We start from the raw sequence: 56742 nt of genomic DNA, 5'->3' as shown, positions 1-56742 counted from the left end.
CCCCGCCACTGCAGGCGGCGGGGCAAGACAGGGAGCTATCCGATTTCCGCATTCCTATCCAATTCGCGAGGGTTTCGCTGCCTTCTCGGTAAAGCTGTGAAGCTTCATTAATCTTCGCAACCTCTTGATGCAGAAACGTGGCGCCAATGCTGCCTCAGGCAGCCTCTCGCGACTCCTGCCGCTCGAATGATTTGAGGGGCCTCTCCAACCTCTCTCATTCGTGCTCAGGACAAGGCAATGAAAAATTGGTCGACTATTCTCAAGATGCTGGTCATCCTCGGCGCCTTCGGTTTGTTTTCGTTAGGCACCGGCTTCTACGCCTCAATACAGATCATGAAGATTGACGGCGGCTATTCGAATTTGCTCGTCGAGCAGGTTCGCGCAGCGCAAAACATGGCCTCGGCGGGCCGGGCCTTGCAGCGAGCCCGAGCAGCGATTGCCGACAGCATCATGCTGACCGATCCCAAGGCGGTCGAGCAAGCCAACTCCGAACTGGCCGGGGCCAAGCAGACTTTCTCGGAACTGATGGACGTCGCCGCGCAGGCAAGTCCCGAGAATAAACATATCCCGGAATTCAAGCAGGCTGGTCTGGACATCCTTGAAAAGCAGTGCGCACGAGCCCTCGATCAAGGATCGAAAACGACGAATGCAATAGAAACGATGTCGGCGGTCAAGACATTCGCGACCGAATGCCAACCCGGCTTTCCACAACTGGCCGAGCAAATCGTCACCGAGACACGGACTTTGGAGCAGGCCGCACTCAAGGCCAGCGACGACCTCACGATCGTTTCGACATCAACCAGCAACAATACGCTCCTGATCCTGTTCGGTGGGCTCGCCCTTGTTCTGACAGCCTCCTATTTTGCTGTAAATTCGTGGATCGTGAAACCGATCAACGCCCTTCGCGACCTGATGGCGGTTCTCGCCGGCGGCAATCTCGGCGTTGACGTCGAGGGAACCGAGCGCCGCGACGAGATCGGCAAGATGGCCGCGGCCGTTCAGGTCTTCAAGGACAATGGCCTCAAGGCTCGCGAACTGGAGGGCCAGTCCGAGGAGATGCGGGCCACGGCCGAGCGCAACCGTCAGGCGGAGCAGGAGCGGACCGCTCGCGAGGCGGAGCAATTGCGTCTCGCGACGTCGACGCTTGGCGACGCATTGAAGCGGCTCGCCCATGGCGACCTCGCCTGCCGGATCAATGCAGCCTTTCGCGGCCGAATACGAGCCCCTTCGCGCCGATTTCAACGCGACGGTCGATCAACTGAGCCGCACCATCAGTGCCGTCGCCGTCTCGGTGCACAGCATGGACAATGGCACGAGGGAGATTTCGTCGGGTGCGAACGATCTTTCCCAGCGCACCGAGCAGCAGGCCGCCTCGCTGGAAGAAACCGCCGCGGCCCTGGACCAGATCACAGCGAACGTCGGCAACTCGACCAAGCGTACCGAGGAAGCCCGCACCGTCGCCAGCCGGGCCAATCACTCGGCGGTTCATTCGGCCGAGGTCGTTTCCCAGGCAGAAGGGGCGATGAAGAAAATCGAGGAGAGCTCGCAGCAGATCTCCAACATAATCGGGGTGATCGACGAGATCGCCTTCCAGACCAACCTCCTGGCGCTGAATGCCGGCGTCGAAGCCGCCCGCGCCGGCGAGGCCGGCAAGGGCTTCGCGGTCGTCGCCCAGGAAGTGCGGGAACTCGCCCAACGCTCGGCCCAAGCCGCCAAGGAGATCAAGGGCCTGATCCAGAACTCCTCCGCCGATGTCGGGAGCGGCGTCAAGCTGGTGCGCGACACGGGCGAGGCATTGAAAACGATCGGCGGCTTCATCGTAGAGATCAATGCCCATATGGAAGCAATCGCAATCTCGGCCAGGGAACAGTCGACCGGGCTTGCCGAAATCAACACCGCCGTCAACCAGATGGACCAGACGACGCAGCAGAATGCGGCGATGGTGGAGCAGTCCAGCGCCGCTGCCGTCTCGCTGGCGCAGGAAGCGTCGAAACTGCGCGACCTCGTCGGTCAGTTCCGGCTCGACGCCGCCGCCCAGCTCTCGGCTCCCGCGCAGACAGCCCGTGCAGCAACACCGGACAGCAAGCCGGTCGCGTCTCCTGCCCGCGCCCTCGGCCGGAAGATCGCCGGCGCCTTTGGCGGCAAGGCGACGGCCGCAGCCGCGGCGGAGGACTGGGAGGAGTTTTGACGGCTGGCCGACGGCCATATGCCGGAATAGACGCCCCTGTCGAACCAGTGCCAAAGGCCATGGGATCCGAGCGATCCCATGGCCTTAACGCTTTTCGACGTCTAAGGCCGTCAATGGGAGATAAAAAAGTCGGCGTCCATGTCACACTTGCAGGGTCCCGTCTCGTCATGATGTGGTAACCAACAAGAGGAAGCCATCATGACTGCCAAACTTGATCCTTTCGCCGCCGCCCCCGCCCTCATGAAGAACTGGATGAGCACCTCGCTCGCCGTCGCTTCGAGCCTCGAGGCCAGCCTGATCGAACTCGTCAAGATCCGCGCATCGCAGATCAATGCCTGCGCCAACTGCATCAACATGCATACGGCGGAAGCGCGCGCGAAGGGCGAGACCGAGCAGCGGATCTATCTGCTGTCGGCCTGGCGCGAGGCGCCGTGCTATACGGATCGCGAACGGGCCGCGCTCGGCTGGACCGAGGCGCTGACGCGGCTGTCGGAAGGACATGTGCATGAAAGCGCCTACCAGGCCCTGCAGGCTCACTTCACGGAGGAGGAGCAGGTGAAGCTCACGCTGATGGTCAATGTCATCAACGGCTGGAACCGCCTCGCGGTCGGCTTCGGCCTATGGGTCGATCCGGCCGCGGCAGCGGCCGCTGCCAAGGCGGTCGCCTGATGGCCGTCACCGGGCACGAAGATGCAGCGGCGGGTTTCGACCCGCTGCGTCCGAAGCTGATGCGCGTTGCCTATCGTATGCTGGGCTCCGTTGCCGATGCCGAGGACGTGCTGCAGGAGGCCTTCATCCGCTGGATGGGGGCCAACCGCGCCGCGGTCAGGGAGCCCGAGGCGTTCCTGCGTCGCACCGTGACGCGGCTGTGCCTCGATCAGCTGAAATCGGCCCGGCGCCAGCGCGAGACCTATGTGGGGCCCTGGCTCCCCGATCCTGTCGTGGAAGAGGAGGAAGAGGAGGACGTCACCTTGCCGCTGATGCTGGCGCTGGAGCGCCTCTCGCCGCTCGAGCGCGCCGCCTTTTTGCTGCATGACGTGTTCGGACTGGCTTTCGAGGAGGTCGCGACGACCATAAAGCGCGATCCGGCCGCCTGCCGGCAACTCGCCGCCCGCGCGCGCACCCATGTCCGCGAGGCGCGGCCGCGCTTTCGGGTCGAGAAGGAGCGCGGCCTCGAGCTGGCGAAGGCATTCTTCGACGCATCGCGCAGCGGCGACATGAAGGCGCTCGGCACCATGCTGGCGGCCGATGTCAGCCTCCATTCCGACGGCGGCGGCAAGCGGTCGGCGGCCATACGGCCGATCATCGGGTATGATGCGGTGATGAAGGTGCACGAATATCTGGCGGGATTGTTCCGCAAGAACGGCTCGAAACTCGTTCGCGCCGGCTTCGTCAATGGTCTGCCGGGCTTCGTCACGCTCGAAGCCGACGGCGAACTCCAGACGACCGCACTCGAAATCGAAAACGGAAGAGTCGCCGCGATCTATGTCGTGCGCAACCCCGACAAACTCCGGCACCTGCATTAGCCGGAGGCGATGAGCGATCTCAGAAGAATTGGGGAACGGAGGGCGACCCGGCCGACGCATCTCGCCGGCCGGTCGTTCAATCAGATTTCGCCGGGCAGGAAGTCCGAAATCGGCACCTGAAGGGCTATGGCGATTCGCTTCAGTTTTGCCGGACTATTATCCATGCCGCTTTCAATTTCGCTGATTTCAGCATTGGCGAGACCACAGGTGACGGCAAGATCTTCGATACTGTAGCCGACGGCCTCACGAGCGGCCCTGACGCGAGCGGCGATATCGCCGCCGACTATGGCAGAGGCGTGCTTGTGGCCAATGCTGGAGGGTGAAATGGACATAAATGTCTCCTTCTCTAGGCATTAAATTCTATGCGAATTCGCGGTTGAGTGCGGGTGACACGCGCCTTGGGACAAGCGGTAACGTTTTATGTCAATGTTGTAACATGAACAAGCCGAAATACGCCGCACCGCGACGATTGCGCTCGTAAGGCGATCACGGCAGCGGCCTTGCGCGTCCCCAATTGATATCAAAACCTGTTTCCATGAGGGCCGGTTGCCCGTACACTGGCGACATGGTTGTTACTGATTTGGCTGCATTTCAGCATTTACGGATATTCAGTCGTATACTTGCCTTTCCCGGGCTGCCGCCCGCCCCCGAATGCGGTCCTAGCAACGGCAGTCTCCGACCGTTCCGACTTTTACAGGACGAGCAATTGCCGCCGATCCTGGAGCGGGGCATCGACCTCGTTGATTCGGTATCGCCGCGAGCCTGCATCTCCTGCAGGACCGACCGAGATCGCAAAAACCCTGAACCGTCTGTTGATGCGTCGTGCTTGCCGATGAGCGCGGTGTACCGACCGTCGGGATAGGCCCGACAGGCTGTGCCCTTCGAAGGGAGGAACTGACGATGAAGAAACCGACCGGCAAGAAGACCGCGCCCCGATCGCCGGCCGCACCACCCGAGGGCAGCAGTATCTGGCAGCAGTTCGACATGATGCGGCGTGCCTTCGTCGCCTCGCCGCTTCTGAAGCCGATCCTGTGGCTGACCACTGGCAGCCTCGCTGTCATCATCGTCACCGCGATCGGTCAGATCATTCTCAACCGCTGGTACCGACCGTTCTTCGACTCGATCGAGCGGCGCGATCTCAACGCCTTTTTTTATCAGCTGCTGCTGTTCGTCGTCATCGCCGGCGTTCTCTTGATATTCAATGTCACCCAACAGTGGCTCAACCAGATGGTGCGGCTGAAACTGCGTGAAGGACTGACATTGGATCTGATCGGTCAGTGGATGCGGCCGCGCCGTGCCTTTCGACTCGCGAATGGCGGCGCGATTGGCGTCAATCCGGACCAGAGGATGCAGGAGGATGCCGGCCACCTGGCCGACCTTACCACCGATCTCGGCTTCGGCCTCGTGCAATCGTCGATCCTGCTCGCCTCCTTCGTGGGCGTACTCTGGTCGCTCTCAGCCGGATTCGCCTTCCAGATCGGCGACAGATCACTGGAGATCCCCGGCTATATGGTTTGGGCGGCGATCCTCTACGCCGGCTCCGCCTCCTGCGTGAGCTGGCTGGTCGCGCGGCCGCTCGTCGGCCTGAACGGCGAGCGCTATGCCCGAGAGGCGGATCTGCGATTCTCGATGATGCATGTCAACGAGCATATCGACGCCATATCGCTGGCGGGCGGTGAAGACGGAGAACGCAGACGTCTGGAACTCGATCTTTCCTCCGTGCTCGGGTCCGTGCGCAACATTTATCGCGCCCAGATCAATCTTGCCTGGGTGCAGGACGGCTATGGCTGGGTGACGGTCGTCGCACCGATCCTGATCGCCGCACCCGTCTATTTCGCGGGAAATATCAGCTTCGGCGGTCTAATGATGGCCGTCGGCGCCTTCAACCAGGTGCACTCTTCGCTCAAATGGTTCGTGGCCAATATCGGTGCGATCGCCGACTGGCGCGCGACACTGTTGCGGGTTGCCGCATTCCGGCGCGCGCTCATTGTGGCGGACACGCTGCACGACCGGGAAAAGCGGATAGAATTCGTCGAGAACGACAGAGCCAGCCTGACCTTCGACAATCTCGAAGTGGTTTCCCCGTCGGGCCGGACGAGGCTCGCCGAGCCCCATATCGAGATCGGCGCCGGACAGCGCGTCATCATCAGCGGCGATCCACGCGCCGGCAAGACATTGCTCTTCCGTGCCCTCGCCGGTCTCTGGCCCTGGGGCGGCGGACGCGTCGGTTTGCCCGTCGACGATTCCGTCGCCTTCATTCCACGCGCGCCCTATTTCCCGCGGGGTCGGTTGCGCAATGCGCTTGCCTATCCTCACTCCAACGGCTTTGCCGATTCGGAGATCGTCGCCGCGCTGACGAAAGTCGGCCTCGACCACCTGGCGACATCCCTCGACCAGGAAGCCCGGTGGGAGCGCGAGCTCAGCGACGACGACCAGCGCCTCCTGGCTTTTGCCCGGATACTCCTGCAACGGCCGCGCTGGGTGATCATTGATGAAGCACTGGAGACGATGGACAGCGACGCGCTGAAGCGCGCGCTATCGATCTTCGAAACCGACCTCAGGGAAACGGCGGTTATCAAGATCGGCCGCACGCCGCGCAATGGCGCGCTGTTTTCCCGCGTCATCCATCTCGTCAAGGATGCCGAAGGCCCGGCATTGAAGCCGGTGCGCTTCGCTGAGGGCGTGCCCGAGAAGGAATTGGCAACACAGGGCGCGCCTTGACGGCGACGCGCTTTAAACGCCGCGCCGGTTGCCCCAGATGAGCACATGCAGCTGCGGCAGCACGCGCACCTCGAACCATTTGTCGGCGGACACCCTGTCGACCAGCCAGCGCATCCTCTCCATCACGCCCTCGATGTCGATCGGCGCAACCTCGTCATCCGGAGGTGGCGGCGTGTGGTTGCCCGGCTGCAGATAGACCGGCAACTGCGGATGGCGCGCCGCCGCCGACCGCGCATAGGCATAGTCGACCTCGTCGAAGACGACGATCTTAAGGGCCGTCTGGGGCTTGCCCCTGGACGAGCGGAGACAGGCATCGAAGGCCTCCCAGTCCGTCTCCATGCCGCTCGAGGGCGGCTTCGGGCTCAAGACCAGCATGTCAAGATTGGCGAACCAGTCGCGGGCAACCGAACCCTGCGTCTCAAGGGCGAAACGATAGCCTTCCCGATGCCCCCGGTCGATCAGCGGCCCGAGCGGCTGGATCGCCGGATTGCCACCGGACAGCGAGACCATCACCGGCACGCCTCCGGAGAGCCGGGTGACCTCGCTCCAGACCTCCTCGACCGTCATTGCCCGCCACTCGTCGCGATAGGCGCTGTCGACGGCATGCAGGCTATCGCACCAGGAGCAGCGGTAGTCACATCCGCCGGTCCGGACGAACACCGTCGGGAGGCCAATCAGCGCGCCTTCGCCCTGAATGGTCGGGCCGAAGATCTCGCTGACGCGGATCTCGGCCGGTCGCGTGACGGTCATGGCCGGTATTCCGCCCAGGTCTTCTCCGTCTCGCTGACGCGCACGGCGCTTGTCTCCGGAAGCCACGCCTTGCACCACTCATAGAAATGCTGTGCCAGACACTCCGCCGTTACCCGGTCGTGCCCGAGCACGTCGTTCAGATGGCGGTGATCGAATGCCTCGTCGATATAGTGCTTGAGTGGCGCAAGCTCGTGATAGTCGCGCACGAAGCCGTGCTCGTTCAGCGTTTCGGCCGAAAGCTCCACTTCGACGACATAGTTGTGCCCGTGCAGCCTTGCGCATTGATGCTCGGGCGGCAGGCTCGTGAGCTGGTGCGAGGCGGAGAAGTGGAACTCCTTGGTGATGCGGAACATCAGCGAACCTCCGCGGCAGCGAAGGCGCGCGTCGCCGCGACCCAGAAATCCGGATCCTCGTATTCTGTGGCATCGGCGACGCCGGCGAGATGGAAGGCCTCGCGGCGCTCGACGCAGGTGCCGCAGCGCCCGCAATGGCGCGCGCCGCCCTTGTAGCAGGACCAGGTCTCGGCAAAGGGCGTGCCGTGCTTCGCGCCATCGGCGACGATATCGGCCTTCGAGACGTTGACATAAGGGGTATGGAGCGTGATGTCGGCATATCCCTCCAGCGCATGGTTCTGCATCGTCTGGAAGGCAGCGATGAAGCCTGGCCGACAATCGGGATAGATGAAGTGGTCGCCGCCGTGCACCGCGGCCGCGACCGCGTCGGCCTTGCGGGCAGCCGCAACGCCGAAGGCGATCGCCAGCATGATGGCGTTGCGGTTCGGCACGATCGTCGTCTTCATCGTCTCTTCCGCATAATGGCCGTCCGGCACGTCGACGTCGTCGGTCAGCGCCGAGCCGGTGAGATGGCGGCCGATCTCGCGAATGTCGATGATCTGGTGCGGCACGCCGAGGCGCCTGGCGCAGGCGGCGGCGAAGTCCAGTTCCTTGCGGTGCCGCTGGCCGTAGTCGAACGACAGGAGGCCGACGAGCTCATGTTCCGTCGCGATCTTGTGCGCAAGCGAAACGGAATCCAATCCGCCGGAGCAGATTACGATGGTTTTCATGACAGGTGTCCTTGTTTTGACCGGGTAGGCTGCGACCGGGGAGTTACCTGCCGGTTTTTTAGAGCCTTTTATGTCCAAATGAAAGGTCTCTGTCTGTGTGTGTGTGTGAAGCTCGATACCGCCTCAGCGAAATTCACTTCCACCATGAGCGCAGTGACACAAGGTCCAGGATCCGGCACCAGGGCAATTCGTTCTGCTGCTACCCTGGCGACAATCAGAGATTGCTTGGCTATAGTGTCCGCGACTGTGGACACCGAAGCTGCCGCTCCAAATCAGCGAGGCACGCAAATGTCCCTGTCGCATACAGAGTTTTGCATCGTTCGGCCGGTGAAGGTATATGTCGGGTTTCGGTCTCAGGCCCAGCAATGGCGTGGTTCTTGGCGCGATTCTGGTGCTGGCGGCCCTGTTCCGTTTGCACGACGTGCAGCAGCCACTGGTCGACGCCTTCAGTTGGCGCGAAGCCAGCACGGCGATGATGGCTGACAATTTCTTCCTGCGGAGCTGGAACATCTTCTTTCCGGAGGTGAGCTGGACGGGGCCGGGACCCGCCTACCAGGGTCGCGAGCTCCAGGTGATCTCCTATATCACCGCCATGCTTTATGCCGTGTTCGGTTGGGACGAAATGTTCGGGCGGCTCGTCGCCATCGCCTTCGGGGTCTGGGGCGTCTTCGCCCTGCACCGGCTGATCGAACGCATCTGGGGCGCTGCCCATGCCCATGCCGGCGCCTTTCTGCTGGCGATCATGCCAGGCGCCGTGATGATCGACCGCTCTTTCCTGCCCGATCCGGCGATGTTGTCGCTGGTGACAACCGGCGCCTGGCTCTATGTGGCCTATCTGCAGAACGACCGAATACCGCTGCTCCTCGCGGCCGGGCTGATCACCACCATCGGCGTACTTGCCAAGCTGCCGGGTATCGCAGCCGTCGTGCCGATGACCTATGCGACATTTCTCATCCTGCAGCGGCGAGGCAAGCTCAGTCTTCGCCGCATCCTGCAAATCCTACCTGTCTCGCTCATCGCCGGAGCGCTCATTCTCGTCTACTACCGCTGGGCCCACTATCTCGGCACCAACTATCCGCCCTATCACATCGCCGGCAGCGGTTATCTCTGGAGCGATGGGGTTGCCAAGTTCGTCAGCGAAGGGTTCTACATTCCCGCCACTTGGAAGATCGCCAGCAACTGGCTCTTCACCCTGCCCGTGATGATGCTTGCGGGCGTCGCACTCTTGGCCGCACCGCCGACGACACCTGAAACGGCACCCGGCCGCGCGGCCTGGTTCTTCCATGTCTGGCTCGCCGGCGCGGCGCTCGTCTATTTCTTCGCCGCGCGCGAGATCAAGACCAATCCCTGGAACTTTCACATCTTCAACGTGCCGATGGCCGCACTTGCCGGGCGCGGGCTGATCCTGTTGAGCAGTATAGGCGGCGAACGGCCAGGGGGTATTCGATCGCGCGCGCTGCGTTTGGCGGCGATCACAGCCGTCGTCATTGTCGGCGGCAGCATACCCGGGCTCACGCTGATGAAGACGCCCTATGCGGATTCCGGCCATAAGCTCGGCGAGCGGCTCAGCGAACTCAGCCAACCCGGCGAACTCGTCGTCACCGCTACCCCCACGATCGGCGATCCGGTGGCGATCTATTACAGCCGTCGCCGCGGCTGGGTTTTCCCGCCGGGCGGCGGCGAAAACGACTGGTCGATGCTGCTTGCGGATGAGGACGCGATCCCGACGCTGGAGGCGCTGCGCGCCCAGAACGCCACGTGGTTCGGGATCACCAAGAACGCGCGCGACATGCAGCGGCGCAAGCTCATCGAATACAACAAAGCGCTGATAGCCCACCTCGACAGGACCGCCGAACGCGTAGTCGACGACGATACGATGCTGATCTACCGCCTGGCGCCCCGGATCGACGCCGCGTCAAATTGATATGCTCTGGTTTCGAGCCGAACGGCAGCCGCGAGTTCGCGTTGTTGGCCGGGCAAGAAAATTTCCCTTGCCCGGCCGGCGGTTGCCGCAAGGCCCCCTCAGCCGTCGCTGAGCACGAGCCCCTTCGTCAGTTCCAGCGCCTGCCTTTCGAAGAGGCTCCGGTAAATGCCGCCCTTGAGGCGGATGAGGGTGTCGTGATCGCCCTCCTCGGCGATGCGGCCCCGATCGAAGACAAGCAGGCGGTCGAGCGCCCTGACGGTCGACAGCCGATGGGCGATCACCAGCGTCGTGCGGCCGGTCATCAGCCGTTCCATCGCCTTCTGGATCAGCACCTCGGATTCGGAATCGAGGCTCGACGTCGCTTCGTCGAGGATCAGGATCGGCGCATCCGCGAGGAACGCCCGGGCAATCGCGACTCGCTGGCGCTCGCCGCCGGACAGCTTGACGCCCCGCTCGCCGACCATCGTCGCGTAGCTCTTCGGCAGCCCGGAGATGAAGTCGTGCGCGCTCGCCAGACGCGCTGCCTCCTCGATCTCGTGCTGCGTCGCGCCGGGCCGCCCGTACGCGATGTTCTCGGCGAGCGAGCGGTGGAACAGGATCGGTTCCTGCTGGACGATGGCGATCTGCTGGCGGAGCGACGCCTGCATGCTGCCGGCGATGTCCTGGCCGTCGATCAGAACCTGGCCCGATTTCACGTCATGCAGCCGCTGGATCAACTTGACGAAGGTCGTCTTCCCCGACCCGGAATGTCCGACGAGGCCGACGCGCTCACCGGCGCGGATGGTGACCGAGAATCCGTCATAGAGCGGAGCCCGATGGGCGCCGTAATGAAAGGTCACGTTGCGGAACTCGATCTTGCCGTCGGCGATCTGAATCGGCCGCGCTCCCGGACGATCCTCAACACCGAGCGGCTGAGCATGAATGGCGACGAGTTCCTCCATGTCGTTGACCGAGCGCTGCAGGTGCCGGATATCCATGCCGATCTCCCGCAGATAGCCCTGCAGGATGAAGAAGGAGGTGAGCACGAAGGTGATGTCGCCGGCGCTCGCCTCGCCCTTCGCCCAGAGCAGCAAGGCAGACCCGATGATGGCTGCGCGGACCACCAGCAGCATCGCGCCTTGCGCCGTGCCGTTCAGCGTCGCACGCGACCAGGTACGCCGGGTGCGGTTCTCCCACTTCCGGAGCACCTTCGCCAGGCGGGCCTCCTCGCGCTTCTCCGCGCCGAAACTCTTGACGACGGCGTTGCAGCTCACCGCATCGGCGAGCGCACCGCCAAGACGCGTGTCCCAGCTGTTGGCAAGGCTCGCCATCGGCGCCACGTAGCCGAGCGACAGCAAGACCGTGACGGCTATGAAGAGGACGGACCCAAGCCCGACGATCGCGCCCATGATCGGCCAGTGCCAGGCCATCAGCGCCGTCGAGCCGATGAGCATCACGACCGAGGGAAACAGCGCGATGAGCAGCGTGTCGTTGAAGAGGTCCATCGCCCACATGCCACGCGTCACCTTGCGCACAGTCGAGCCGGCGAAGCTGTTGGCGTGCCATTCGCTGGAGAAGCGCTGAATGTGGTGGAACGCAGCGGCCGCGATGTCGGACATCATCCTCAGCGTCAGGCTGACGATGATCGTGATCGCGGCGTGCTTGAAGACGATGGCGCCGAGGGAAAGGGCCATCATGACCAAGAAGGCCGAGAGCGCGGCATTCCATGCGATCGCATCGCTCGCCGCACCCGAGACGATCGCATCCACCAGACGGCCGGCATAGAGCGGCGTCAGGACATCGGCAAGCGTGGCAAGCAGCACTGTGCAAAGGATGCCGGCAAGCCGCACCGGCTGCTTCTTCCAGTGCGCCCAGGAAAAGCGAAAAACATTGCGGAAGGCACGATCGCGCGCCGCAAAACGAGTGAACGCCATAGGATTTGCCCGGTGGCAACGCACCGGCCCCGAGATCTGATCAGCAAGGGAATGCCGCCCGGAACGATTGCGCGTGCGGCATTGATGAAACGGCGCCGTCTCCGAAAAAGGAGGGGCCGGACGGTGCGGGATCCGTCGGCAATCAGGAAGCGCGGGCGCTCCCGGTCACGAGGTCAGGATCGTGGACCGTCCCTAAGGGAGAAGCAATAGGCTGTCATCGTAACCTCCCTGTTCTGATTGCCGGAAGACTGCTTATAGTTGAAGACACCGATCGAGCCAAGCGCAAATATTGTGCTCCGGCCAGGAGACAGCAAAGTGCTGCATGTCTGCCACAGTCACCTACTCCCTTCGCCGACGCCTGCGAAGCAAAGCGGCATTCGACGTTGTGTGGAGTGCCATCTTTTGCAGAACTTACATATTGTGTTGAAAAATCGCCGCTATTGGTTGCGAAAGCGAACGGCGCTCCATTCCGGTTTCTGAAAGTCATTCCTGAGGTTGCCCGTGCAGAACAACAATATCCTCGTCGTCGGCGGTGCCGGCTATATCGGCTCTCACACCTGCCTTCGACTGGCCGAAAAGGGCTATCACCCGGTCGTCTACGACAATCTTTCCAACGGCCACGAGGAATTCGTCCGCTGGGGCGTTCTGGAGAAGGGCGACATCCGCGATCGGCGGCGGCTCGACGAAGTGCTGGCCCGCCATCAGCCGCGGGCGGTGCTGCATTTCGCGGCGATGATCGAGGTCGGCGAATCGGTCAAGGATCCGGTCGCCTTCTACGACAATAATGTCATCGGAACGCTGACCCTCTTGTCGGCGACGCTTGCCGCCGGCATCGAGGCTTTCGTCTTCTCGTCCACCTGCGCCACCTACGGCCTGCCCGACAGCGTGCCGATGGACGAAACCCACAAGCAGGCTCCAATCAACCCCTATGGCCGGACCAAGTGGGTCTGCGAGCAGGCGCTCAAGGACTACGGCCTCTACAAGGGCCTGCGCTCCGTCATCCTGCGTTATTTCAACGCCGCTGGCGCCGATTTCGAGGGCCGCATCGGCGAATGGCACGAACCGGAGACGCATGCGATTCCGCTGGCGATCGACGCGGCGCTGGGTCGGCGCGAAGGCTTCAAGGTCTTCGGAACGGATTATGAGACGCGCGACGGCACCTGCGTGCGCGACTATATCCATGTTCTCGATCTTGCCGATGCGCATGTGCGCGCCGTCGATTACCTGCTCGAGGGCGGCGACAGCGTCGAGCTCAATCTGGGCACCGGCACGGGGACAACCGTCAAAGAGTTGCTCGGGGCAATCGAGAAGGTCTCCAGGCGGCCGTTCGATGTTAGCTATGTCGGCCGCCGCGAGGGCGACTCGACGACGCTCGTCGCCAACAACGACAAGGCACGGCAAGTGCTCGGCTGGGAGCCGCAATACGACCTGGCGGCAATCACCGAATCGGCCTGGAACTGGCATTCGCGCCGAAACGGCTGAGCAGGCCTGCAGGCTCGCCGGCCTATTGGGCGGTAGGCCCGGTAAGGGCGACGGCCGGCGCCGGCGCCCGTGCACGCTGCAGCAGCGGGCGCTCGACAAGGCCGTAGGCTGCGATACCGGCGACCGTCCCCGCCAGGATCGCCAGGCCCATCGAAATCGCCGACGGCATACCCAATAGGCCGCCGGCCCTGGCGACGACCGAGATCGCGAAGGTATGCCATAGATAGATCGAGTAGGAAGCATTGCCGAGCAGGTCCGGCAGGTTCAGCATCGGCATCCGTCCGCTTGCCTCGAGCGACAGCGCGCCAAGAACCAGGAGGACGGCGAGCGGCCCGGTCGTGCGCTCGTCGAAGGAAAGATGAAGGCCCCCGATCAGGGCAAAACCGCCGAGCGAGCAGGCGATCAATGAAGAACCGATTGCCGCCCCGGGAACCTTCCCGCGGAGCCAGAACTCGCCGAGGATCATGCCGGCGACGAATTCGAGGATGATCGGCCGCGTATAGGTCAGCCAGAGAGCATTTTCGCTGGGAGCAACCAACCCGACGGTGACCAGCGCCACGAAGAGGCCGGTAATCGCCGGGAGGCGCCAATGCCGCGGCAGCAGCAGGGAGGCCGCGAACACGACGTAGAAGAGCATCTCGAAATTCAGGGTCCAGCCCTGCACGAGCACCGGCCAAATCTCGCCACTGCTCGGCGAGCGGGCCGGAAAGAAAACCAGCGAGGCCAGAACGTGGTCGAGGGTCAGCACCAAAGTGGGAAACAAGCCGGCGAGCGCCCCGGTGATCATGACGGCCGTCGCAAACCAGTAGATCGGGACGATGCGGCGGAGGCGATCGGAGATGAATTTCGCGGGGGTCACCGGCCGCCGGTCGCTGATGACCCACATGATGAAGCCGCTGATGACAAAGAAGACGTCCACACCGGCCGCTCCGATCGTAAAATCGTGGCCGGTCTTTTCGGCGGCGTGAAAGATCACGACTGCGAGCGCCGCCGCCGCCCGAAGATACTGAATCGCCCGGATCGTCCCCATCGTCCCCTCTGACCGTGATGTCACATGCTGGGCCGCGGCCGATACGCCGGAGTGGGCCCGTCGCCCGGCCAAAGCCAGGTCACCGCCTGCCGGCGGCGGGCGACCGTCAATTTCCCTGCGGTGAAGTAAAGCAGGAAGGATCCGACATGGTACGGGTTCATGATGTCGATCTCGACGAAGGAGCGGATGAGAAGGAGCATGGCGATGCCGAACAGCACCATGGCCTCCGCGTCACGGTCCTCGGACAGCAGACGCTTCAATTGCCCGAATACCGCCGTGAGAAGCAGCATCGTCAACAGCATCAGGCCTACCAGTCCGGTTTCGACGGCGGCCTCGATATAGGTGTTGTGAAAGTGGAATCCGGAGCGGGCGGTAATGTAGAACTCTTCCCACAGACGCTCCGCCTCGGAAAATCCCTGCACCCAATAGGCCTGATAGCCGATGCCGAAGATCGGTGAAGCCTGCGCCGCTTCTATTCCTTGCTGCCACAGATAGGTGCGGCCGGTGAGCGTCGAATCCTTGCCGAATGCGCCCAGCACGAGATCGATGACACCGGCATAGATGAGTGCAACCGCGGCGACACCGCCGAAAACCGCCACGCCGATAAAGAGCCCTTTCCGGCTCGCGGGCCTGAGCGCCGTGATCGCGCGCATGGCGACACAAAGCCCGAGGATCGCGACAGTCGTCAGCACCGAGGTCGCCGATTGGGAGGCGAACAGCGAATAGGCGGCGATTGCGCCTGCGCCCCCGGCGGCGGCCCGCCAGACGCCTCGCTCGCCAAGAACGACGACGGCCATGAAGGCGAAGTAGATGCCGAGCGAGGCATAGAAGCCCAGCTGGTTCTTGGAAGCGAATGCGCCGACGAAGCTGTAGGTGCCGTCGAGCGGATCGTAATGGTGGACGCCGAAGAGCAGCGAATAGAGGAGCACGATGGCGACGCCCGCAATGGCGCCGCGGGTGAGCGTGCCGATGTCGATCACCCGCATGGCGATGAGCGCGCAAACGATGTGGCTCAGATACTGGATCCCGGCACGTGCCGTCACGCCGGGCGCGGCCGACCAGAACGTCGAGAGACAGGCAAGGATCACGAAGGCGAAGATCCAGACGAACCTGCCGTAATTGCCGAGGACCTTGCGGTAGTCGACGAGAACAAGCGGCAGCCACAGGCCGTAATAGGCGAGGATGGAAATCGGTCCGAAACGGGTCGAATAGGCAAAGACGAACAGCGAAAGGGCCACGGCCGCGGTGCCGTAGAGCCCATTCGCGTCAGGGTCGATGAGGCTCGCCTCGCGGATCCGCATGCATTCACCGCATCGCCACTGCGGCATTGACCTTGATCACGTCTCCGGGAAGCACCGGCGTCGTTTCGGTCGCCGCGATCTCCTTCGACTTTCCGTCCTGTTCACGAATGATCGAATAGGTGATGTTTGCAGCCTGCTCGTCCAGTTGTGCCGCCTCGGCCGATTGCATGAGCGCCTCGGTCATCAGATCGCGGCTGGTGCCGAGCTTCAGCGTCAGCGTGTCGAGTTCGGCTTCGGTATTTTGCAGTTCCTGGGCGAGTTGCGCATCCCAGTCGTTGCGCAGGTTGGATTCGTCCTGCGTTGCCTTGCTGACGTCCTGCTTGGCCTTCAGCGAGGTCGTATCGATATCGAGAAGCTGCGACTGGACGTCCGCCACCCGCTGCTCGAGCGAGAGCTTGCGCTGGCTGAGCGCCAGGCCCTTTTCGGCAAGGCTGTCGACCTTGTCCAGGTCCTCGGTGGCGAGCTCCAGCTGACGCTGCTGCGTTTCGGATTTCTTCGCCAGCGAGTCGATCTCGCTCTGCAGCAGCGATTTGAGATCAGCCAGGGCGTCGAGCTGGCGTTCCTGCCGCTTGTCGCGCGACACCATCAGAGCCGTCTCGCTTTCGAGCAGCTTGTCGACACCGGGGACGTTCTTGAGCTCCTCCGGCAACGTGATCTTGTCGTGCTTGGCAATTTCCGCCTGAAGGCGGGCTCGGCGAATGAGCAGTCGGTTGCGCTCCGCCACCTGAACCGACGAATCGCCGTTCGCGGCGATATAGTCGCGTGCAAAGCGCTGGCCGGTCGGGCCCCGACGCAGTCCGCCGCCAAGGCTGATTGCCTTGAGCACGGTGAGATTGGGGGCATAGGGATATTCGCCTGGCGTCTCGACCTCGCCGTAGAGATAGACCGGACGGTATTGCGCCATCTCAACCGAGGCTGACGGCCGGTCGCGAAGCCCGAAGAGCTTTTGCATCTTGATGCCGATCTCTTCGGCGAGTTCCGTGGTCGTGCGGCCGGATGCAGGCAGATCGCCGACGAAAGGCAGCGACACCTTGCCGGAGGCGCCGACCGTGTATTCACCGCCGACAGCCGACCAATCCCGGACCGCGCCTTCGGCGGTCTGCCATTCGGCAACACGAATCCGCAACTTGTCCATGACGCCGAGGCGATAATCGTCCGCCCGAGCCATGCCCGCACCCGATAAGACAAGCGCCGCGCAGAGTGCGAGGCGGGCGAAATGGAAACGCTTGCGGGAGCCGGCTGGCACCCCTGGAACTCTGATCGATTGCATCTGGGATTTCCCGTTGCTTGACGTTGTGCTCAGCCGCGAGCCGACGCCAAGGTTTCAATAGCTGCCGCGGGAGAGGCAGACGGCGGGGATGGTCTTGAAGACGATGACGAGGTCGGCAATGAGCGACCAGTTCTGGACATAATGCGTATCGAAGGCCACCCGAGTGGCATAGGACACATCGTTGCGGCCGCTGATCTGCCAGAGCCCGGTCAGGCCGGGACGCGAGCGCAGATAGAACTCGGCAGCCGCGTCGTAGAGCTCCAGTTCGTCTTCGACGACCGGACGCGGACCCACGATGCTCATTTCACCACGAATGATGTTGATGAGCTGCGGCAGTTCGTCGAGGCTGAGCTTGCGAAGAATGCTTCCGACCACGGTAACGCGCGGATCGTCCTGCAGCTTGCGGGTGGTGCGCCATTCTTCGTAGGCGGCGGGATTCGCCTTCAGGTATTCCTGCAGGACCCGGTCGCCGTTTTCCATCATCGTGCGGAACTTGAGGCACTTGAAGGTCTGGCCGTTATGGCCGATGCGGCGATGACCGTAGAAAATGCTGCCGCCGTCCGAAAACTTCACCAACGCCATGACGAGCAGGAAAAGCGGGCTGAGGGCGATCAGTGCCAGAATGGCGATGAGAATGTCGAAGCTTCGCTTTGATATCCCGCCGATCGGCCGGATCGCACCGGTCTCCTGGGGAATAAAAAAAGCCGTACTGGCCGAGCGAGTCGCGGACTTCATAGAGGTGACTCCATTTACGTTGGCGATTGTCGGTCCCGAGGGACGGAGCGTCATCTAGCGCGAGTGTATGGTGAGAATTTGATTTTTGAAGGCGGAATGATGGCAACGCCAGCGGACGCCGACGCGAGGGTGTTTAGCGGGCGTGCCGGTCAGAGACTATTACGAAATTTTAAGTATACGGTTTGGAGTTCACCGCTAAAATAGTTGCGTTCGTCATCTCGCCCTTCAAACATCGGCGCGCATTCATTATTTGCGATGGCTAAAGTATTGTATTTGACGCAGCAATTTTTCACTAGCGGCTACCACGGCTTTCCGGCGGTAAGATTTTAAAAGTCGGACTTTTGAGGGTAATTTTTGCATCGCATCATTTTGTTGCGCTGCACATATTCTCGAGCCGAGGCCCTGTTGCCTGTAACAAAAGTTGATCGGAAAAAACGGCTGTTTCAGCGGCAAAAGACGCAGCAAACAGAACGAGTTCGCCTTTTCCCCTGTGAATTTAGGGGCCGCTCCAGCGAGTCAGCTTGACCCCCGCACTTCGCGGAAAAATAATCCCCTAAATCCGTCGAACCTATCGGTGATTGTACCGTTTAACCGTCGGACCCATTCGAATTGCTGAGTCTACCTAAAGATGACGGAAAGCTTTTCCCGCTAGGAACTGTAGCGACAAAGTTGCGTTTTGCAGGTTGAAGAGAAAAGCGACCGCTAATATAGTGGGAAACAGGAGCGAGGGCGGGAGTGCAATGACGGTTCCACGAGCAAATCGGAAAGCGGGGTAGGCAATGTTCGCACCACGCTTCGTCATGAGCATGTTCGGCGCGCTAGCGGCGTTTGCCATCGCCACCTACTTTCTGACCGGTTCGCTCGCCTCGACGGCCATACAGACGCTGCTCTGTGCCGTTCTGATACAGGTCGGATACTTTCTCGCCGTGCTTTTCCTGGTGTGGAAGGAGGCGCGCGAGCGCCGAAAGTTATCCTCCGGCAAGCTGCCGGCCGATGCGACGAATGACGAAAAGCAGGCGAACAAGGTTCCGCTGCGCCGACTGAACCGTCCCGGTCACTTTAATTCCTGACCGCTTTCTCGGCCCTTCGCAGCTGCGAAAAAATCTTGCTCTTTGACGCGCTTGCGACACGATCGCCATGCATGGTGCTGCGTACCCCGCTCCAGGCCCCCCTGCCCTCCCGGTGCAGAGGGACCTGTAGCGCGTCGTATGCCCTCGAATTGGTGACTCGAAGGCAACGAGCAGGAGCCGCGAAACTAGACCCATCCGATGACCGCTGGAGGCCCGTATGACCGCAGCCGCGCCGACGAATGTCTGCATTATCATTGCCGCCAAGAACGCCGCCGAAACGATTGCCCGGGCTATCGACTCGGCGCTCGCAGAGCCGGAAGTCGCAGAAGTCGTCGTCGTCGACGACGGCTCGACCGATGAGACCGCAGCCGTGGCGCGCGCCGCCGACGACGGCTCCGGACGTTTGAACGTGGTCTGCTTCGAAGAGAACCGCGGGCCTGCCGCGGCTCGCAACCATGCGATTGCCGTTTCGAAATCCCCGTTCGTGGGTATATTGGACGCGGACGACTTCTTCTTCCCGGGGCGGATGCGCCAATTGCTTGCTCAGGACGGCTGGGATTTCATCGCCGACAATATCGCCTTCATCGACGCCGCGCGAGCGATGGGTGCTGCGCGCAGGATCGACCGCTTCGCGCCCAGCCCTCGCCTGATCGATTTCGTCGGCTTCGTCGAAGGCAATATTTCGCGCCGGGGTGTCCGGCGGGGCGAAATCGGTTTCCTGAAGCCATTGATGCGGCGCTCGTTCCTGGATCAATTCGACCTTCGCTACAACGAGACCCTGCGCCTCGGCGAGGATTTCGACCTCTATGCCAGGGCGCTAGCGCTCGGGGCGCGCTACAAGATCATCCATAGCTGCGGCTATGCGGCGGTGGTTCGCGGCGACTCCTTGAGCGGCAGCCACCGGACGATCGACTTGCGACGTCTCTATGAGGCCGATCGCGCCATCCTCGCCGAGGCCCGTCTGAGCACCGAAGCTGCCGCGGCGCTGCGGCGGCACGAGCACCATATTCGCGGCCGCTACGAGTTGCGGCATTTCCTCGACCTCAAGCGCAACGAAGGAATCGCGGCCGCATTTGCCTATGCGCTGACGCACCCCGGCGCCCTCCCGGCGATCGTCCGGGGAATCGCTGCCGACAAGACCGAACACCTTCGGCGCTCCCGGACGCCCGCACCGGTGGCGCTCGGCGGATCCGGCGATGTCCGCTACCTGCTCGAGGCCTTTGCGCTGGAGCGAGCGGAATAAACCAAAGCCCTCTGCCAGGCGGCCCGCCGACCCAGCGGGCCCTGTTGTATCATGGAAGCCAGCAGGAACGCTTTTCCCCGCGCAGCGTTACTCCGACATGGTCAACAACTACCGGGATAGCGAAATGAAAGGCATCGTTCTCTGGCTGATGGGTGTTCCCCTGATCGTCATCGTCCTGCTCTATATGTTCGTTTTTTGATCGCAAGCCTTGCGAGGCTGTGACGACTGCTGAAGGGGCTGGCGCCCCTTCAATGTCGAACGCGCAGTATCCACCGATCTCGAACTGGTTCCCCTAGTTTTTCAGGGATGCGAACCGCGAGCCGCTTGCGCTAGATTCAGCACCACAACAGGGGCTGGATGGACGCATGATCGGCAGTCGGATCGCCGCAACAACCCTCGCCGAGCCGCGCGCCCGTTCGGCGTCGCCGTCCCCTCCAATGCGGATGATTCCCATCGTGCTTGTCCTGCTGGCCGCGCCGGACGCGGCCGCGGCGGCTGGCCCGGTCGGCGGCGACGCCTCCGTGGTTGATGGCGATACGATCGAAATTGCGGGCGAGCGCATCCAGCTTTACGGAGTGGATGCACCCGAGGATTGGCAGTTCTGCCTCGACGAGACGGGGGCAGACTATCACTGCGGCAAGGAAGCGGCGCTGGCCCTCAAGGCGTTTTTGTCGGCATCCCGCCCCACCCGCTGCACATTCGCCGGCCGTGACCGCTACGGCCGCTATATCGGCGCATGCTTCCGAGCGGACGGCAAGGACGTCAACCGGTGGCTGGTTGAATCCGGCCACGCCGTCAGCCGTGAAGAAAATCACGACAAAGGACTGTACGCCGCCGCACAGGAAATGGCACGATCACTTGGAGCCGGCATGTGGCGCGGGCAAGCCAGGGCAGAAGCCTCCAGCCACGTGGCGGAAGAGTAAGCCGAGGGGTTTCCTCGGCAGGTGTCAAGTGAGAGTCGATGATCGTCGAGTTTTGGATATTCTGCGCCATCGCGACCGCGGTCGTCGCTGCGGTTAGGGGCGGACATAGTCTTCTTTGGTTGATAATCGGCTGCGTACTGGGCCCCGTCGGCCCGGTGGTGGCGATCCTGAAGCCTTCGCTGAAATCGAATGAGCCGATCGTCGCGGCCGAGCGTCAGGCCGAACTTGACGACATGAAGAGGCCGCTCCGGGGGAACGAGCGCGATACCATCTCGGCCAAGCCCAGGGACGATTAGTTCGTTCGCCTCAATTGCTGCATGTAATCGAGAGCGGCTCCCCTCATCGCGAAAAACCCGCCGATTGCGCGGCGGGCTTGCTTTGGTACTGAAAGCACTAAAGTATGGACACACTATTGTCTGGGGGGCCGCAATTTTCCAGTAACATTTTAGGGGTCGTCTGACATTGCAGGCCGCCGGCGGAACGGCGCCGGCCTCCGGCTCAACCGATCGAGATGCGAATCGGTTAGCCCGGCGCCGCAGCAACCCCCGGGGGTAAATCCCGCCTCATCCTTGCCGCATTTCCACTCGGCAATTTCCCCAAGCGCGGGATGGAGCCAAAAAAATTACGTCTCTCGTGCAAAATTCACAGCCGCACCGCACAACTCGCGATTGCCCCCAAATTTTGCAGGGCACAGTTTTCTCAACATGCGGGGAAACAGGGATTTAACCCGGATGGCCCTCTTGAGCCGATGTCGACCCGCTCGCGAAAACTTCGCCGCTTGGATGCGCTGCAGCATAGCCTCGTTCGATTTTCTGCTGCACTGCCATATTTTCTCTTTGCAAATGCCCTAGTTTGTTCGCCGTGAGCTTAAGTCTGCTTCGTTAAAACGGCGCCACGAGGCGCCGCCCGATAGGAGTGACCGATATCGTGAGTATGGGCGCTTATGTCTCGACGCAGATTGACCTCGCGCGCGTTGCGCTGCTCCGGGGTGCTGCGCCTGCGCGCCCTTCCCACAACCCTCAGTCGAGCCTCGCCCGGGCTCCCATGCCCCCACGCGACTCCGCAGCAAAGGCAGCAAGACAATGAAATCCGATCGCTACGGGCGCCTGTTGTGCCTCGCCCTTATCACCGCACTTCCGCTCGCCTGCAATGTGAGCAGTGCCACAGCGCAGGACGGTGCCAAAGGCACGTCGTTCATCGATGACTTCGACAAGCTGGACAAAAAGGTCTGGTACGTCTCGGATGGCTGGGACAACGGCGCGCACCAGAACTGCACCTGGTCCAAGAAGCAGGTGAAGATCGTCAATGGAGTTCTCGAACTGGGTTTCGAAGAACGCAAGGAAGGCAAGCGTAATTTCGCCTGCGGCGAGATCCAGACGCGCAAGCGCTTCGGCTACGGCACCTACGAGGCAAGGATCAAGGCGGCGGACGGTTCCGGGCTGAACTCGGCCTTCTTCACCTATATCGGCCCGACCGATAAGAAGCCGCATGACGAGATCGATTTCGAGGTGCTCGGCAAGAACACCGCGAAGGTGCAGATCAACCAATATGTGGCGGCCAAAGGTGGCAACGAATTTCTGGCCGATGTGCCGGGCGGCGCTAACCAGGGCTTCAACGACTATGCCTTCGTCTGGGAGAAGGACCGGCTGCGCTACTACATCAACGGCGAGCTCGTTCATGAAGTCACCGATCCCGCCAAAATCCCGGCGAACGCCCAGAAGATTTTCTTCAGCCTGTGGGGAACGGACACGCTCAGCGATTGGATGGGCACCTTCTCCTACAAGGAGCCGACAAAGCTCCAGGTCGATCGGGTCGCCTTCACGGCCCCCGGCGACAAGTGCCAATTCCCCGAGTCGGTCGCCTGCCGACTGGACTGACCGCAATCTGAGCAACTGACCATTTTATGAGCAATTGCAACAACTTGTTGCGGTGCACAAAAAACTGAACTAAGCTCGGCCCGGGCTGAGCAGGGAAACGGATGTTTTCATGCTGCAGATACTCTATTTGGCACAGGATCTTGCCGACCCCGCGGTGCGGCGAAGAACGCTGACACTGGTCGCCGGCGGTGCCCATGTCACGCTGGCGGGCTTCCGCCGCGGCGGCAACCCGCTTGCAACCGTGAGCGGCGTCGAGCCGATCGAACTCGGAACGACGGCGGACGGGCGCTTCGCCCAGCGGCTCGGCGCCGTCGCCGCCGCCTGTCTGTCGCTGAAGGGCAGGCTCGGCCATCTTCGCAAGCCCGACCTCATCATCGCCCGCAATCTCGAAATGCTCGCCGTCGCCAAACGCGCCGTGACGCTCTTCGGCGGCGACGTTCCGATTGTCTATGAGTGCCTCGACATTCACCGGCTGATGCTGCGCAGGGACATGGTGGGGCGGGCGCTCCGCGCCGCCGAGGCCCGGCTCGGCCGAGACGCCCGCTCGCTGATCACCAGTTCGCCGGCCTTCATCGAGCACTACTTCCGCCCCCTTTCGGGCCTCGAGGCGCCGCCGATGCTGCTCGAGAACAAGGTGCTTGAAATCGATGGGAGCACGCTGCCGGCGGGCGTCCCAGCCCAATACCCCCAACCCGGTGCGCCCTGGAGGATCGGCTGGTTCGGAGCGCTTCGCTGCCGCAAGTCGCTCCACCTCCTCGCCGATTTTTCCCGCAGGATGGAAGGCCGCTTCGAAGTCGTTCTGCGCGGCAGGCCCGCCTATTCGGAATTCAGGGATTTTGACGGCTTCGTGCAGAACGAGCCGTTCATGCGGTTCGACGGCCCCTATCGAAACCCCGAGGACCTCGCCGAGATCTACGGCGCCGTCCACTTCACCTGGGCGATCGATTTCTTCGAGGAGGGCCAGAACTCCAACTGGCTACTGCCCAACCGGCTCTATGAAGGATGCCGCCACACCCGCGTTCCGATTGCGATGAAGGGTACGGAGACGGCCCGCTTTCTCGCCGTGCGCGGGATCGGTCTCGTCATTGAAGAAGCCGATGCCGACGCCCTCGCCGCGCTCCTGGGCTCGATGACGGCGGACAAGTTTTCCGAAGCCGCCGACCGGATCGGCCGGTGTCATCCCGCCACCTGGGTGTTCGACCGCGCGGATTGCGAGACGCTCGTGCGGCGGCTGGCAACGCTCACCCACGACGCAACGCAAACGATCATTCCGGCCGCTGCCCTTGCGGAAGCCCGTCACAACGAAAGTGGATTGCTATGACCGCGGAGAGCCCGGCGTCGACGTCTACCCTCATCGTCATCCCCTGCCTCAATGAGGCGCTGCATATCGAAGCGCTTGTCGCGAAGCTGCGTCCGTCGCTTGGCGTCCTCAACGCGAAGATCGTCATTGCCGACGGCGGCAGTGACGACGGCACGCGCGAGATCGCTCGCCGCCTCTCCGAAGAGGACCCGCGCGTCCTCTTCCTCGACAATCCGAAGCGAATCCAAAGCGCTGCCGTCAACCGCGCCGTCGCCGAACTCGGTTCGGGCTTCGACTACCTGATCCGCATCGACGCGCATGCGAGTTACCCGGACGATTATTGCGAGCGACTCGTCGAGGAAGCGCTCGCAACCGAAGCCGACTCTGTCGTCGTCGCCATGCAGACCGAGGGTTTCGGCACCTTCCAGAAGGCGACGGCCTATGCCCAGAACTCCAAGCTCGGCAATGGCGGCTCCAAGCACCGGACCGGTGCGGCCGGCCATTGGGCCGAGCACGGCCATCACGCCCTGATGCGCATTGCCGCCTTCACCGATGTCGGTGGCTATGACGAGACCTTCAGCCACAATGAAGATGCCGAACTGGATTTTCGCTTGGGCAAAGCCGGCTATCGCATCTGGATGACCGACAGGACCAGCATGGTCTACTATCCGCGCAATCGGATCGTGCCGCTGTTCAAGCAGTATTTCGGCTATGGCCGCGGCCGCGCCAAGAACATCCTCAAGCACCGCGCGATGCCCGGGCTCCGGCAGATGCTGCCACTTGGCGTCGCGCCCGTCGCCTTCGGCGCACTTCTTGCCATCATCAACTGGGCGGCGATCATCCCCTTCGGCGTCTGGGCAGCGGCGTGCCTCGGCTATGGCGTCTGGATGGCGGTCGGCCAGCGCAACCCCTACGGGCCGCTGGCGGCGCTCTCGGCCATGGTCATGCATCTCGCCTGGTCCGCCGGCTTCTGGCGCGAACTCCTCGATTTCCGGCGTCGGGTGGAGCAATGAGCGCGGCCCTTCATATCGACATCGGCGTCTGCACGTTCCGTCGGCCCGAACTCGCCGCGACGCTTCGGTCGCTTGCGGCGGTGACGCTGCCCGCGAGGGCGACGCTTCGCGTCATCGTCGCCGACAATGATTCCACGCCGAGCGCCCGGGCGCTCGTTGAGAGACTGCGGCCGGAAATGCCGTTCGAGGTCACCTATCTCCATTGCCCGGCATCGAACATCTCGATCGCCCGCAACGCCTGCCTCGACAACAGCACCGGCGACCTGCTCGCCTTCATCGACGATGACGAGACCGCCTCGAGCGACTGGCTGGTCAGCCTGCTGGAAGAGGCGCAGGCGAGCGGCGCGGACGCTGTCCTCGGCCCGGTCCGGGCCCACTACGCCCCGTCGGCGCCCGCCTGGATGCGCAAGGGCGACTTCCACTCCACTTTGCCGGTGTGGGTGAAGGGCGAAATCCGCACGGGCTATACCTGCAATGCGCTGCTCCGGATCAGGGCCCCGTCGCTCCATGGCCGCCGCTTCAAGCTCGCGCTCGGCCGCAGCGGAGGCGAGGACACGGATTTCTTCACTGGCATGCACCAGGCAGGAGGAACGATCGCCTTTGCTCAGGAGGCCTGGGTGCATGAGCCGGTGCCGGAAGGCCGGGCCTCGTTTGCTTGGCTCGCCAAACGGCGCTTCCGCTCCGGCCAAACCCACGGACGGCTGCTGACGGAAAAGGCGCGCGGTGCGGGCCAGCCGCTGAACCTTGCGCTCGCCGCCTCCAAGGCCGCCTTTTGCGGATGCGCCGCGGTTCTCTTTCTGCCGTTAGCCGTCCGGCGAAATCGCTATGCGCTGCGCGCCGTGCTGCATGCCGGCGTGATCAGCGGCCTCCTCGGTCACAAGGAGCTCGAGCAGTATGGAGCCGCCGAGGTGACCTCCCGATGACCGCGCCCGTCAACCCTCCCATGCACACAACCGTGAACGAATCCACGCCGGACGTCACCTTTGTCATCGCCGCCTATAATGCCGCCGACACGATCACCCGTGCGGTTGGTAGCGCCCTCGCTCAGGAAGGCGTCGCGGTCGAAGCGATCGTCGTCGACGATTGCTCCTCGGATGACACAGTTGCTCTTGTCACCGCGATCGACGACCCGAGGGTCCGGCTCGTTTCGCTTGAGCAAAATCGCGGCCCGGGCGGGGCCCGCAATGCCGGCTTCGCGGCGGCGCGCGGCCGCTGGATCGCCGTTCTCGATTCGGACGACACGGTACGCCCGGCAAGACTGGCGCGGATGATTGCGCGCGCCGAAGCGACAGGCGCGCAGTTGGTCGTCGACAATCTCGACGTGCTGTCGCTCGACGGAAGCAATGTCCGGATGTTCGAGGACGCCGAGCTCGAGGCCCTCCCCGAACTCACCCTGCCGGCCTTCATCGAGTCGAACGTGATTTTCCGCTCCGAGCACAATTACGGCTATATGAAACCGGTGTTCGAGCGCCGCTTCCTCGCCCAACATGGTCTCTTTTTCAACGAGTCGCTCAGGATTGGCGAGGATTACATCCTGCTCGCATCCGCACTGGCCTGCGGCGGCCGCTGCGCGGTCGAGCCCTCGGCCGGCTACACCTATCATATCCGCGAGGGCTCGATCTCGCGCGTGCTGAAACTCGAGCACATCGATGCGATGATGGCGGCCGACGAGGCATTCCTGCAGCGGTATGCGCTCGACCCGCTGTCGCGAAGGATGCAGCGCAAGCGTGCGCGCGGCTTCCGCCAGGCGCGCTCGTTTCTTCTGCTCGTCGAGTACCTGAAAAAGAGATCGTTGGCTGGCGCGCTGAAGACAGCGCTCGCCGACCCGCTAGCGCTTCGGCATCTCCGGATGCCGATCGCCGCGCGATTGCGCCGCCTGGCGGCGCGGGCGCCGCAACCCGCCCCGATCACGGTGGCGGCTGAACGATCCCCGCTGGGCAATGATCCTCACACAAGCAAAGGATAACAAAATGGACCGCATCAGGACCGTCAGGAAAGCAGTGATCCCCGTTGCCGGGAACGGAACGAGGTTCCTTCCCGCGACAAAGGCCGTGCCGAAGGAAATGTTGACGATCGTCGACCGCCCGGTCGTCCAGTACGCCGTCGACGAGGCGCGCCAGGCCGGCATCGAGCACATCGTCTTCGTCACCAGCCGCAACAAGCAGGTGATCGAGGATCATTTCGACGACACGCCGGAACTCATCTCGTCGCTGACGCGCTCCGGCAAGAATGCGCAGATCTCCGAGCTCGAAGCTATGCTGCCGAAGGCCGGCTCCGTCAGCTTCACGCGCCAGCAGGCGCCGCTCGGCCTCGGCCACGCCGTCTGGTGCGCACGCGACCTGATCGGTGACGAGCCGTTCGCACTGCTGTTGCCGGACATGGTCTCCTTCGGCGCACGCGGCTGCATGGCAGGCCTCATGGATCTCTACCGCGAGGTCGGCGGCAATGTCGTCGCCGTCGAGCAATGCGCCCCCGAAGAGGCCTCGAAATACGGCATCGTCGGCAAGGGCGATACGGTGCGCCACGGTTTCTCGGTCACCGAGATGATCGAAAAGCCGCCGGCGGGGCGGGCGCCGTCCAACTACTATCTGAACGGCCGCTATATCCTGCAGCCGGAGATCTTCTCCATTCTCGCGCACCAGTCACGCGGGGCCGGCAACGAGATCCAGCTGACCGACGGCATGCTGAAGCTTTCAGCAGACCAGTCCTTCCATGCCCATCCCTATGAGGGCCGGACCTTCGACTGCGGTTCGAAGCAGGGCTTCATCGAAGCCAATGTCGCCTTCGCGCTTGCCCGCGCCGACATCGGCGACGTCGTGTTCGAATCCGTCCGCGAGATCGTCCTGTCTCACGAAAGCCGCATCCGCGCGGCATAAGCCCAAGCTCCCGGCGGCCGCGCGAGGCCGCCGGGAGCAGAGCGTCGCGTGTCCTGCAGGACGCGGAGAAATCGCTGCAGCGCTTTGAAATACTGCATGTTTTTTAAGGAAGCAGGCAGGAGGACCGGAGAAAAAGATGAACAGAACGGCCCCCATGAAACAGAGAAGTGTACCCTTGAGCATCGTGCCCCGCGAGGAACAATCGGACGGCTTTATCGATCTCGACCGTCTGCTGGCCGTCGTCGTCCGCCGGGCAAGGCTCGTTGCAGCGTTCGTGGTGCTCTTCATCCTGCTCGGGGCCGCCTATCTGCTGTTCGCGACCCCCTATTACACCTCGCTGACGCAGATCCTCCTCGACGACAACCTGTCGAAATATGCCGAGGAAGAACCGGTGCCGACCAACAGCCAGATGCTCGACACGCAGATCGCCAGCGCGGTCGAGATCCTGAAGTCCGGGGAGCTGGCGCTGCGGGTGGTCGACAAGCTCAACCTTTCGGAGAACGATACCATCGTCAATCCGCCCCGTTCGCCGGCCGCCGTCGTCAAGGACTGGCTGAAGACGGCGACCGGCCTGTTCTCGGGCGGGCCGGGCGTTTCGGAGGAAGCGGCGCGCAATGGCCGCCGGCTGAAAGCCTCGGCAATCTTGCAGCAGTCGCTCTATGTCGAACGCGTCGGCCGCAGTTCGGTGATTGCGCTTTCCTTCCGATCGAGCGATCAGCAGCTTGCCGCCGGTGTCGTCAGGACCTATGCTGAAGCCTATCTGACCGACCAGCTGAACGCCAATTTCGAAGCGACGGAACGGGCTTCGGTCTGGCTGCAGGAGCGGCTTGACGATCTGCGGCAGCGCTCGCAGGCGGCCGCCCTCGAGGTCGAGCAGTTCCGCAGCGAGAACGGCCTGACCGCGGCGCGCGGCGAACTGATGTCCGAACAGCAGCTCGCCGATCTCAACAGTCAGCTGATCGTCGCGCAGGCGGATACGGCCAGTGCCTCGGCGCGCTACGAACAGTTCAAGTCGATCATCGACCAGGGGCCGGAGGCCGCCGTCAACAATGCCACCATCTCCCCCAAGGAGGGTGACAATTCGGTGATCCGGGACCTGCGCACCCGCTATCTCGGCATCGGCAAGCGGGAGCAGGAGGTGGCGCAGAATTTCGGCGAGGACCATCCGCAGGCGGTTTCGCTTCGGGCCGAGAAGGAGGACATCGGCCGGCAGATCTATCAGGAACTGCAGCAGCTGACGGCAAGCTACAAGAACGAGTTCGAAGTCGCCCGCTCGCGCGAGGCCTCGCTGCGCAAGAGCATCGAGGGGATCGCCGGCAAGAATTCCGACGCCAGCAAGTCGCTGGTGCAGTTGCGCGTCCTCGAGCAGAAGGCCGCGGCGCTGAAGACGCTCTACGAATCCTATCTCGGCCGCTACGAACAGGCAACGCAGCAACAGTCCTTCCCGATCGCCAAGGCGCGCGTCATTTCCGAAGCCGGCGTCCCGACGGCGCCGTCGAGCCCGAAGAAGACCATGACCTTGGCGCTTTCGGCCGTGCTCGGCCTGATGTTCGGCGGCGCCTATGCCGCATTCCTCGAATTCCGCGAAAGAACCTTCCGGCTTGAAGGCGAGGTGCGCTCCATGCTCGGCCACCGATCGCTCGGCTACGTTCCGCTGATCGGCTCGCGGACGAAGAAAACAACGCAGCTCGTGCGTGCCCGTTTCGGATCGGACCGACAACCGCACGACCCTTCGGAGGGCGCCACGCCATTCCAACGCCTTTCGCGGATCGTGCTCGATGCGCCGCGCTCCGCCTTCGCGGAGACATTCCGGAATGCCAAGCTCGCCTGCGACCATATGCTGCCCGGAAACGAGAGCCGCGTCATCGCGATCGTCTCGGCCCTTCCGGACGAGGGCAAGTCGATCGTCGCGGCCAATTTCGCGGCGCTGCTGGCCTCGAGCGGCAAGCGGACACTGTTGATCGACGCCGACATCCGCAAGCCCGGTCTCACCCAGATGATCACGCCGGCTCCGCGCACGGGGCTGGTCGAGACGCTGACGGGAGAAGCGACCTGGCCCGCCGGCATCAAGGTGGATCAGCGCACAAAGCTCGCGATCCTGCCGGCCGGCGGCGGAGCGTCGGATCGCAGGCATCAGAGCAACGAACTGCTCGCCTCCCAGGCGATGGCGGGGCTCATCGAGAATGCCCGCAATTCCTTCGACTACGTCGTGGTCGATCTCGCCGCGCTTGCTCCCGTGGTCGACGCGAAGGCCTTCACGCCGCTCGCAGACGGCGTCCTCTTCGTGGTAGAATGGGGCCGCACGCCCTCGAGGCTCGTTCGGGACCTCTTGAATTCCGAGCCGCAGATCGATGCAAAGGTCCTGGGCGTGATCCTCAACAAGACCGACATGGACGAACTCGAGAAATACAGCGACTTCGGCGGTGCGGAGAAATATCGGCACCGCTACGGCAAGTACTATATCGAGGAAGGCGTCACGAGCCGGCACACGGCCGCCTGACCGCGAACTCCTGCGCGGTGCTATAGGCGGCCCTGAATGGGTTCGCCTATAGCTGCTGCAATTGCCGGTGGGCGTGGCGGCAATCCCGCCTAATATGAATCCGCCTCAGCGCCCCCACCATTCGTGGAAATGGTGGACCGGTCCCCGGCCCCCTCCGACCTTCAGCCGGTCGGCGGCGGAAATCGCCGCGTGCAGATAGGCCTTCGCGGCGCCCACCGCCTCGGCGAGCGGCTGTCCGTTGGCAAGACCGGCGGCGATGGCGGCCGAAAGCGTGCAGCCGGTCCCGTGATCGTTGCGTGTTTCGATGCGCCGCGCCGGGAAGCGGACGAGCCGATCGCCGTCGAAGAAGAGGTCGGTCGCGTCGCTGCCTCTCCGATGCCCTCCCTTGATCAACACCGAGCGGGCGCCCGACGTCATGAGGGCCTCGGCTTGGCGGGTCATCTCGGCGTCGTCCTCTGCAACCGGGCGGCCGGTGAGAAGTGCCGCCTCCGGCAGATTGGGTGTGACGACGATTGCCAAGGGTAGAAGCTCATGCGTGAGCGCGGCCATCGAATCCGGCTGCAACAACGGATCGCCGGAGGTTGCGACCATGACCGGGTCGACAACAGCGCGCCTCTCGAAGCGGCGCAAGCCTTCGGCGATGGCGATGATCGTTTCCCGGCGCGAGACCATACCGATCTTGATCGACTTCACGTCGAGATCGGAAAAAAGCGCGTCTATCTGCGCTGCGACAATCTCCGGCGAGACGTCCTCGACGGCGGTGACGCCCTTCGTATTCTGCGCGGTAATCGCCGTCACGACGCTGGCGCCGTAGACGCCGAGGGCCGAAAAAGTCTTGATATCCGCCTGGATACCGGCCCCGCCGCCCGAATCCGATCCGGCAATGGTGAGCGCGATCGGCGGCACGGGCGCATGAGGCTGCATTGGTCGATCTCCTGGTGAAAAATCACGGAGACCCAGGTGAAGGCGAAGACGTGGCGGAGGGTAGCCTCTTTCCGTTCCTACGCCGGCATGACCCGGATCAGGTTCAAGGGTCCGGCTCACCGCCGTCTCAGCGCCGCTCGGCGCTCCCCTCGGAATGCCGACATTCTATGCGGCAAGCATGCGGCAGTGTCAACGCTGCCACCTGCGAGCGACTGCTTGCGGACCCGCCATCTGCCGATGGAAGATTTTTCTCTGAAGCGGCAGAAACACGCTGCAGACGTTTCTCTTGCGCGTCGCGACGGCGCGTTTCGTCCTCGAAAACTCCGTTGATTGCGCTATTCTTGGGCCCATTCCCGTCGACCCGAAAGGAGCAAGCCATGAGCCTCCGCATCAACGACACCGCCCCCGATTTCACCGCCGAGACGACACAAGGCACCGTCAATTTCCATGAATGGATCGGCGATGGCTGGGCGGTGCTCTTCTCGCATCCGAAGAATTTCACGCCCGTCTGCACCACCGAACTCGGCGCCATGGCCGGGATCGAAGGCGAGTTTCGCAAGCGCGGCGTCAAGATCATCGGCATTTCGGTCGATCCCGTCGACAGCCACGCCAAGTGGAAGAACGACATCAAGGTCGCGACCGGCTTCGACGTCGAATATCCGCTGATCGGCGACCGGGATCTGAAGGTGGCCAAGCTCTACGACATGCTGCCCGCCGGCGTCGGCGACACGTCCGAGGGCCGCACGCCCGCCGACAACGCCACCGTGCGCTCGGTCTATGTCATCGGACCCGACAAGAAGATCAAGCTGATCCTCACCTATCCGATGACCACCGGCCGCAACTTCAACGAGATCCTGCGCGCCATCGATTCCATCCAGCTCACCGCCAAGCATCAGGTCGCAACGCCGGCAAACTGGAAGCAGGGCGAAGATGTCATCATCACGGCCGCAGTATCGAACGAGGACGCCATCCAGCGCTTCGGCTCCTTCGACACCGTTCTTCCCTATCTCAGGAAGACGAAGCAGCCGACGGCATGAGGCCCTGGGCAGCGCGTAACGACCAACAGCCGCGAAGGGCTCGTTTAGCCTTTCGCGGCTTCGATAGTCCTCCCCAACTCAATCCGCTTTCACTGCGCTGACGATTTCCGCCAGGACGCGATGCAACGCGTCGCGGTAGCCGTTGCGCGCCGACGGGCCGCTCTCCTCGGAGGTCATGACCACGGTGAGCTTCAGCGCCGGGACGATGTAGAGCATCTGGCCGCCATAGCCCCAGGCGAAATGGACCGTCTCGCCGCCGATCCGGCGGGTGAACCAGCCATAGCCATAGGCGTCGCCGGAGAAATAGGAGTTCGTGTGGGGCTGCCACGAAAGATCGATCCAGTCCGCCGGAACGATCTGCCGTCCGTCGGACGCCCGGCCGCCCTTGCGGTATAGTTCTCCGAAGGCAAGCAACGATCTTGCGCTCATCGCCATCTGATTACCGCCGAGATAAATGCCCTGGGGATCGCGTTCCCAGGCACCGATCCTGAAACCCTGAAGCGGACCGAGCCAATCGCGCGCGAGCGCGAGCGTCGACTTGCCGCCGGCCTTGGTGAGGATCGCCGAAAGCAGGTGCGTCGAGGCTGTCGAATAGAGCATCCGGCCGCCAGGCTCGTCGGCGAAAGGCTGCGAGAGCGCGAAGCGAACCCAATTGCGGCTCGATACCCAACGGCCGTAATTCGGCCCCGACAGCCGGCCAAGTCCGGCCTGCATGGAAAGCAGGTTGCCGATGGTGATATCATTGATCCGCGGATCCGCCGGCGAGGGCAGATCCTCCTTCAGCAGCGGTGCGATCTTCTGTTCAGGACCGTCCAGGAGGCCCTTGTCGATCGCGATCCCGACCAGGGCCGATATGATCGACTTCGACGCGGACTTGATATTGGTCGATTCGCCCGGAGAGTGGCCGCGATAGCCCTGCTCGGCGATTGTCTCACCGTCACGCGCGACTATGACGGTCTTCAGCGGCTTCAGCTCTTCCCGATCGGCAAGCCCCTTCACCAGATCGGGAACGGCAGGAGACTCCGCGGCTGCGCTGGAGGCAAGCGGCAGCAAGAGCAATAGAACGACGGCCAGAGATCTGATCATCGCCTCGACCTAGGGCGAACGGGCGCCGAAGTCATTACCTTCACCTAAAACTCACGACGAAGTGAATCCGTGCTCCGTCTCCCGCACCGGTCGTGGCAGTATTAAGGACGATCCATGACAAACCGGCGGATGAGCTACGGCACGTGGAAATTTCGATGCGGCCTAAGCCTCGTCGAACTTCTCGTGGCCTGACCCAGGATCCAGTATCCCGACGCCTTGATCCAGCGCGGCGGATAACCCCGCTCTTCGAGCATCTCTTAACATCCTGGGAAGAGAGAACTCCCCCGTCCGATCTAGAACTTCCGATCTCAAGGGCGGCTGAAGATTACCGCGAATTAACTGTTCCCTGCGGAAGCGAGGACGGTAGGATTCCAGTCTTAGGAGCAGCATCGAACTTCAGAAGACTCTGCCACTTCGCGCGGCACTCCGCACAACATTTGAGCAGCAGTAGGAGGCGGCGGCGTCACTCGAAGGGAAGGAATCGGAAATTTCAATCTTCCTACTTGTAAGCCGCCGTCTTGTTGCATAAGCGCGCGCTAACAAAACCGGGAGGAGACGTCAGCGACTTTGCGTGGCTCGCACGCGTTGGCCCGTCTATTCGATCAAGTCGCTCGCGGGACTGCGGCGGGTGTCAGAGCAATGGACCCATAAGGTGCTAAAGCCCGTCGCGTTCAAACGTATTCACGCGGCGCGCTTTAGGTCTTTGTTTTTGTGCATGTCGTCATCCCAAAACCGCTGCACAGTTTTGGGCGACATGCATTAGAAACGCGGCCGGGCGCAACGGGAGGATGCGCCGGGTCGAGATGTCTTGATTTCTCATCGGGAAACTGACGATGCAAGGGCAAAGGCAGGGAATGAAACTCTCATATCTGGGCAGCGACGCCGAAGAGCTGTCCGAAGTTCTGACGCGCTGCATCGGGCCTGTCCGGGTGCAAAGGCCGCTGAAAACGGACCTCTCCTACAGCTATGAGTTCGCCGCCGCCGGACGGGTCGCCTTCAGCCGCGTGATTTCGCGGGGCACTCTTAGCATCGGACAGAAGGACGAGGTGCCTAAGCTGCTGATATTGCTTCCCCTGCACGGCTCCGCCTGCGTGAAGATAGGACGGAGCGAGAATCTGATTTCCAAGCCGGGCGAAGCTGCGATCCTCGACGGCAACAGACTGTCGGAACTGCAGATCGAGGGAAGCCGCAGCCACCTTTCCTTCGTCATAGACCAGGAAGATATTTTCCAGCGCCTCCGTGGCTCCCTGGAACGGCCGGTCTACGGCTCGCTCGACTTCACCCCCCAACTCGACCTCGCAGCCGGGGCCGGCCAGATCATCTTCAGGCTGTCGCAGATCATGGCCACCTGCCTCGGCGCGGACGGCGGGATGCGTGATATGCCCGAAACGCTTTCCCATCTCTCAGGAAGCATCGTCAACCTGCTTGTCGATACGGTGCCGCATCGGTTCTCCACCGCCTTGAATCAGGGCGAGTGGCTGCCGTCACCGAGGCACGTCAAGCGTGCAGTTGATTTCATGCACGCCAATCTCGACAGGCCGTTGTCGATGACCGAGATCGCGGAGGCGGCCGGCATCGGCGTTCGGTCCCTGCAGGAGGGCTTCAAGCGCTTCAAGGGCACGACGCCGATCAGCTACCTCGCCCAGCTTCGCCTGCAAGCGGTCCATCGGGATCTCTTGAAAGCCGGCCAAAGGGTTTCAGTGGCGGAAATCGCCCGCAAATGGGGCTTCAGGCATATGGGTCGCTTCGCGACCGAATATCGCAAATGCTACGGGTGCCCGCCTTCGGAATCGCTAAGGGGTCGGCCCCTTCACTTGGATTCGGGCGATTGAAAAATGCGCGGCGGCGCCGCACGGGCCACGACCGACTGCTGATGAGACAGAAAAACGCAGCCGCCAGACGCCGCCCAATACGCCACCGTCACGTACTGTGTTTAGGCGAGCGGCGCTTCCAGTTACTGCATTTTTCTACCGTCGAATCCGCGACGGCTCAGGGAAACATGCGGCAACGTCACCGCTCCACGGGCATAACGCAACAGGCATGGACCGGCTCGTGCGAGCCGATCCCCCTGTACAGGTCGGGACGATCAATGATAGCCCGCCTCGCCGGTAAAGAGATCATTCAGCTTGTATGCCACCTCGGTCCGGTTCGTCGCCTTCAGCTTCTTCATGATGTTGCGGATATGGACCTTCACGGTACTTTCGCGAAGGTTGAGCTCATAGGCGATAATCTTGTTCGCCTTGCCCTTGCGAAGCGCCTGGACGACCTCCGCTTGCCGAAGCGTGAACATGCCGGCCAGCGGCGGCGCCTCCGGCCTTTGGTTTTCGATCAAATGCCGGACCGCGAGGACGCTGCTCGCCGGCAGGAAGATTCCGCCCGCTATCGCCAATCCGATCGCTTCGATGCAGACCTCCACGCCAACGGAGGTAGGGATATATCCCCGTGCGCCGCATTCGAGCACCCGCAGGATCTGGGAGAGGTCGTCGATATCGGAGAGGACGACGATCGGCACCGGCCGGAACTCGGAGGCGAGTTTGGCGATTTCGGCGGCGACGTCGGCAACCTTGCGCGCGCCGATATTGAGGAGAACGGCCCCGATCGGCGGGCATTTGCTCTGCTTCGCCCTCCATTCATCGATGGAACCGAAGGCACCGACTTCCATGCCGAGCCCATGGGTGGTTAAGGTCCTCGCCAAGCATTCACGATCCAAAGCGCGGCTGTCGAGCAGAAGCAGGCAGCGTTTGTCGACCCCCTCCGCCTGCTGCATTTCCCCATCTCTCGCAAGCTGGGCGAGGCTGTTTGCACCGAGAGTCTCCTGCGCAAACGCCGGCATTTTCTCAAATCTCGAAATCAAGGTAGCCATTGCAAAATCCCCTTAAAAAAGATCTCTATAGATACAAGCGCCACAACCCCGAAGGTCCTGACCCGTAAAAGTTTCTGGAAATACTCAAAATACCACTTTCGAACTAATACTATCGGCGTCGCTCTTCAGGAGAAAAACTTAAACTCGACACTGCATCATCAAAAATAAACACGTAATACACAATAGTCTAGTAGAGCATCACCGAAAAAGGAAGAGAGCCCGCTAGAAGGCCGCGCCGTCGCCCACATATGGGCGATAATGATCTGCGGCTCTGTTGCCCGTCTCCTTCCGCCCGGTGGCGGCTGACGGGGTCGGGTACTTTCCGAGCGGATGACAAGCTTTCTCCTTTCCCGAATGAGCAGCGCCACAAGCCCAGGCTCCGCCCCCTACAGCGCCGTCTTATCAGACGCTGCATGTCTTTAGGGAGACATGCAGTAAGGCGAAGCATCGGATTAGGTGACGCCTGATCGCATTTGACAATTTCAGAAAAAGAGGGGATGGCTACCGCCTTCGACGGCTCACCGGTCTCCCCCATCCGCCTTTCGCAGTATTCACGGCGCAATTGGAAGCGGCAAGCGGCCGATGATGCGACCGCAGCGGACCGGCTTTCCGGCAGGCCCAGCCCTGCCGGAGGCGCTCAGGTCGTGGAGCGGAACTCCTTCAGCGCCGATGACTTCCGGTCCTGAAAGCTGCGATAACGAGCCGCCGCCTCGGTCCGGTTGTGAGCGCCCAGCTTGGTGATGATATTGTGCAGGTGGATTTTCACAGTATGTTCCGACAGGCGGATTTCAGCCGCGATGAGCTTGTTCTGCAGCCCGCGGGAAACCATCTCGAGAATCTGCAGTTCGCGGGCGGTCAGGTCGGCAACTCCCTCGACCTCGCTGCGCGCGTTCGTGGCGATCCCATTGTCGGACGGCAAGTGGTGAGCGCCTTTGCTGGCCTGGAAGATCAGTTCCGGCGGAAAATAGGCGCCGCCGCAGAGCATCAGCCGGATCACCGACAGCCATACGTCAAGTCTGACGTTCATGGGCAGCATGCCCCGGACGAGGGGCGACCTCAGAAGGTCGGCGAAGGACGTATTCTGGCCCTGTCTATGCGGTTCAATGACCGCCGTGAGGGCTTGAGGGTGCAGGTGCAAGAGTCGGGTAGCGGCTCCCTCGAGTGCCCTCATCAGGCCGATGTCGACAAGAATCAAGGCGACTGGATACAGGAAGGACCGGCATGCGGCATCGACGTCGTCGACCTGGTCGACGAGCACCCATGGAAATTCGCGTTCCATCGCCTCGATTAGCCGCTCCGAAACGCTTCCGACGCTCGATACGATCAGAATGACGCGGCGGGGCTCTGCCCGCCGTTTACCCTCCGCAAAGCCTGAGGCTCCAACTCTACCCTGATCAGCCACGTTCCGTAACGCCATACCCCTCACCCGCTCCATCGATCGGCAACTGCTGGTCGATCGAACCTGCGCAATTCACGTCGCTTACGCGAACTCTAGCTGAGGGCGCACCCAGTAGCGACGAAGCAAAAAGTGTGACCTATCCATTGAAAGTTTACTGGTCGGCGAAGCTTTGCCCTGCCCTGCTTCATCCAAATGAACGAGAGCAGTACCGCGACAGCATCCATCTAGTGAAGCCTTGAGAGCCCTCTGCGCGCGCTAGGGCAGCCGCATGACGAGGGCGCCAGCAAGCGTCGAAGCTAAGTGAGATCGCAGACGTTGATCCCCATTGTTCCGTTCCGTCTTGCACCGATATATTTGCTGAGGAATTGGCAACACTCGCGAAGTCCTGGGATGTCGTCCAAGAGCAGTGATGTATCGCTCGACGGACCCCAAGGATTGACCTCAAATCGATCTCGCAACGGAATAAGTCCGGAAGTGCCTTTCTCTAGCAGCTGCGGTTGCTCATGCACCGATCGCCACGGCATTTGGAACGCGAACTAGGTCAATTAAAAGAAGGGTTTGAGGATAGAGAAAGCTGCGCCAAAAGGCGTATGTTCTTTCCTCGCCATATGCTTCAAGTGTACACATTTTTCTGCACTGTTCAGACGCGAACAAATGACAGAGACTACGATAACGATATTGCCGATATATTTTTGATATTATCTCGCACTTTTTCAGAATCCTCAGATTCTTATAGTAATTAGTATTGTTTCGAGGCAAATGTGGTTAACGAAGTAAGCGCGTTTCGCAATAGCCCAGAAAACAGCTCCCTCGACCCCAACGAAAGTTTGACGAGCGGCGGAGGGGAACCGGCCGTAAGCTCTTCCGGCCCGATCGACCGCGGGGAGGCCCAGGCCAACGCTGCTCCCGACGACGCCGGTGAAACACCGCACGAGACGGAAACGGAAGCGCGCCTGCCGCAAGAGCGGCACCTTGTGGTCATCGACGGGCGGGTGCTCTGGCGCGACAGCCTTGCACGAAACATCGCCGCCGACCATCCCGGCAAGCCCATCCTCACATTCGAGTCCTCCGCCGAATGGAGACGGCAACGCGAGGAAACTGCGCCGCCGTCGGCCATCCTCTTGAACATCGCCGACAAGAAGATTGATGATCCGGCTATCGAACAGGACATCACGGCACTCGCATCAGAGGTCGCCCCGGTGCCGGTGATCGTCCTGTCCGACAGGGACGACCTGACCCAGATCGTAAAAGCGCTGAGATGTGGCGCAAAAGGCTATATTCCTTCCTCGGTAAGCGTCGATGTCTGCATCGAGGCTATCTCGCTTTCCCTGGCTGGCGGCATCTTCGTTCCCGCAAGCAGCGTGTTCGCGATGCGCCACCTGTTCGAAACGGAGGGCGCCGCCGAGCGACCGTTGGCCGGTCTGTTCACCGACCGCCAGGCGGAGGTGGTGGAGGCCCTGCGGCGTGGGAAGGCAAACAAGGTCATCGCCTACGAGCTCAACCTGCGGGAAAGCACGGTCAAGGTCCACGTCCGCAACATCATGAAGAAGATCAAGGCGGCCAACAGGACCGAGGTCGCCTACAAGATCAACGACCTGTTTCCGGATCACCCCTCACAGGAACCACGTGTGACGAGCGCGGACGATCGCGGCTCCGAGAAGCGCGAATGAGGCGACATCGCTTCTGCCGTCCTGCGATAAGGCCAAGGGTAGAGTGTTGTTGCAGTCAGGCAGAAATCACCCGACCTTCGGCGCCGAATCGACGCGGCAAGCACGTGGCGCAGAGCAAGTTCGATCGCAGGTAGATCGCCTTGCCGACCTCATGAAACGCAATATCCATAGCGCGCAACTTCTGTCCGTATGACGCCGAGATGTCTTGGCCGCGCGATATTTTTGTGGAGCTTTAGTCCGTCCGGAAGGACGAATAGCGCCGTGCGATTCTTCATTCGCGAGAATGGGATGGCGGGATAGCTTCGCACACCCCGGGAAGCGGAAAACAGGTGGCGCCGGCAGCTGCAGCCGGCGGCCTCTATTTTCGCTTTGCCTGTGGCCAGACCCGCCTCCGCTTGGGGAAGGTAACAGCGAAGTGGACAGGATCTCTATTGCAGCCACGTCATTTCGCGGCGTCGATCCGGATGAACTTGCAGCCGTCCTGTCCACGCCTGCTTCTCCAATCAAAGTCAACAGGCTGAGTGGTGAAGCACTTTCGTTTGACTGCGAGTTCTATTCCACCGGGGTTATATCCTTCGGCAGCTGCGCCTATGAAGGCGAAATGGAATGCAGGCGGCAGGCGCCGAGCGACAAGCTGCTGATCTTCCTGCCGACACGAGGAGCTGCCCTGTTCGAGCCCGGCGGCAGGGAAATCTGGTCGCGGCCGGGACACGGAACGATCGTCGATGGAGCGCGCAGTGAAGGCGTTCGGCTATATGGCCCGCGCCGGCACCTCACCTTGTTCATCGACCAGCGCAAGATTGCCAATCACCTGATCAGCATTCTGGAGCGGACCATCAGCGGCAATATCGAGTTCTACCCGCATATGGATCTCAGCGCCGGGCCGGGGCTGGCTTTGGCACAACTTGTCGAAACCACCTGCGAGGGGCTGCGGGGCGATGCCCCTTTGCGGCAATCGCCGCTGGCTCTCGCGTCGCTCGGCGATGCGGTGACCCATCTCATACTGGAAGCCGTTCCGCATCGCTACTCGGACCAGCTTGCCAGTACGGCGCCGCTGCCGGCGCCGAGGCATGTGAAATGGGCGATCGATTTCATGCATGCCCATATCGCGGAGCCGATTACCCTGGCGGATATCGCCGCGGCGGCGAAGGTCAGCGTCCGCACGCTGCAGCAGGGATTCCGGCAGTTCCGCATGACCACCCCCATGGCCTATCTGCACGAAATGCGGCTGACCGCCGCCCACCAGGATCTCATCAACACCCATGAGACCCATAGCGTCGCCGATATCGCCTTGAAATGGGGCTTCACCCATCTTGGCCGCTTCGCAGCCGACTACAAGAAGCGCTTCGGCGTCCTGCCTTCGCAAACGATGCGAGGCCGCTGAGGGCAGGCGGCAAAGGCAGGGCCGGCTCTGACGCAACGCCGCTACCAGCCGGTCGAGCCGCAGGAGAGCCGCCCGACAACAGCCTGTTACCATGGGAACGCCGAATTACGGCAGAGCTGTCGATAAAAGGAGCGGCGCAACTGGACGCGCCAGCATCCGAACGAAGAACCTGCCGATGACGCCTAAACGTTTTGCCGAATGTCTCGCCAGTTTGCGATGGACGACGATCGACCTGACATCCGCACTCCAATGCCAGCTCGCCTGGATCGAGGCGATGGAAAGCGGACAGGCCGAAATCCCGGAAGACCTGGCCTGCTGGCTGGAAAGCCTTGCGAAATTCCATGAGGCGGCGGGCATTCCAATCCGCTATCGCGACCTTGCGCAGTTTTGACGGGAGGTCTGCGGCTTCCGTCCGGTCCGCCAGGTTCAGGCAATCCGCGCGCCGCTCGCATCGAAATACCGCCTGCGCTCGCGCGGCGCTGTCAGCCATACTGTCGATCCCGACGGAATGTCGTCGCTCTCCCGCAACTCCACAACGACATTCTGTCCGTCGCCGAGCCTGCAATAGACATAGCGCGTGCCACCAAGATATTCGGTGAATTCCACGGTCGCCTGCACGGCATCCGGTCCGCTGGCGACGATCCTAATATGTTCGGGCCGCATGCCGAAGACGATCCTATCGCCGGGTCGAAGTCCATCCAGGCGCGCGTCCATCTCGCAGGCGGCGAGCCGCATCTTTCCCGGGCCTCGCCATTCCGCGTCGAGCAGGTTCATGCGCGGCGAGCCGATGAAGCCGGCGACGAAGGTGTTGAGGGGATTCTCGTAGACATCGCGCGGCGCCCCCGTCTGCTCGATCCTGCCGTCCCGCAGGATGACGATCTGATCGGCAAGCGTCATCGCCTCGGTCTGATCATGCGTCACATAGATCATCGTGTTGCCGAGTTCGCGGTGCAGCCGCGCGATCTCCACACGCATCGAGACGCGCAGCTCGGCATCGAGATTAGAGAGCGGCTCGTCGAACAGGAAGACGTCCGGCTTACGCACGATCGCCCGGCCGATCGCCACGCGCTGGCGCTGGCCGCCCGACAATTGTCCCGGCCGCCGGTCGAGCAGATGGTCGATCTTGAGGATCCCGGCCGCTTGCCCGACGCGCCGCTCTATTTCGGTACGCTCGGTACGGGCCATCTTCAGTCCGAATGCGAGATTGTCTCGCACACTCATATGCGGATAAAGCGCATAGGACTGAAAGACCATGGCAATGCCGCGCTCGGACGGATCGAGATCCGTCACGTCGCGACCCTTGATGGCGATTTCCCCGTCGGTCACCTCCTCGAGCCCGGCGATCATCCGCAACAGCGTCGATTTCCCGCAACCCGACGGGCCGACGAAGACGACGAAGTCTCCGTCCCTGATCGTCAGATCAATACCATGGACGACCTGCAGCGCACCGAAGCTCTTGCGCACGTCGCTGAGTGCCACACCGATCCTATCTCGTTCGGTCATCTAGGCGCCACGCTTCTCGGCTTGCAGCCAGACGAGCATTTCGCCGGGCGCGCGGTTGTCCCAGAGGTGGTAAGGCACCAGGCGCAGATTTGCCTCGTGCCTGGTCGGCGGTGTGGCGCGATACAGCGCCTTGCCCCAGTCCGTCGGGTCCTCGCGCTCGACCGGTAACTCCACGGCGATCGCATCTTCGAGGTCTTTCATGATCGACGTCTTCGTTTCAGGAAGGTCCTTCGGCACGACGATGGCACTGAGATTGCCGCCATTGTCGATCTCCTCGGCGCAATAGACCAGTGGCCCGCGCATCAGCGCGACACGGCCGGCATCCTGCCGAACTTTCGGATTGGCGTATTGCGGCCGAAGGGTCAGCGGCAGGTCGAGCGAAACCTCGTCGCCATCGGTCCACGTCCGCTCGATGCGGGCATAGCCGTCCAGCATCACGGCATCGAGATCGATGCGGCCGCCATTGACCGAAAGGCCGGCGCCATCCGCCCATTCCGGAATGCGCAAAGACAAGGCGAATTGCCGCGGCTGCTTGAGTTCGAGCCGGATCGAGACCTTACCGTCCCAGGGATAATTGGTGACTTGCCGCAACGTGACGCCAGAGCCGCCCAGTTCCAGCCGCGCGGTACTTTCCCCATAGAGATGAACGGCGATCTCGTCGGCCGCGACGCCATACATATAGGCACCCACCGAGGCGACGAGCCGGGCGATATTGGGCGGGCAGCAGGGGCAATTGTGCCACTTCCAACGATGATGCTTGCCGGTGCTTTCCAGCGGATTGTCATAGAAGAAGGTCTTGCCGTCCAGTGAAAGACCGGTCAGCGCGCCGTTGTAGAGCGCCTGTTCCATGATGTCGGCGAAGCGCCGGTTCGGGCCGCGCCCTAGCATACGGCTTGCCCAGAAGACCAGCGCGACCGAGGCGCAGGTCTCGGCATAGGCCGTGTCGTTCGGCAGGTCGTAATAGTCGGTGAAGCCTTCGTTCTTCGCCGACGGGCCGATCCCGCCCGTTACATACATCTGCTTGGTCGTAAGATCGTCCCACAATGTCTCGAGTGCTGTTGTGAGCGTGTCGTCCTTGTACTCCGTGGCGAGATCGGCCATGCCGGAATACATATACATGGCGCGAACCGCATGGCCGACGACCTTCTTCTGCCGGCGCGCGGGCTCGTGGGACTGGCTGTATTCGTAGGTCTTTTGGATATAGTCCTTGGGCGAACGGCCGTCGCGGATCGCCTCCTCCGTGAAGAAGTGCGGCTCCTGGCCGCGCTCATCGATGAAGAACTTCGAAAGCTCGAGATACTTCTTCTCGCCGGTGACGCGCGCCAGCTTGACAAGCGCAAGCTCGACTTCCTGATGGCCGCAATAGCCGGCGATCTGCCCCTCGCCATGGCCGAATTTGCCGATCATGTAGTCGGCAAAGCGGCACATGATGTCGAGCAGCTTGCGCTTGCCGGTCGCCTGGAAATAGGCGACCGCCGCTTCGATGAGATGACCGGCACAATAGAGCTCGTGATGGTCGCGCAGGTTCGTCCAGCGCCGCTCCGGCTGCACGCGCTGGAACCAGGAATTCAGATAGCCGTCCTTGTCCTGCAGTCGCTCATACATGTCGATGATCTCATCGGCTCTGGCCTCCAGTTGCGGATTGGGCTTGCGGTAGAGCGAATAGGCAATGGTTTCGATCGACTTCGCCAGATCGCTGTCCCAGAACATCTGGGTCGTTCCGCCCCACGGCTGGATGGGGATGATGATCCCCGGTCCCGGGCGCCTCACGTCGAGCGCCTGCAACATCCCCGCCTCGACGCAACGGTCGAGCAGAATCTCGGCCGTGGCGTTGCAGACAGCGTCCTGCCACTTGCCCCAAAATCCCCCGACTTGCACATCCGGAACGGCCACGGGCCTGAACTGACGGTCCTTCTTGCTCATGATATCCCTTTCTCTCGTCATTTGACCGCGCCGGCCATCAGCCCGCGCATGTAGTAGCGTTGCAACAGCAGGAAGACGATGAGACACGGCACCACCATGACGGCAACGCCGGCCTGGACTGCACCCCAGTTGATCGCTCCGAGGCGACCGGCGCGGACGGCCGTCATCAGCACCGGTAGCGTATAATTGTCATTGCTGGAGAGCAGCACGAGGGCCGCGAAGAACTCGTTCCAGGCATTGAGAAAGGCAAAGATCGACACCGTCGCGACGCCGGGCATGACAAGCGGCAACAGCACCCGCACCAGCAGCTTCAGGTCGCGGGCGCCGTCGATGCGGGCCGCCTCCTCGATCTCTTTCGGCACCGCATCGAAGGCGTTGCGCATCATGAAGACCGAGAACGGCAGTTGCAGCGTCACATAGACGAGCATCAGGCCGAACAGCGAATTGTTGAGTCCGAGCCGCGCCAGGATGATGAAAAGCGGCGTCAGGATCGACTGGAACGGGATCATCAGCGTCGCGATGATCAGGACGAAAAGCGCATTCTTCAAAGGAAAGCGGTAGCGGGAGAAGCCATAGCCGGCAAGCACGCTGATCGCGACGGTCAAGACCACCGTTCCAAGCGACACCACCAGCGAGTTCATCGTGTGCTGCCAGACGCCAGAGCCGAAGCCGTCGAGGATGCGATAAGCATCGAAGCTGATACCCGACAGCGGCCATGGCGGCAGCGGCGGCAGACCGGATTCGCTGTTCGGCCGGAACGATGCCAGGAAGCCGATGCCGAAAGGAGCCAGGAAGAAGAACGCCGTACCGATGCCGATCCCGTGATAGGCGACCCGGTCGCGCAGCGCCTTGCGGGCGCGGATTTCCCGGCGCGTCCTCATGGCCTCTCATCCCCCACCTTGAGCAGCCAGAGCTGGAAAATGCTGATGGTGACGAGAATGGCGAGGAGCGCGATCGACAGCGCCGCGCCATAGCCGAGATTGAAGGACACGAAGGACTGGTTGAAGATGTAGTAGACGACCGAGATCATGCGGTTCTGCGGGCCGCCGCTGGTCATGATATAGAACTGGTCGAAGGCGAGGATGGAGCCGGTGACCGACAGGATCAGCGCCAGCGCCATGGTCCGACGCATCAGCGGCAGCGTCAGGTAACGGAAGCGCTGCCACCGCCTCGCGCCGTCGATACGGGCCGCCTCCGTCAGCTCCGCCGGAATCGCCTGCAGCCCGGTGAGCAGGATGATCATAGTGAAGCCGGCGATCTTCCAGACGACCATGACGATGATGGTCAGGAATGCCGTATCGAAATCGGCCAGCAGATTGATGCGGCCACCGGTTAACCCGAGCCGCTGAATGAGCGGGGCGAAGAGGCCGCTGTCGACATTGGCAAGCCACACCCACAGCAGCGAGGCCGAGGCGAGCCCGACGACGACCGGCAGGAAGATGATCGTTCGATAGGCGGAAACCAGCGGCCGCGGCTTCTCGACGAACATCGCCAGCGGAAAGGCGACGGCGAAGATCGCGATGGTGACGATGATCGTATAGTGCGCCGTAAAGCCGAGCGCCGCCATGAAGCGCGCGTCGCTCACCATGCGGACATAGTTGCCGAAACCGATCCAGGCCGGCTTCCCGAGCAGCGGCCACTTGTGCAGGCTCATCCAGACGGTGAAGACCACCGGCAGGACAAAGAACACTGTCACCAGCGCCATCGCGGGTGCGATGTAGAGGAGGCCGCGCCAGCCGGACCGCTTCCTCTTGCGGTGATGCAGCGACGGAAATGCGATGCCCGACATCGTCATGCGTGTTTCTTCGATCCAGGTGCGGGTGCTGGAAAGGCAAAATTGCCCTCCCAGCGGTACGGGACTTATTGTCCGGCGTCGATGATCGACTGCATCTCGGATTGCGCATTCGAGAAGGCGCCGTCGACGTCGTCGCCATAGATCGCCGCATTGATGAAGGTTGCCCACGGGCCGTTCGATGAGTTGATCAGGTCGTTGAACTGCAGCGTGTAGGGCGTCTTTGCGACTGCGATCGCCTCGATGCCGACCTTGAGGCGCGGATCGAGCCCTTCGAGAACCTCACCGGCAATATCGCCGCGGGTCGGCAGGCTGCCGTATTTCGCCATGATTTTCTGGCCCTCCATCGAATAGGTATATTCGAGGAATTTCTTGACCGCTTCCAGCTTCGGCGTGCCCTTGGTGACGACGAAGTTGTCGCCGCCGGCAAAGGAAGACGGCTTGCCGTCGACGCCCGGGATCAGCGTGACGCCGAAGTCGATCTCCGGATGCTGGGTGACCAGCGTGCCGATGGCGAAGGCACCGATGCTCTGCTGGCCGATCTTGCCGTTCGTGAAGGTCAGGAAATTGACGCCGTTGTCGCTGGCGGAACCGGCGGGGACCGTGTCCTTGGCGACGAGGTTGCGATAAATGTCGACGGCCTTGCGCATTTCAGGCGTGTCGAGTGTCGCCTTTTTGCTGTCGGTCGAGAGGATGTCGGCGCCCGCCCCCCAGACGAGCGGCGTGAAGGTGAAGATCATGCAGCCGCCGCAGCCGCCTCCGGAGAAGTAGAAGCCATAGGTGTCGCCGCCGAGCGCGCGGATCTTCTCGGCATTGGCGGTGATCTCCTCCCAGGTTTTCGGCGCCTTTTCCGGATCGAGGCCTGCCTTGCGGTAGAGCTCCTTGTTCCAGGCGAAGATCGAGGTCTCGACCGAAAGCGGAAGGCCGTAGATCTTGTTCTCATAGGTGCCGAGCTTGACATGCGACGGCGACAGCGAATTGAAATAAGGAAGCGATTTCGCCCATTCGCTGAGGTCCTCGAGCTGCCCGGCGGCCGCAAAAGCCGGCGTATAGATGAGGTCGAGCGACAGCGCATCCGGCGCCTCGCCGCCGGCGATGGCGGTGGCATATTTCTGCACAAGTTCGGAAAAGGGAACTTCGGTGAGTTCCACCTTGTCCTCACCGGCAGCATTATAGGCCTTGACGACCTCCTTGAAGGAGTCGCCGATACCAGAGCGCACCCACATGCTGATCGTTTCGGCGGAAGCAACGGAGAGCCCCAGCCCGTAGGCAAGCGTCGTTGCGGCAAGTAATCTCTTCAACACTTTTCATTCCTCCTCTTGACCGGAGTCGCCTCAATGCAGGCCCCTCCTCCTCGCTCAGTCGCACTCGGCCGGCGAGGCCTAACCAGGCGCGCTCATTCAGTTGGTCTGGGCGCCACCACAGGATTGCCGGACGACCAGCTTGCAGGGCAGCTTGCGCAAGCCCGGCTCGGCCGGGCGTCCTTCGGCAAGTGCAAGCACCATCAACCCGGCCTCCCTGCCGAGTTCCTTCAAGTTCATGTCGATTGTCGTCAGCGGCGGTCGGGTCTGTTCGGCCAGGATTTCCCAATTGTCGAAGCCGATGACGGAAACCTCCTCCGGCACCCGGACGCCACGCTCCCGAAGCGCATCGATGACGCCGCGGGCGATCTGGTCGTTGCCGCAGAAGATGCCGTCCGGCAGCACGCCGCCGGCACCCCACAGATCGGCAATCGCCTGGTGCCCCCAACTCTCCGACCAGACGCCATAGCGCACCGAGCCAGCCTCGCCCGCCTCGTTTATGAAGGCGGAGGCGCGCTCGCGTACGGAAACGAAATCCTCGGGGCCGGTGATATGCACCAGCCTGCGGCGACCGAGCTTCTTGAGCCAGGCCGTGGCGAGCGTCGCCCCCTGCGCGTCGTCGGCCGTGAATGTGACACTTTCCGGCGCTCCGGCGGTGAAGGCATAGATAACGGGCACCGGCAGGCCAGCGAGATCGACCGGGAGAGACCTGTCGATCCGCTTGCCTGTCGCGATGATGCCGTCCACCTGCTTGTCCAGCATGGCGTCGACATGGACCTTGCCGAGGACCGGATCGTCCTCGATGGCGCAGAGGAAGACCGAGACGCCGTGATCGACCAACGCCTCCGAAACGCCGGCCATGACCGGCAGGGTGAAGCGGCCATAGGTGTCGTTGGTCAGAAGCCCGATGGTGAACGACCGGCTCGAGAGCAGCCCCCGCGCCAATGCGTTCGGCCGGAAGCCTATTTCAGCGGCCATCCGCTTGATCCGCGCCCGCGTCTCGGCGGCCATGCGGCCATTGTCGTTCAGCGCCTTCGACACCGTCGAGACACTGACCCCGGCCACCCGCGCCAGATCGTGAATGGTCACGCGTCCGCCTCTGGCCCGCTGCGTCGTCAAATCAGCCTCCGCCTTAGATATAAAGGTGAGAAAACCTTTTCGCACGACAGATGTCAAGGTGAGAAAACGTTTTCTCACTGCCGGCGTTTCTGGACATCTTCGAAGGTCGGAACGCAACACCAGCCGTGCCGCTTGGTCCGTTGCCGCCGACGTGCTCGAAAATATTCGCGCCACGGCCGATCGAGACGCGCGAATTGAGCGCCGATCCTCCCTTGCACGCAAAGCGGCATCTGCAATCTGGCGGCTCAGGTCTTTCCTTCCGCTTCGGCTCCCATAGGTAAAGATTTGTAAGCAACGCAACGGGAGCGGAAATACATGTCCTTACTGATCAGTGTGCTTGTGACCTTCCTCGTCGTCATCCTGGTGCTCTACCTCGTTAACCGGTTGCCGCTGGACGGACGAACCAAGCAAATCGTCCAGGTGATCGTGATTATCATCGGCGTCCTGTCGCTGCTGCGGTATCTCGCGGTTTTCTAATGCAGCCGCGCCAATTGGCAGCAATGCCGATGCAGCCGTTCGTCAACGGCTCTCGCGTCGGGGAAAACAGGCAGTCGGGTTGCGAATCACCCCGTTCAAGGGTGATTATGGGCCGTGTTCACTGATCTCTGATTGCATAGCAGACTGGCCGCTCCAATAATCGAGTCGAGACCATCAACCCAGGATGGGTCTCCAGTATCGGAGGAATTCTTCAATGAACAGAAACGTGATCATCGGTATCATAGTGGTCGCGATCGTCATCCTCGCGGTAATCTTTCTGATGCCGGGTGGCACCGAACAGACTGCCGAGACGCCCCCGGCACCGGCCCCGACAGAACCGGCTCCCGCACCCGCGGCACCCGAACCCGCTCCCGCGCCGGCACCCGAACCCGCACCGACGACGCCGGCACCGGCGACACCAGAACCGACGACCCCGGCGCCCACCACGCCCGCGCCCGCTACGCCGCAATAGCGCTTCGGGCTATCGCGTAGGGAAGACCTCGCGCCCCCCGCCGGGCGCGAGTGTCTGAGACTGTAGCTCAGCAGTCCATCAGTCCGTCAAGGCGTGGATGCCGAGCATGTGGACGGTTTCCACCGCCGCCCCGGCTTTCGTGGGCGCCTCTCTTTCGACAGGGTAGTCTTCGATGCTGCCGCCCCGTCCCCACCGCGCGGCAAGACTCATCAGTTCTTCCTGCTCCTTCCGGAGCCGATGCCAGGCGAGAATATCGTCGGCATGGGCGGCATTCAGCCGCGGATCGTAGAAGCGGGTGATTTCTTCGCCGGCATCCCTGCGGGCGGCCTCCAACCGCTGCTTCAACGCGCTCGCCTCGTCCTTCAATTGGAAATAGCGGCGCATGACGGCAATCAGCGCAAGATCGTTCGGGCTGGCGTTCAACAGCGTTCCTCCGCGTCGTTTCCTGATAACCAAGCCTCCGGGAAGCGCGCCCGGCGTGCTCGGCCTTCGCCCGAAACTGTGACCCTTTTCCGGCAAAGAAAGGCATGAAGCGAAATTTCGCGCACGGCACTTCGATGGATGGCGGAGGACATCCGCGTCGCTCCGGCTGACCCGAAATGAGGAGGCAGCGCCGGCTTGCTCCACCTTTCGGCCTGTGCTGTAGAAGGGGCGCGCTGCTGCCGCAAAATGGCTGCGGCGCTGCAGGCAATCAACCAAAACGGAACGGCCTGGCATGGGATTGCCGGGCCGTCCATCTCAAAGGTGGCGTTCGGAACTAGGCTCGAAGCCGCCCGTCCGGCTCGCCCGCCAAAGCCTCGCCTTGCGCCTGGCGTCTGTTGTGGCGAATCGACGACCAGAGCGAAAGGCCGATCAGGCCAGCGCCGCCAAGGCCGGTGATGACCTCGGGGATATGGATGAGGGTCTGGAAGTACATCACCACGGAGAGGATCAGGATCGCGTAGAAAGCGCCGTGTTCCAGATAGCGATATTCGCTGAGCGTTCCCTTTTCGACCAGCATCACCGTCATCGAGCGGACATACATGGCACCGATGCCGAGGCCGATGGCGATGATGAACAGGTTCTGCGTCAGGGCGAAGGCGCCGATGACGCCGTCAAAAGAGAAGCTCGCATCGAGCACTTCCAGATAGAGGAAGGCACCGAAGCCGCCGCGGGCGGCGGCGCTCATCGTCTGCTCCGTGGCATCCAGAAGGCCACCGACGATCTCGACGACGAGGAATGTCAGCAGGCCGTAGACCGCCGCATGCACGAAGGCGATCGCCTCTTCCCCCTCGAGCAAGGTCGAGAAACCGAGAATGAGGGCGAGCACGAAGGCGATCTCGATGCCCCTGATGGTCGCGAAGCGGGCCATCTTGCGCTCGATCCAGGCGATCCAGTGGACGTCCTTCTCATGGTCGAAGAAGTAGTTGAGGCCGACCATCATCAGGAACGTTCCGCCGAAAGCGGCGATCGGCAGATGCGCCTCATGCATGATGCGGGCATATTCCTCCGGCCGGGCCGCTGCGAGGATGACCGCGTCGATCGGCCCGATATTCGCCGCGATCACCACGATCAACAGCGGAAAGACGATGCGCATGCCGAAGACAGCGATGAGGATGCCCCAGGTGAGGAACCGCTGCTGCCAGACGGGTGTCATGTCCTTGAGCTTGTTGGCGTTGACGATGGCATTGTCGAAAGAGAGAGAGATTTCGAGAACAGCGAGGACGGCACAGACGAAGAAGACCGTCAGCATGCCGCTGAGCGTACCGGTCGATTGCCAACCGACCCAGGCGCCGAGAACCAGACCGGCGGCCGTGGTGAGAAAGGCCCACTTGAAATAGTTAAGTGCGGCCGACTGCGAGTGAGACTGTGTCATTGGCGACCCTCCCCTGCCCGCGACTTCGTCGCGTTTGCAACCGAGAGGTTGTTGGATAGAAAAGAACGCACGGCCGAACGGCCACATGCGTGGAGCATGAGTGGAGTTTTCATGGTAGCGTTATCCGCCGGCTGATTTGCTGGCGGTACCGACATCACGAGAGCGCCGTAATAACTCTCGCCAGAGGGGCCCGGCACCAATGTTCCTCCCGCGATCCGATGTCTGAGAGCGGGAGCGTTTCTTTACTTAGCGACATCGAGCTTGGCGTCAAGACGCAAGAGGCAGCAACCATCGGGTTCCCTGCGGCTTTCACACGCGCCGCTGTTGCGGCGACATCGCCGCCGCCAGGGAACCAAAGACCGGCTCCACCAGTTTGATTTCCATCGGCAAACCAGCGGGCGAGGCAAAGCGTCATGCACTGTTTCTGGTGGGACAAGACCGTCGAATTGGAGCTCGGCGGAACGGGTGGTTATCGGGCCGTGAAAAGTACGCGGGAGGCTGTCGAATGCCTGTCGTCGCGTTGGCCGCAAAACCACGGCCGGGCGCTGGCGGCCGCCAAGCGGACCTGCCTCCAAGCACTGGACGGCAAGATCGCGACCGAGAAAGCCCGCAAGGCCTTCATCAAGGCGGCGGAGGAAGCGCACATATCGATTCGCAGTCAATAGTGGCGCATATTCTGATGTAGTCGAAGCCCGCCTTCGCGAGAGCGCCGACACGCAGGAGGGGCGAAAGGAGCGGCCATGATCGAGATCCCCTGGGAAAAACCCGTCAGCCTGAACATGCTGGACGGCAAGTGCCGCACCGTCGTTGGGCCGCTCGACGCAATAAAGTGTCTGCAAAGCGAGTGGCCGGTCCGCCACGGCGCCTATTACGGCTGCGCGGTGCGCACCTGCAATGCGGCGCTGAAGCATCGCAAAAGACCGGAGGAAGCTCGCGCCGCTTTCCTCGCCGCTTCCCGCGAAGCCTTCCTGACGATCGCCGCGCGCGCCGGCGTGGACCTCGCCGGCGATCCACATCGGCGGCTGGAGTGACCTGACCCGTCTTCATCCGCACCTCAAGGCGTTGCCAGCTTCCGACGGCGACATCGACCTCCGGGAACTCTTTTTTGGTTTCGGGCATTTACCGCGAGCCGACGAGAAGCGGATTTCCGCTTTTGGATTGGCCGGCTGCGGCCGGGACAATTCCGTGATTATCGCAATGAAAGGAACGGTCTCTCGGATGGCGAACAACTTCAGCAGATTTTCAACAGCCGTCGCGGAATATTCCGGCAGGCCGGTCACCTTTGTGGTCGCGGTTGCAACGGTCGCGCTTTGGGGTCTCACCGGACCGCTTTTCGATTTCTCCGAGACATGGCAACTGATTATCAACACCGGGACGACGATCGTGACCTTTTTGATGGTCTTCGTTCTCCAGAATTCGCAGAATCGCGATGGCACGGCGCTCCAAGCGAAACTGGATGAGCTCATCCTGACGAGCGAGGCCGAGAACCGTTTCATCGGAATTGAAAAACTCGATGACGGGGAACTGAAGCGTCTTAGCGAACTCTTGAAGGAGCATGCGGCGAGCGAGGGCGATCAGGCGCTGCATCGGAAGATCACCAAGGCCGCCGACCGGAAGCCGAAGCGCGCCGGGATCCGATAGTCCGCGCCCTCGCCGGGTGGAACTAAAAACAACGCAGGGCCGTTTGCCTGCAGGCACAGAGGAAGCGCGAGTCAGAATTTGCCCGGTTGATGAGGTCTTCATCCCAACCCGGCTCGGAACCGCGACAAGGAGGATGAGCATATGCACGTTGTCGGCACACAGGTTATCCCGGAACAGGGGGGAAGGGCCGGTTTCACCGTTGAGTTCGTCGGAGAGGGCGGCGAGATCGTCTCCGTCTCCCTGCGCAACGACGCCGCCCGCAGCCTCAACCGCATGAATGCAGTGGAGCGCGCCAAAGAGGTGATGATGGAACTCGCCAACACCGCGACCGATGTCCTCGAGAATGGCGAAGGCCAAGCGGACCAGACGAACATGCGCCGCAGTGCGCGTCACAACAAGGATACCGACGAGATGGAACGGCAACTCGACGAGGGGCTCGAGGACAGCTTCCCGGCGAGCGACCCCGTTTCCGTGACGGTTTCAACGATTCCGACAGACCGCGCGAAAAAGCACTAGCCATGGGCGGCGTCTCCTCTGTCGCGCTCGTCACCGGCGCGGGATCCGGCATCGGCAGGGCCACGGCACGTGCGCTCGCCAGGAGAGGCACCAGGGTCGGCGTGCTCGGGCGCACACGGCCCGAGCTTGAGGATGTCGCCGGAGAAATCGGCACCGAGGGCGGACAGGCGCTGGTCCTCGAGGCAGACGTCTCCGAGGAAGCACCGATGCGCGAGGCGGTGGACAAGCTCGTGTCCGACTTCGGCGGGCTCGACATCGTCGTCGCGAATGCCGGCATCAACGGCGTCTGGGCGCCAATCGACGATCTCAAGCCCTTCGAATGGGACGAAACGATCGCCGTCAACCTGCGGGGCACCTTTCTCACTCTGCACACGACAGTCCCCCATCTGAAACGAAGCGGTGGTGGCGCCATCGTCGTCGTCTCGTCGATCAACGGTACGCGAACCTTTACCACACCGGGCGCAACGGCCTATACGGCCACCAAGGCTGCCCAGGTCGCCATGGTCCAGCAACTTGCACTCGAACTGGCGAGGCACCAGATCCGGGTCAACGCCGTCTGCCCGGGCGAGATCGACACCAGCATTGCCGAGAATACGAGCTTGCGCCACGAGCAGGAAACGGCGATCGCGGTCGAGTGGCCGGAGGGACAGGTTCCGATCACCGGCGGCAGGCCCGGGCGCAGCGAAGACGTCGCCGAACTCATCCGCTTCCTCGTCTCGGATGAGGCACGGCACATCACCGGCAGTCCCGTCTGGGTCGACGGCGGACAGGGGCTGCTGCGCTGACTGATCCCCGCTTCGGTGACGGAAAAAGCCCCGCCGGGTGGCGGGGCCCATTATTCGCATCAGCACTATGGAAAAGCGCGGATCCGTAAGGGGCTTGCGGAGAGGGAACTGTTCCGCGCATTCCGATTGGAAAAACCGGAACCGCTCCGATTTGTTCCCGGCGAGCGGAAATAATCTGTCCTCCTCGGCTGAGGGGCTGCCTTCGGGGACCGGACGAGGAAATCATTAACTATCTTGCCGATAGAGCTTCCCCTAAGGCGAGTGCAGGGTGATTCGATGGAAGCCGAAGTGAACGAGCGGACGAGCATGTTGAAGGCCGGCGGGATTGTCGCATTTCCTCTCGAGGCGCGTAGCGGGGACGTCGATCGTTGCGCCCGGGAACTTGACCGGGTACACGGAAACGCCGCTCTGCAATATTGGAAAATGGAATGCCGCAAGCTTGCGGATGAGCTTTCCCAGCTTGGCCTCAGGGAGGACGAAATCCGCGGCCAAGTGCTCGCCTTCCAGGCCGAAGTTCAGGCCGCCATAGCGCGCCGCTACGAGCCGCCTGCCGCCGGAAAGAACCGATCCGACAGCAGGACATGAGCAGTCGCCGATCCGGCGCTCTCACTCTGTCCAGCTATGGACGGTGAACCGGGCTTCCTCGGCCGCTTTGATGAAGGCGCCGCGAGCAATATCCGGCTCGTCCTGTCCGTCGATCACCCGATCGCAGGCGGCGAGCGCCTCGCTCCTCGCAGTCCCCTCTCCGTCCGCCAATGGCCAATGATTCTTTAGGCAAAGCAATGCGTCACGCGTGCTCTGAACCCGAAGCACGCGGTTCTCTCCTTCGAGTATCACCGCTTCGCTCCACAGGCGGTCCTGCGTCAGGCCGGGCATGGCGTCATTCCTTCAAGCTGCTGTCTTTCCGGTTCGTGGCGGGACATGCCGTCCAGCACGAGGCCGCCGAGTTCCGGGTTAACGCGAATGATGTCTGCGAGCGCGATGATGCCGGCGGCGTGACGCTTTTCGTCGACGACGACGAGCTGCCGAATCCTCAGATCGTGCATCTTCTGGGCCGCGAGCAGGATGCTGTCTCCTTCCTCGCAGGATTCGGCCGCCACCGTCATGAACTCGAACACGGCCGTCGATGTCGACAATCCCTGGGCGACGACCGAGATCAGGATGTCGCGATCGGTGACGATTCCGAGGATCGTACCCACCCCCGGAACTTCGACCGGCAATGCGCCCACTCCGGTCTCCTTCATCAGCCGGGCGACGGACTGCGCCGTATCGGTCGGTGAAACGGTGTAGACCTGGCGTGACATCACATCGCGGACGCGCGACGCCTTATCCATAAGGGCCTTTTCCTCAGGGCCGGCCATCTACAAGGCTCCTGCCATTGACGGAGGCCGGCACCGCGATTTCCTCATCCGGCGATTTCTTGAGCGGCAGGTCGACCTGATGCGGCACGGCCACTTGCGGTTGCCATGCGTTCCGTTGCGCCTTCTTGCTGTGATTTGGATTTTCCGGCGGCCGGGCAACCCTCGGACGCATTTTCTTCACTCGCTGTCGCACGATTCAATCCCTTCTGTTGACGTGGACCTCCGCGCAAACGCGCGGACTTTCGGTTAACGCGCCAACAGAGAGTGCGGTTCCCTACAAATTTTCTTGGCTTTGCTGTTTAACCGCGTCGCGGTGAATCCGGATCGAGCGCGGCGCGCATCGTGGCGGCCCGAAGAATGGCGGTGATCTCCTCCGTCATTGCATTTTGCCTCGCGAAGGCCTCCGAGGGGACGATTCCGGGATCTTCCTCATGATCCTGGACAACCCGGACCTCGTCGAGGACACGGTTGATCTCCGGCCAAACATCCTCGTGGCGCGCCAGCGCCGAAAGGATGGCAATTAGGATTTCCCGGTGGGCTGCCAGCTGAAATTCAATATCCTGCATGGTCGCCTCACAGACCAGAAGTGCGGCATGGAAGAAGTCCGCCATGCCGCAATTTGAATTATTACTGAACGACCTCCACGACCGCGCGGGTCTTGGGATTTATGACCACCCGCTTTTCGTTCACGATCGCATAGGCAAAGTCCGGCTGATCAGGAATGGTATGGATCTCCACCGTCTCCGGCAGGGGCTGTCCCACGACGATCTCCCCCTCAAAGGCCACGGATGGCGTCTTTTGCTCCATGACATAGGTCCTGACCTCACCTGGCAGCACGACAGTCGTTTGGGCAATCGCTGATGCCGGGAGGATCAGGGCGGCACAAATCAAGGCAAACTTCTTCATGATTTTCTCCTTTCTAGGACCCA

The 56742-nt window shown here is 62.2% G+C and carries 53 protein-coding genes, 1 pseudogene and 1 riboswitch; of the genes and pseudogenes, 29 read left to right on the top strand and 25 right to left on the bottom strand.

The window, feature by feature from the left end:
• The first annotated feature begins 237 nt into the window (after positions 1–237).
• The 3 genes and pseudogenes from CO656_RS11930 to CO656_RS11920 all read left to right on the top strand — a co-directional run bounded on the left by CO656_RS11930 (position 238) and on the right by CO656_RS11920 (position 3714).
• Positions 238–2188, top strand: a pseudogene (locus CO656_RS11930) (methyl-accepting chemotaxis protein).
• A 198-nt stretch (positions 2189–2386) separates the two neighbouring features.
• Complete coding sequence (locus CO656_RS11925; RefSeq protein ID WP_097525899.1) at positions 2387–2857, top strand: carboxymuconolactone decarboxylase family protein; 471 nt, start codon at positions 2387–2389, stop codon at positions 2855–2857.
• Entirely contained in the window at positions 2857–3714 is an 858-nt protein-coding gene (locus CO656_RS11920; RefSeq protein ID WP_037419423.1) for a sigma-70 family RNA polymerase sigma factor, read from the top strand. The genes CO656_RS11925 and CO656_RS11920 overlap by 1 nt, the downstream gene beginning before the upstream one ends.
• 80 nt (positions 3715–3794) lie before the next feature.
• On the opposite strand, the gene CO656_RS11915 is transcribed toward CO656_RS11920, so the two are convergent.
• Positions 3795–4046 carry a helix-turn-helix transcriptional regulator gene (locus tag CO656_RS11915; protein ID WP_037419419.1) on the bottom strand — a complete coding sequence of 84 codons (252 nt, stop codon included), beginning with the start codon at positions 4044–4046 and terminating at the stop codon, positions 3795–3797.
• 568 nt (positions 4047–4614) lie between these two features.
• Here CO656_RS11915 and CO656_RS11910 point away from each other — a divergent pair.
• The gene (locus CO656_RS11910) at positions 4615–6435 is read left to right on the top strand and encodes an ABC transporter ATP-binding protein/permease (protein ID WP_037419417.1); all 1821 of its coding nucleotides are present in this window, start codon (positions 4615–4617) and stop codon (positions 6433–6435) included.
• Positions 6436–6447: 12 nt separating this feature from the next.
• Here CO656_RS11910 and queE read toward each other — a convergent pair whose 3' ends face one another.
• The 3 genes from queE to queC are packed head-to-tail and all read right to left on the bottom strand — an operon-like array spanning position 6448 to position 8248.
• A complete protein-coding gene (queE, locus tag CO656_RS11905) occupies positions 6448–7185 on the bottom strand; it encodes a 7-carboxy-7-deazaguanine synthase QueE (RefSeq protein ID WP_097525898.1) in 738 nt (245 codons plus the stop codon).
• Positions 7182–7538 (bottom strand): 6-carboxytetrahydropterin synthase QueD, encoded by a 357-nt coding sequence (queD, locus tag CO656_RS11900; RefSeq protein WP_097525897.1) that lies wholly within the window; start codon positions 7536–7538, stop codon positions 7182–7184. The genes queE and queD overlap by 4 nt, the downstream gene beginning before the upstream one ends.
• The gene (queC, locus tag CO656_RS11895) at positions 7538–8248 is read right to left on the bottom strand and encodes a 7-cyano-7-deazaguanine synthase QueC (RefSeq protein ID WP_097525896.1); all 711 of its coding nucleotides are present in this window, start codon (positions 8246–8248) and stop codon (positions 7538–7540) included. Before queC ends, queD begins: the two co-directional genes overlap by 1 nt.
• A 337-nt stretch (positions 8249–8585) precedes the next feature.
• Between queC and CO656_RS11890 the strand changes: the two genes are divergently transcribed.
• Positions 8586–10172, top strand: coding sequence for a glycosyltransferase family 39 protein (locus CO656_RS11890; RefSeq protein WP_097525895.1), 1587 nt, complete (start codon positions 8586–8588; stop codon positions 10170–10172).
• A gap of 98 nt (positions 10173–10270) precedes the next feature.
• Here the strand turns inward: CO656_RS11890 and CO656_RS11885 are convergent, their stop codons facing one another.
• Positions 10271–12085: an ABC transporter ATP-binding protein gene (locus tag CO656_RS11885; protein ID WP_097525894.1), complete on the bottom strand. Its 1815-nt coding sequence runs from the start codon at positions 12083–12085 to the stop codon at positions 10271–10273.
• Positions 12086–12586: 501 nt separating this feature from the next.
• On the opposite strand from CO656_RS11885, the gene galE reads away from it, so the two are divergent.
• The gene (gene galE / locus CO656_RS11880; protein WP_097525982.1) at positions 12587–13567 is read left to right on the top strand and encodes a UDP-glucose 4-epimerase GalE; all 981 of its coding nucleotides are present in this window, start codon (positions 12587–12589) and stop codon (positions 13565–13567) included.
• Positions 13568–13589: 22 nt separating this feature from the next.
• Here galE and CO656_RS11875 read toward each other — a convergent pair whose 3' ends face one another.
• From CO656_RS11875 to exoY, 4 genes are read right to left on the bottom strand one after another with little or no spacing between them, the layout of a single operon-like run.
• Positions 13590–14597: an acyltransferase gene (locus CO656_RS11875; protein ID WP_097525893.1), complete on the bottom strand. Its 1008-nt coding sequence runs from the start codon at positions 14595–14597 to the stop codon at positions 13590–13592.
• Between the two features lie 20 nt (positions 14598–14617).
• A complete protein-coding gene (locus tag CO656_RS11870) occupies positions 14618–15898 on the bottom strand; it encodes an O-antigen ligase (protein ID WP_097525981.1) in 1281 nt (426 codons plus the stop codon).
• A 4-nt stretch (positions 15899–15902) separates the two neighbouring features.
• A complete protein-coding gene (locus CO656_RS11865) occupies positions 15903–17168 on the bottom strand; it encodes a polysaccharide biosynthesis/export family protein (protein WP_097525892.1) in 1266 nt (421 codons plus the stop codon).
• Between the two features lie 54 nt (positions 17169–17222).
• Complete coding sequence (exoY, locus tag CO656_RS11860; protein WP_097525891.1) at positions 17223–17903, bottom strand: exopolysaccharide production protein ExoY; 681 nt, start codon at positions 17901–17903, stop codon at positions 17223–17225.
• A 779-nt stretch (positions 17904–18682) separates the two neighbouring features.
• Here exoY and CO656_RS11855 point away from each other — a divergent pair.
• From CO656_RS11855 to CO656_RS11800, 11 genes are all read left to right on the top strand, one after another.
• On the top strand, positions 18683–18973 hold the full coding sequence (locus tag CO656_RS11855; RefSeq protein ID WP_097525890.1) for an exopolysaccharide production repressor protein: 291 nt from the start codon (positions 18683–18685) through the stop codon (positions 18971–18973).
• Positions 18974–19190: 217 nt separating this feature from the next.
• Positions 19191–20216 (top strand): glycosyltransferase family 2 protein, encoded by a 1026-nt coding sequence (locus CO656_RS11850; protein WP_097525889.1) that lies wholly within the window; start codon positions 19191–19193, stop codon positions 20214–20216.
• A gap of 365 nt (positions 20217–20581) precedes the next feature.
• Positions 20582–21139, top strand: a complete 558-nt coding sequence (locus tag CO656_RS11845; RefSeq protein WP_103452604.1) for a thermonuclease family protein — start codon at positions 20582–20584, stop codon at positions 21137–21139.
• 38 nt (positions 21140–21177) lie between these two features.
• Positions 21178–21435, top strand: coding sequence for a hypothetical protein (locus CO656_RS11840; RefSeq protein WP_097525888.1), 258 nt, complete (start codon positions 21178–21180; stop codon positions 21433–21435).
• Between the two features lie 786 nt (positions 21436–22221).
• Entirely contained in the window at positions 22222–23016 is a 795-nt protein-coding gene (locus tag CO656_RS11830; protein ID WP_037419384.1) for a glycoside hydrolase family 16 protein, read from the top strand.
• A gap of 109 nt (positions 23017–23125) precedes the next feature.
• Positions 23126–24337: a glycosyl transferase family 1 gene (locus tag CO656_RS11825; RefSeq protein WP_097525887.1), complete on the top strand. Its 1212-nt coding sequence runs from the start codon at positions 23126–23128 to the stop codon at positions 24335–24337.
• On the top strand, positions 24334–25329 hold the full coding sequence (locus CO656_RS11820; RefSeq protein WP_097525886.1) for a glycosyltransferase family 2 protein: 996 nt from the start codon (positions 24334–24336) through the stop codon (positions 25327–25329). The genes CO656_RS11825 and CO656_RS11820 overlap by 4 nt, the downstream gene beginning before the upstream one ends.
• A complete protein-coding gene (locus CO656_RS11815; RefSeq protein WP_037419377.1) occupies positions 25326–26252 on the top strand; it encodes a glycosyltransferase family 2 protein in 927 nt (308 codons plus the stop codon). The genes CO656_RS11820 and CO656_RS11815 overlap by 4 nt, the downstream gene beginning before the upstream one ends.
• Positions 26249–27295: a glycosyltransferase family 2 protein gene (locus CO656_RS11810; RefSeq protein ID WP_097525885.1), complete on the top strand. Its 1047-nt coding sequence runs from the start codon at positions 26249–26251 to the stop codon at positions 27293–27295. The genes CO656_RS11815 and CO656_RS11810 overlap by 4 nt, the downstream gene beginning before the upstream one ends.
• A gap of 4 nt (positions 27296–27299) precedes the next feature.
• Positions 27300–28205, top strand: a complete 906-nt coding sequence (locus CO656_RS11805) for a UTP--glucose-1-phosphate uridylyltransferase (protein ID WP_097525884.1) — start codon at positions 27300–27302, stop codon at positions 28203–28205.
• 136 nt (positions 28206–28341) lie between these two features.
• Complete coding sequence (locus tag CO656_RS11800; protein ID WP_097525883.1) at positions 28342–30705, top strand: polysaccharide biosynthesis tyrosine autokinase; 2364 nt, start codon at positions 28342–28344, stop codon at positions 30703–30705.
• Between the two features lie 105 nt (positions 30706–30810).
• On the opposite strand, the gene thiD is transcribed toward CO656_RS11800, so the two are convergent.
• Positions 30811–31611 carry a bifunctional hydroxymethylpyrimidine kinase/phosphomethylpyrimidine kinase gene (gene thiD / locus CO656_RS11795; RefSeq protein ID WP_097525980.1) on the bottom strand — a complete coding sequence of 267 codons (801 nt, stop codon included), beginning with the start codon at positions 31609–31611 and terminating at the stop codon, positions 30811–30813.
• Between the two features lie 75 nt (positions 31612–31686).
• A riboswitch (TPP riboswitch) is annotated at positions 31687–31789 on the bottom strand.
• 217 nt (positions 31790–32006) lie between these two features.
• Between thiD and CO656_RS11790 the strand changes: the two genes are divergently transcribed.
• Positions 32007–32666: a peroxiredoxin gene (locus tag CO656_RS11790; protein WP_037419364.1), complete on the top strand. Its 660-nt coding sequence runs from the start codon at positions 32007–32009 to the stop codon at positions 32664–32666.
• A 78-nt stretch (positions 32667–32744) separates the two neighbouring features.
• On the opposite strand, the gene CO656_RS11785 is transcribed toward CO656_RS11790, so the two are convergent.
• The gene (locus CO656_RS11785; RefSeq protein WP_097525882.1) at positions 32745–33752 is read right to left on the bottom strand and encodes a serine hydrolase; all 1008 of its coding nucleotides are present in this window, start codon (positions 33750–33752) and stop codon (positions 32745–32747) included.
• 854 nt (positions 33753–34606) lie between these two features.
• Between CO656_RS11785 and CO656_RS11775 the strand changes: the two genes are divergently transcribed.
• Positions 34607–35584: an AraC family transcriptional regulator gene (locus CO656_RS11775; protein ID WP_234819755.1), complete on the top strand. Its 978-nt coding sequence runs from the start codon at positions 34607–34609 to the stop codon at positions 35582–35584.
• Between the two features lie 254 nt (positions 35585–35838).
• Here CO656_RS11775 and CO656_RS11770 read toward each other — a convergent pair whose 3' ends face one another.
• Together CO656_RS11770 and CO656_RS11765 are read right to left on the bottom strand one after the other, a co-directional pair.
• Positions 35839–36615: a response regulator transcription factor gene (locus tag CO656_RS11770; protein WP_037419359.1), complete on the bottom strand. Its 777-nt coding sequence runs from the start codon at positions 36613–36615 to the stop codon at positions 35839–35841.
• Between the two features lie 637 nt (positions 36616–37252).
• Positions 37253–38032: a response regulator transcription factor gene (locus CO656_RS11765; protein ID WP_097525879.1), complete on the bottom strand. Its 780-nt coding sequence runs from the start codon at positions 38030–38032 to the stop codon at positions 37253–37255.
• A gap of 935 nt (positions 38033–38967) precedes the next feature.
• Here CO656_RS11765 and CO656_RS11760 point away from each other — a divergent pair.
• The 3 genes from CO656_RS11760 (at position 38968) to CO656_RS11750 (ending at position 41459) form a co-directional block, all read left to right on the top strand.
• Positions 38968–39684, top strand: coding sequence for a response regulator transcription factor (locus tag CO656_RS11760; RefSeq protein WP_234819759.1), 717 nt, complete (start codon positions 38968–38970; stop codon positions 39682–39684).
• Positions 39685–40099: 415 nt separating this feature from the next.
• Positions 40100–41068, top strand: a complete 969-nt coding sequence (locus CO656_RS11755; RefSeq protein ID WP_097525877.1) for an AraC family transcriptional regulator — start codon at positions 40100–40102, stop codon at positions 41066–41068.
• Positions 41069–41243: 175 nt separating this feature from the next.
• Positions 41244–41459: a hypothetical protein gene (locus tag CO656_RS11750; RefSeq protein ID WP_097525876.1), complete on the top strand. Its 216-nt coding sequence runs from the start codon at positions 41244–41246 to the stop codon at positions 41457–41459.
• 35 nt (positions 41460–41494) lie between these two features.
• Here the strand turns inward: CO656_RS11750 and ugpC are convergent, their stop codons facing one another.
• The 6 genes from ugpC to CO656_RS11720 form a co-directional block, all read right to left on the bottom strand.
• Complete coding sequence (gene ugpC / locus CO656_RS11745) at positions 41495–42571, bottom strand: sn-glycerol-3-phosphate ABC transporter ATP-binding protein UgpC (protein ID WP_097525875.1); 1077 nt, start codon at positions 42569–42571, stop codon at positions 41495–41497.
• Positions 42572–44494 (bottom strand): glycoside hydrolase family 127 protein, encoded by a 1923-nt coding sequence (locus CO656_RS11740; RefSeq protein ID WP_097525874.1) that lies wholly within the window; start codon positions 44492–44494, stop codon positions 42572–42574. It lies immediately after the preceding gene.
• 17 nt (positions 44495–44511) lie between these two features.
• Entirely contained in the window at positions 44512–45375 is an 864-nt protein-coding gene (locus tag CO656_RS11735; protein WP_037419342.1) for a carbohydrate ABC transporter permease, read from the bottom strand.
• Entirely contained in the window at positions 45372–46289 is a 918-nt protein-coding gene (locus tag CO656_RS11730; protein WP_097525873.1) for a sugar ABC transporter permease, read from the bottom strand. The genes CO656_RS11735 and CO656_RS11730 overlap by 4 nt, the downstream gene beginning before the upstream one ends.
• Positions 46290–46354: 65 nt before the next feature.
• On the bottom strand, positions 46355–47590 hold the full coding sequence (locus tag CO656_RS11725) for a sugar ABC transporter substrate-binding protein (RefSeq protein WP_097525872.1): 1236 nt from the start codon (positions 47588–47590) through the stop codon (positions 46355–46357).
• A 96-nt stretch (positions 47591–47686) separates the two neighbouring features.
• Positions 47687–48706, bottom strand: a complete 1020-nt coding sequence (locus tag CO656_RS11720; RefSeq protein WP_037419336.1) for a LacI family DNA-binding transcriptional regulator — start codon at positions 48704–48706, stop codon at positions 47687–47689.
• Between the two features lie 315 nt (positions 48707–49021).
• On the opposite strand from CO656_RS11720, the gene CO656_RS11715 reads away from it, so the two are divergent.
• Positions 49022–49183 (top strand): Thivi_2564 family membrane protein, encoded by a 162-nt coding sequence (locus CO656_RS11715; protein ID WP_018237148.1) that lies wholly within the window; start codon positions 49022–49024, stop codon positions 49181–49183.
• Between the two features lie 550 nt (positions 49184–49733).
• On the opposite strand, the gene CO656_RS11705 is transcribed toward CO656_RS11715, so the two are convergent.
• On the bottom strand, positions 49734–50078 hold the full coding sequence (locus CO656_RS11705) for a hypothetical protein (RefSeq protein ID WP_037419330.1): 345 nt from the start codon (positions 50076–50078) through the stop codon (positions 49734–49736).
• Between the two features lie 334 nt (positions 50079–50412).
• Positions 50413–51510 (bottom strand): DUF475 domain-containing protein, encoded by a 1098-nt coding sequence (locus CO656_RS11700; protein WP_097525871.1) that lies wholly within the window; start codon positions 51508–51510, stop codon positions 50413–50415.
• A 413-nt stretch (positions 51511–51923) separates the two neighbouring features.
• Between CO656_RS11700 and CO656_RS11695 the strand changes: the two genes are divergently transcribed.
• The 6 genes from CO656_RS11695 to CO656_RS11670 all read left to right on the top strand — a co-directional run bounded on the left by CO656_RS11695 (position 51924) and on the right by CO656_RS11670 (position 55037).
• A complete protein-coding gene (locus tag CO656_RS11695) occupies positions 51924–52175 on the top strand; it encodes a DUF982 domain-containing protein (RefSeq protein WP_037419326.1) in 252 nt (83 codons plus the stop codon).
• Positions 52176–52250: 75 nt separating this feature from the next.
• The gene (locus tag CO656_RS11690) at positions 52251–52541 is read left to right on the top strand and encodes a DUF982 domain-containing protein (protein ID WP_037419324.1); all 291 of its coding nucleotides are present in this window, start codon (positions 52251–52253) and stop codon (positions 52539–52541) included.
• A gap of 187 nt (positions 52542–52728) precedes the next feature.
• A complete protein-coding gene (locus tag CO656_RS11685) occupies positions 52729–53151 on the top strand; it encodes a low affinity iron permease family protein (protein ID WP_037419503.1) in 423 nt (140 codons plus the stop codon).
• Positions 53152–53292: 141 nt separating this feature from the next.
• Positions 53293–53667, top strand: a complete 375-nt coding sequence (locus CO656_RS11680; RefSeq protein WP_037419321.1) for a hypothetical protein — start codon at positions 53293–53295, stop codon at positions 53665–53667.
• Positions 53668–53669: 2 nt separating this feature from the next.
• Positions 53670–54452 carry an SDR family NAD(P)-dependent oxidoreductase gene (locus CO656_RS11675; RefSeq protein ID WP_037419318.1) on the top strand — a complete coding sequence of 261 codons (783 nt, stop codon included), beginning with the start codon at positions 53670–53672 and terminating at the stop codon, positions 54450–54452.
• A gap of 276 nt (positions 54453–54728) precedes the next feature.
• Complete coding sequence (locus CO656_RS11670) at positions 54729–55037, top strand: DUF6074 family protein (RefSeq protein ID WP_097525870.1); 309 nt, start codon at positions 54729–54731, stop codon at positions 55035–55037.
• Positions 55038–55058: 21 nt separating this feature from the next.
• On the opposite strand, the gene CO656_RS11665 is transcribed toward CO656_RS11670, so the two are convergent.
• The 4 genes from CO656_RS11665 to CO656_RS11645 all read right to left on the bottom strand — a co-directional run bounded on the left by CO656_RS11665 (position 55059) and on the right by CO656_RS11645 (position 56719).
• The gene (locus CO656_RS11665; RefSeq protein WP_037419312.1) at positions 55059–55328 is read right to left on the bottom strand and encodes a DUF982 domain-containing protein; all 270 of its coding nucleotides are present in this window, start codon (positions 55326–55328) and stop codon (positions 55059–55061) included.
• Positions 55316–55813 (bottom strand): CBS domain-containing protein, encoded by a 498-nt coding sequence (locus CO656_RS11660; RefSeq protein ID WP_097525869.1) that lies wholly within the window; start codon positions 55811–55813, stop codon positions 55316–55318. The genes CO656_RS11665 and CO656_RS11660 overlap by 13 nt, the downstream gene beginning before the upstream one ends.
• Before the next feature lie 299 nt (positions 55814–56112).
• Positions 56113–56379, bottom strand: a complete 267-nt coding sequence (locus tag CO656_RS11650; RefSeq protein ID WP_097525979.1) for a hypothetical protein — start codon at positions 56377–56379, stop codon at positions 56113–56115.
• A gap of 61 nt (positions 56380–56440) precedes the next feature.
• Positions 56441–56719, bottom strand: a complete 279-nt coding sequence (locus CO656_RS11645) for a DUF1236 domain-containing protein (protein ID WP_097525868.1) — start codon at positions 56717–56719, stop codon at positions 56441–56443.
• Positions 56720–56742 lie beyond the last annotated feature (23 nt).

Source organism: Sinorhizobium sp. FG01, from assembly GCF_002531875.1.
Classification (GTDB): domain Bacteria; phylum Pseudomonadota; class Alphaproteobacteria; order Rhizobiales; family Rhizobiaceae; genus Sinorhizobium; species Sinorhizobium fredii_C.
Note: the sequence above shows the minus strand (reverse complement) of the source record. Positions and strands in the feature narration are given on the sequence as shown.

Bases quoted from the DNA above. Each gene is read 5' to 3' on its own strand.
- CO656_RS11925 (WP_097525899.1), top strand. From the start codon at position 2,387: ATGACTGCCAAACTTGATCCTTTCGCCGCCGCCCCCGCCCTCATGAAG.
- CO656_RS11920 (WP_037419423.1), top strand. From the start codon at position 2,857: ATGGCCGTCACCGGGCACGAAGATGCAGCGGCGGGTTTCGACCCGCTG.
- CO656_RS11915 (WP_037419419.1), bottom strand. From the start codon at position 4,046: ATGTCCATTTCACCCTCCAGCATTGGCCACAAGCACGCCTCTGCCATA.
- CO656_RS11910 (WP_037419417.1), top strand. From the start codon at position 4,615: ATGAAGAAACCGACCGGCAAGAAGACCGCGCCCCGATCGCCGGCCGCA.
- queE (WP_097525898.1), bottom strand. From the start codon at position 7,185: ATGACCGTCACGCGACCGGCCGAGATCCGCGTCAGCGAGATCTTCGGC.
- queD (WP_097525897.1), bottom strand. From the start codon at position 7,538: ATGTTCCGCATCACCAAGGAGTTCCACTTCTCCGCCTCGCACCAGCTC.
- queC (WP_097525896.1), bottom strand. From the start codon at position 8,248: ATGAAAACCATCGTAATCTGCTCCGGCGGATTGGATTCCGTTTCGCTT.
- CO656_RS11890 (WP_097525895.1), top strand. From the start codon at position 8,586: ATGTCGGGTTTCGGTCTCAGGCCCAGCAATGGCGTGGTTCTTGGCGCG.
- CO656_RS11885 (WP_097525894.1), bottom strand. From the start codon at position 12,085: ATGGCGTTCACTCGTTTTGCGGCGCGCGATCGTGCCTTCCGCAATGTT.
- CO656_RS11875 (WP_097525893.1), bottom strand. From the start codon at position 14,597: ATGGGGACGATCCGGGCGATTCAGTATCTTCGGGCGGCGGCGGCGCTC.
- CO656_RS11870 (WP_097525981.1), bottom strand. From the start codon at position 15,898: ATGCGGATCCGCGAGGCGAGCCTCATCGACCCTGACGCGAATGGGCTC.
- CO656_RS11865 (WP_097525892.1), bottom strand. From the start codon at position 17,168: ATGCAATCGATCAGAGTTCCAGGGGTGCCAGCCGGCTCCCGCAAGCGT.
- exoY (WP_097525891.1), bottom strand. From the start codon at position 17,903: ATGAAGTCCGCGACTCGCTCGGCCAGTACGGCTTTTTTTATTCCCCAG.
- CO656_RS11855 (WP_097525890.1), top strand. From the start codon at position 18,683: ATGTTCGCACCACGCTTCGTCATGAGCATGTTCGGCGCGCTAGCGGCG.
- CO656_RS11850 (WP_097525889.1), top strand. From the start codon at position 19,191: ATGACCGCAGCCGCGCCGACGAATGTCTGCATTATCATTGCCGCCAAG.
- CO656_RS11845 (WP_103452604.1), top strand. From the start codon at position 20,582: ATGATCGGCAGTCGGATCGCCGCAACAACCCTCGCCGAGCCGCGCGCC.
- CO656_RS11840 (WP_097525888.1), top strand. From the start codon at position 21,178: ATGATCGTCGAGTTTTGGATATTCTGCGCCATCGCGACCGCGGTCGTC.
- CO656_RS11830 (WP_037419384.1), top strand. From the start codon at position 22,222: ATGAAATCCGATCGCTACGGGCGCCTGTTGTGCCTCGCCCTTATCACC.
- CO656_RS11825 (WP_097525887.1), top strand. From the start codon at position 23,126: ATGCTGCAGATACTCTATTTGGCACAGGATCTTGCCGACCCCGCGGTG.
- CO656_RS11820 (WP_097525886.1), top strand. From the start codon at position 24,334: ATGACCGCGGAGAGCCCGGCGTCGACGTCTACCCTCATCGTCATCCCC.
- CO656_RS11815 (WP_037419377.1), top strand. From the start codon at position 25,326: ATGAGCGCGGCCCTTCATATCGACATCGGCGTCTGCACGTTCCGTCGG.
- CO656_RS11810 (WP_097525885.1), top strand. From the start codon at position 26,249: ATGACCGCGCCCGTCAACCCTCCCATGCACACAACCGTGAACGAATCC.
- CO656_RS11805 (WP_097525884.1), top strand. From the start codon at position 27,300: ATGGACCGCATCAGGACCGTCAGGAAAGCAGTGATCCCCGTTGCCGGG.
- CO656_RS11800 (WP_097525883.1), top strand. From the start codon at position 28,342: ATGAACAGAACGGCCCCCATGAAACAGAGAAGTGTACCCTTGAGCATC.
- CO656_RS11790 (WP_037419364.1), top strand. From the start codon at position 32,007: ATGAGCCTCCGCATCAACGACACCGCCCCCGATTTCACCGCCGAGACG.
- CO656_RS11785 (WP_097525882.1), bottom strand. From the start codon at position 33,752: ATGATCAGATCTCTGGCCGTCGTTCTATTGCTCTTGCTGCCGCTTGCC.
- CO656_RS11775 (WP_234819755.1), top strand. From the start codon at position 34,607: ATGAAACTCTCATATCTGGGCAGCGACGCCGAAGAGCTGTCCGAAGTT.
- CO656_RS11770 (WP_037419359.1), bottom strand. From the start codon at position 36,615: ATGGCTACCTTGATTTCGAGATTTGAGAAAATGCCGGCGTTTGCGCAG.
- CO656_RS11765 (WP_097525879.1), bottom strand. From the start codon at position 38,032: ATGGCGTTACGGAACGTGGCTGATCAGGGTAGAGTTGGAGCCTCAGGC.
- CO656_RS11750 (WP_097525876.1), top strand. From the start codon at position 41,244: ATGACGCCTAAACGTTTTGCCGAATGTCTCGCCAGTTTGCGATGGACG.
- ugpC (WP_097525875.1), bottom strand. From the start codon at position 42,571: ATGACCGAACGAGATAGGATCGGTGTGGCACTCAGCGACGTGCGCAAG.
- CO656_RS11740 (WP_097525874.1), bottom strand. From the start codon at position 44,494: ATGAGCAAGAAGGACCGTCAGTTCAGGCCCGTGGCCGTTCCGGATGTG.
- CO656_RS11735 (WP_037419342.1), bottom strand. From the start codon at position 45,375: ATGAGGACGCGCCGGGAAATCCGCGCCCGCAAGGCGCTGCGCGACCGG.
- CO656_RS11730 (WP_097525873.1), bottom strand. From the start codon at position 46,289: ATGACGATGTCGGGCATCGCATTTCCGTCGCTGCATCACCGCAAGAGG.
- CO656_RS11715 (WP_018237148.1), top strand. From the start codon at position 49,022: ATGTCCTTACTGATCAGTGTGCTTGTGACCTTCCTCGTCGTCATCCTG.
- CO656_RS11700 (WP_097525871.1), bottom strand. From the start codon at position 51,510: ATGACACAGTCTCACTCGCAGTCGGCCGCACTTAACTATTTCAAGTGG.
- CO656_RS11695 (WP_037419326.1), top strand. From the start codon at position 51,924: ATGCACTGTTTCTGGTGGGACAAGACCGTCGAATTGGAGCTCGGCGGA.
- CO656_RS11690 (WP_037419324.1), top strand. From the start codon at position 52,251: ATGATCGAGATCCCCTGGGAAAAACCCGTCAGCCTGAACATGCTGGAC.
- CO656_RS11685 (WP_037419503.1), top strand. From the start codon at position 52,729: ATGGCGAACAACTTCAGCAGATTTTCAACAGCCGTCGCGGAATATTCC.
- CO656_RS11680 (WP_037419321.1), top strand. From the start codon at position 53,293: ATGCACGTTGTCGGCACACAGGTTATCCCGGAACAGGGGGGAAGGGCC.
- CO656_RS11675 (WP_037419318.1), top strand. From the start codon at position 53,670: ATGGGCGGCGTCTCCTCTGTCGCGCTCGTCACCGGCGCGGGATCCGGC.
- CO656_RS11670 (WP_097525870.1), top strand. From the start codon at position 54,729: ATGGAAGCCGAAGTGAACGAGCGGACGAGCATGTTGAAGGCCGGCGGG.
- CO656_RS11665 (WP_037419312.1), bottom strand. From the start codon at position 55,328: ATGCCCGGCCTGACGCAGGACCGCCTGTGGAGCGAAGCGGTGATACTC.
- CO656_RS11660 (WP_097525869.1), bottom strand. From the start codon at position 55,813: ATGGCCGGCCCTGAGGAAAAGGCCCTTATGGATAAGGCGTCGCGCGTC.
- CO656_RS11650 (WP_097525979.1), bottom strand. From the start codon at position 56,379: ATGCAGGATATTGAATTTCAGCTGGCAGCCCACCGGGAAATCCTAATT.
- CO656_RS11645 (WP_097525868.1), bottom strand. From the start codon at position 56,719: ATGAAGAAGTTTGCCTTGATTTGTGCCGCCCTGATCCTCCCGGCATCA.